The organism is Methylobacterium sp. EM32, assembly GCF_040593685.1.
GTDB lineage: Bacteria > Pseudomonadota > Alphaproteobacteria > Rhizobiales > Beijerinckiaceae > Methylobacterium.
The window spans coordinates 1-46569 of sequence record NZ_JBEXZS010000137.1; the positions used below are offsets into that span (position 1 = coordinate 1).

Below are 46569 nucleotides of genomic sequence, written 5' to 3' on the forward strand. Positions count from 1 at the left end.
CCTCCTACCCCGCCGACTTCCCCTCCCCGGCCCGCTCGGTCCGCACCCATTCCGTCTGCCGCCGCAGCGCGAAGCGGCGCAGGATCCCGGCCTTGCCGGCGACGAGGCGCGGCAGGGCCGCGAGATCCTGCCAGCGCAGGAGGCCGCCGCCCCAGCGCCGGGCCGCGAGGCCGAAGGCGAGAACGAGGCCGGCGAGGCTGGCGGCGGAGATCAGCAGGGGTCCCGCCCCGCCGCCGAGCGCCCACCAGGCGAGGCCGAGGCCGGCGAGCCCGGCCTGCGCGAGGGCGAGGGTCACCAGGGGCAGCACGCAGAGGTCGAGGGCCATCGCGGCGAGGCGGGCGTCGCCCCGGTGCAGGGCGGCGCGCAGGAGCGCGCCGGCATAGGGCAGGATCAGCGAGAGGTGGCCGTGCTCCCAGCGGGTCTGCTGCGCTCGTCGCGCCGCCGCGCCGGCGGGGAGCGCGCTCGTCACCTCGGCCTCCGGGCAGAAGCGGGGCGGATGGCCGGCGAGCGCGAGGTCGAGGCCGAGCTTCAGGTCCTCGGCGAGATGCCCGTTCGCCAGCCCGACCGTGCCCAGAAGCCGCGTCGGCACCGCGAAGCCGGTGCCGGAGATGCCGCAGGGCCAGCCGAGGCGGCTGCCCCCGAGGGGCCGGCCGATCTGCTTGACCACCGTCGCGACGGTGGCAAGCCGCAGGGCGGAGGAGGCCTGCGGCGGCGGCGCGAGGCGGTAGGCGGCCTGGACCGGCCCGTCGAGGGCGGCGCTCAGGCGCGCGATTCGGTCGAGGGCGTCGGGGGCGATGGCACAATCGGCGTCGACCACCACCAGGGTCTCGGGCAGGCCGGTGCGGGCGAGGTGGCGATAACCGAAATCGAGGGCGTAGCCCTTGCCGCGCCGCTCGGGATCGTGGCGCTCCACCACCTCGGCCCCCGTCTCCCGCGCGGCGGCGGCGGTGGCATCGAGGCAATTGTCGGCGACCACCAGCAGGCGGTCGCCGGGGGCGAGGCCGGGCCGCAGCGAGGCCACCGTGGCGGCGATCTGGCCCGCCTCGTCGTGGGCCGGGATCAGCACCGCCAGGGACGGCCGGCGTGGGGCCGGCGGCGGCGGGCGCAAGGCGGGCAGCGAGGCCACGACCTGCGCGGCGAGAACCAGGACCGGCACCGCGCCGGCGAGCGCCAGGGCGCAGAGGACGACATCGATGACAATCATGGGTCCAAAAATCCTCGCCCGGCCGCGCGGGCGCGCAGCCGGGACATGATGAGGTGAGGGTCAGTAGGCGGCCTGCGAGCGGAAGATCTCGCGCAGCGTCATCCCGAGGATGATCAGGTCGAGCAGCAGCGACCAATGCTCGATATAGGCGAGGTCGAGATCGACCCGGCGCTGCATCGCGGCGGCGTTCGGCGTCTCGCCGCGGCACCCGCGCACCTGGGCCCAGCCGGTGATGCCCGGGCGCACCGCGTGGCGCTCGGCGTAGCGGGCGACGGTGCCGGTGAACTGCGCGTCGTGCGCCACCGCGTGCGGCCGCGGCCCGACCAGGGACATCGAGCCGAGGAGCACGTTCACGAGCTGGGGCAGCTCGTCGAGGCTGGTGCGGCGCAGGACGCGGCCGACGCGGGTCACCCGCGGGTCGTCGCGCCGGGCCTGGCGGACCACGCTGCCATTCTCGCAGCAGGTCATGGTGCGGAACTTCCACACCTGGAACGCCTGGTTGCCAAGGCCGATGCGGCTCTGGCGAAACAGCACCGGTCCGCGCGAATCCCACTTGATCAGCAGCGCGATGACGAGGAGGAGCGGCAGCAGCAGGACCAGCCCGAGGGCGGCGCCCACCACGTCGAGGGCGCGCTTGGCGACCGGACCCATCCCGGGCCGGAAGGCCGGGCGGACCCGGGCGACGGCGGCCGCGCCGCCGGCCTCGACGGCGGGCGCCAAGGCCAGGGTTCCAGAGGCCAGGGCTCCGGAGGCCGAGACCTGAGGCGTCAAGGCTCCCGCCGCCAGAGCGCCCGGCGCCAGCAGCCCCGGAGCGAGCAGCAGCGCGAGGCCGCCGGCCGGCACCGCACCTCCGATCCCGCTCCTGGCAAGCCCCTTACTGCCAAGTTCATCACCACCGCCCACGCGGGATTGCGGTCGTGCTCCACGAGCCATGCGCCGTCTCCACCGTTAACGAGCGGTTAACGATAGGCAGAGGCACGACACTCAGGTCAATTTCACCACAATATCACGCGGATCTACGTTGCTTCATCTTCGATTACCTCGTTCGGGTGCCGGTCTCTCATCCGAAGAAACGAAGGTGAACAGGGGCTGGCGGGACAAGGCGCGGGGGGTGGTGCGGCCCCTACCGCTTATTGGGAGGCTGCGCCGTGCGGCCGGACGGCCGAGGCTTCCCGTCAGTCACGGGAACGAGCCCAGCGGCGCGGCGGCCGGGAGAGGGCTCGCGGGCAAACGACATCACCGGCAGCCGACACCACCGGCCGTCGACATCTCTGGCAGCCGACATCTTTGGGACGAGAAGGCCTGATCCGCATGCGAGCCGCACACCGTCTTCCCGCCTCCCTCCGGCGCGGGCTCCTCCTCGGCGCGCTATGCCTGCCGGCCGGGCTCGCGAGCGCGGCGAACGGGCCGCGTCCCGCCATCTCCGCCCCGCCGCCGGCGCCCGCGCCGGCCGCCGCGGCGAGCAATCCCGCCGGGAGCCTCGCGGGCTACGCCCTCGGGCCGCTCGACCGCATCCGGCTGCGGGTGTTCGAGTGGCGGGCGAGCCGCGACGAGATCTTCGCCTGGACGGCGCTGAACGACGAGTTCACCATCGGGGCCGACGGCACGCTGTCCCTGCCGATCATCGGCGACATCCCGGTGGCCGGCCTGCCGACCCGGGAGGTCGGGCGGCTGGTGGCGCGGCGCCTGCGCGACCGGATGGACCTGGCCGATCCGCCCGACACCGCGGTCGAGATCGCCGTCTACCGGCCGTTCTACATCAGCGGCGCCGTCGACAAGCCCGGGGAATACGCCTTCCGGCCGGGGCTCACGGTCGCGAAGGCGGTGGCGCTCGCCGGCGGACCGCCGCGGGTCACCGATGGCGGGCTCCTGCGCCTGGAGCGCGACGCGATCACCGCGCGGGGCGACCTCGCCGGCCTGCAGAAGGACCGCGACCAGCTCACCCTGCGGCTGGCCCGCTTCGCCGCCGAGCGCGACGACAAGCCGAGATTCGAGCCGCCGAAGGAGCTGGCCGGGCGCCCGGATCCCGGCCTGCTGGCGCTCATCGACCGCGAGACCTCGATCTTCGAGGCCCGCCGCAAGGCGCTGGCGACCCAGGTCGACGCCATCGAGGATCTCAAGCGCTTCCTGCGCCAGCAGATCGACGCGCTGAACGGCCAGCTCGCCACCATCGACACCCAGATCAAGCTGATCGCCACCGAGATCCGCAGCAACGAGCAGCTCGCCGAGCGCGGCCTCGCCACGCAGCAGCGCACCATCGCGTCCGGCCGCTCGATGGCGCAGATGGAGAGCGAGAAGCTGCGCACCACCACCGACCTCCTGCGCGCCCGCGAATCGATCTCGCGCGCCGACCTGTCGATCCTCGACCTGCGCAGCCGGCGCGCCACCGAGGTCACGGCGGAGATGCGCGACACCCAGCGCGCCCTCGAGCAGCTGAAGCCCCGGATGGAGGTGGCCGAGCGGCTGATCCTCGAGGCCGAGGTCTCCGCCCCGCGCTTCCTCTCCGACCGCGCCCAGGCCCGGCGGGCGAAGCCGACCTACCGCGTCAGCCGCCAGACCGGCACGAGCGCGCAGGAGATCGTGGCCGAGGACACCACGACGCTGATGCCGGGCGATTCCGTGAGCGTCGAGCTGCCCAACATCGACCTGCCGGCGGTGTCCTGGCCGGCGCCGCGGACGGGGGCGATGACGTCGTTGAACTAGCGGTTCATAGAAAGAAGCGTAACGAAGCTCTTCTCGCCGCGACGCTCTTCACGAAACTCAGCGTCATCCCGGGGCCGCGCAGCGGAGTCCGGGATCGAGAGCCGCAGGACGTTCAGGACAAGGCGGAGCGCGTACCGCCTGTTTTGGCACCACCTGCGTGTCTGGATCCCGGGCTCCGCTGCCGCGGCCCCGGGATGACCCTGTGGGGTGGGAGACGTTAATTCTTTTATACGAGGGGACGCCGATCGCATCACCCCTTGCGGCGCCACCACGCGACGACCCGCTCCCACTTCGCCTCCAGCCAGCGGGCCGACCGCTCCAGCCCCGGCTTCATGCCCGGCAGGTCCTCGCTGAGGAGGGCGAGGCCGAGCGGCAGCATCCACAGGCCGAAGACCGGCAGGACCGCCAGGAAGCCGCCGAGGATCAGCACCAGGGCGGCCGGGATGCGGACCCAGCGCCGGGACGGGGCGCGCAGCCAGGCGATCGCATCGCCGACCCGCTTCGGCAGGAGATCGAGCAGCCGGGCGATCCGGTCGTCCCAGGCCTGAGCCAGCGGCTTCGCGGGGCCCTGGTTCGGGGAGCCTGGCGGGTTCGGCATCGCCGTGGGGACGGTCGGGCGCGTGGTGGTGTTGTTCGGCGTCATGGCGAGACACAAAGCGGCAATGCGGCCGGACGGTTCCCACGCTCCCGCCCCTGCGAGGCCGCGCCGCATTGCCGAGCCCCCGGCCGCGACCTAACTCCGGACGTCATGGAGACAACCGGCGAAGCAGGGTGCGGCGCGACCCCGGCGGCGGGCACCTTGCAGGTCCGCGTCGTCCAGCGCATCTCCGAGATCGCCGCGGCGGACTGGGACCGCTGCGCTCTCTCGGCCGAATCGCTCGCGGGGGCGGCCGAGAGCCACAACCCCTTCGTCACCCACGCCTTCCTGTCCTCGCTCGAGGATTCGGGTTGCGTCGGCGGCCGCACCGGCTGGCTGCCCCTGCACGTCGCCGCCGAGCGCGACGGTCAGGTGGTCGGCTACGCCCCCTGCTACCTGAAATCCCACTCGCAGGGCGAGTACGTGTTCGATCACGGCTGGGCCGACGCGTTCGAGCGCGCCGGCGGCCGCTACTACCCGAAGCTCCAGGTCAGCGTGCCGTTCACGCCCGTCACCGGCCCGCGCTTCCTGGTCGCCCCGGGCGAGGATCCCCAGGAGGCCACCGCCGCCCTCGTCGCCGGCCTGCGGGCGCTCCGCCGGCAGGTCGAGGCCTCTTCGATCCACGCGACCTTCCTGCCCGAGGCCGAGGCCGAGCGGGCGGGCGAACTCGGCTTCCTGCGCCGGGTCGACCAGCAGTTCCACTGGGACAATGCCGGCTATGCCACCTTCGATGATTTCCTCGGGGCGCTCGCCTCGCGCAAGCGCAAGGCGATCAAGCGCGAGCGGCGCGACGCGCTATCGGCCGGGATCACGGTCGAGTGGGTCACCGGCTCCGACCTGACGGAGGCCCACTGGGACGCGTTCTACCGCTTCTACATGGATACCGGCTCGCGCAAATGGGGCCGGCCCTACCTCAACCGGCGCTTCTTCTCGCTCATCGGCGAGCGCATGCCCGAGCGCATCCTCCTGGTGATGGCCCGGCGCGAGGGCCAGTACGTCGCGGGCGCCATCAACCTGATCGGCGACCGCGCCCTCTACGGCCGCAACTGGGGCTGCATCGAGGACCATCCCTTCCTGCATTTCGAGGTCTGCTACTACCAGGCGATCGACTTCGCGATCGCTCGTGGGCTCGCCCGGGTCGAGGCCGGGGCGCAGGGCGAGCACAAGCTCGCCCGCGGCTACCGCCCGGTGATCACCCATTCCGTCCACGACATCGCCGATTCATCCTTGCGCGCCGCGATCGCCGATTATCTCGCCCGCGAGGCGCGCCACGTCGAGGCGGCGGCGGACGCCCTCGACGAGGCGACGCCGTTCCGCAAGGGCGAGGCCTCGCAGGGCGACGACTGACGGCGCCGTAGCGCGGCGATCGGGCAGCGGCTACGCTCCTTGCACGGGGCCCGGAAAGAGGCTCGAGCCGGATCGCCGCCTGAGCCTGCGGGGGCGCGGGACGCCGGGCATCCGCAGCCATGCATCCGCGCCTCTGGACTCGGGGTTGCAGGCGCCGGAGGATGCGCGCCGTCCGGCCCCGACCCCGGGCCGCAGTCCGGAGCGTTTTCGCCGCATGTCCCCGATCGACCGCATCTCCGCCGACCTCGAGGCGCTCACCGCCATCCGGCGCGACTTCCACGCCCATCCGGAGCTCGGCTTCGAGGAGGTGCGCACCTCCGGCATCGTGGCCGACAAGCTCGCCTCCTGGGGGATCGAGGTCCATCGCGAGATCGGCCGCACCGGCGTCGTCGGGGTGCTGAAGGGCCGCGGCACCAGCCCGCGGCGCATCGGCCTGCGCGCCGACATGGACGCCCTGCCGATCGAGGAGGCGACCAATCTCCCCTACCGCTCGACCGTGCCGGGCAAGATGCATGCCTGCGGCCATGACGGCCACACCACGATGCTGCTCGGCGCCGCCAAGTACCTCGCCGAGACCCGCGACTTCGACGGCACCGCGGTGTTCATCTTCCAGCCCGCGGAGGAAGGCTTGGGTGGCGCCCGCGCCATGCTGGCCGACGGGCTGTTCTCGCGCTTCCCCTGCGACGAGGTCTACGGCCTGCACAACAACCCGAGCGGACGGACCGGCGAGCTCTCGGTGCGGCCCGGCCCCGCCATGGCGGCGGCCGACTTCTTCGACATCCGCATCGTCGGGCGCGGCGCCCACGGAGCGCAGCCGAACCGTGGCATCGACCCGGTGGTGGTCCAGGCGGCTCTCGTCCAGGCGCTGCAGACCATCGTCAGCCGCAACGCCGACCCGCTGCAATCGGCAGTTCTGTCGATCACCCAGGTCCATGCCGGGGCGGCCTACAACGTGATCCCGGAGGAGGCCCACCTCGCCGGCACGGTCCGCACCTTCGACGACGACATCCGCGCCCTGATCGCCAAGCGCATGCGCGAGATCGCGGCCGGCGTGGCCGCGACCTTCGGCGCCGAGATCACGGTCGAGATCAACGACATCTTCTCGGTCCTGCGCAACAGCGAGGCCCAGACCCGCGCCGCCGCCGCGGTCGCCACCGAATTGTTCGGCGCCGCCAAGGTCGACACCGCGCCGGAGCCCAAGATGGGCAGCGAGGACTTCGCCGACATGCTGCACGCGGTGCCGGGCGCCTATGCCTGGCTCGGCGGCAAGGCCGGGGCGAACCTGCACAACGCCGCCTTCGACTTCGACGACGCGATCATCCCGCTCGGGGCGGCGTATTTCGCGCGGCTGGTCGAGACGCGCTCAGCCGCCGCCGCCGGCTGAGGCCGGTTCCGGGCGCACAGACGTTCGGATAAGGTCCTGGCGACGCCATTCTCCCTGCGTCACCCTGGGGTCCGCTGATGCGGCCCCGGGATGACCCGCGGGGTGGCAGCAACGGTGATCGAGCCGTGCAATCCCCGACAGGAAACCGTGCGATGACCGAGACCGCCTACGATTCCCAGAACATCTTCGGCAAGATCCTGCGGGGCGAGGTGCCCTGCCACAAAGTCTACGAGAACGAGCACGTCATCGCGTTCATGGACGTGATGCCCCAGGCCGACGGCCACACCCTGGTGGTGCCCAAGGTTCCGAGCCGCAACCTCCTCGACGCGGACCCGGCCACCCTCGGTCACCTCTACGCCGCGGTGCAGATCGTGGCGCGGGCCGCGAAGGCCGCTTTCGCGGCCGACGGCGTCGCGGTCTACCAGTACAACGAGGCGGCGGCCGGCCAGACGGTGTTCCACCTCCACGTCCATGTCCTGCCCCGGCACGAGGGCGTGGCGCCGCGCCGGCACGTCGATGGGATGGCGGATCCGGCTCTGCTGGCCCAGCATGCGGAGAAGATCCGGGCGGCGCTCAAGGGCTGATCCAGTCCTTCTAACAGAGGCGCAGGCTTTCTCCTCTCCCCGACAGATCCCGGGCCTGCCCGGGATCTGCAAACAAGAGCGAAGTCGGGCAGACCCGACTTCGTTGCGGGGAGAGGGCTGCGTCCCCGTTCAGGGGATGCAGCAAGCGGAGGCGCAAGCCGGAGCGAGGGTGAGGGGGAAGTGCCGGAAGAGCCTCAATCGGAGACACCCCCTCACCCTCGCCCTGCGGGCTCGCCACGCTCCCTGGACGGGAGCATGGCCCTCTCCCCGCCCGCGGGGAGAGGAGAAACCGCGTCTCTTCTCTCTCAGGGCCTCTTCTCGGTTTGAGACAACAAAAAAGAAAAGCCACCCTTTCGGGCGGCTCTCCGGAACTCTCGACCTCTGCGTCGCTCAGATCAGCGCGAGTAGAACTCGATGACCAGGTTCGGCTCCATCTGCACCGGGTACGGGACCTCGGACAGGGTCGGCACGCGGGTCATGCGCGCGGTCATCTTGCCGTGGTCGACCTCGATGTAGTCGGGCACGTCGCGCTCGGCGAGCTGGCTCGCCACGAGGACGATCTCGAGCTGCTTGGACGATTCCTTGATCTCGATCACGTCGTCCGGCTTGACGAGGTAGCTCGGGATGTTGACGCGCACGCCGTTCACCCGGATGTGGCCGTGGTTGACGAACTGGCGGGCGGCGAACGGGGTCGCCACGAACTTCGAGCGGTAGACCACCGCGTCGAGGCGGCGCTCGAGCAGGCCGACCAGGTTCTCGCCCGAGTCGCCGCGCAGGCGGATCGCCTCGGCGTAGTAGCGGCGGAACTGCTTCTCGGTGATGTTGCCGTAGTAGCCCTTGAGCTTCTGCTTGGCGCGCAGCTGCGTGCCGAAGTCGGACATCTTGCCCTTGCGGCGCTGGCCATGCTGGCCCGGGCCGTACTCGCGGCGGTTCACGGGGCTCTTCGGGCGGCCCCAGATGTTCTGGCCCATGCGGCGATCGAGCTTGTGCTTCGCCTGAACGCGTTTCGACATCGCGTGTCCTCTAGAACTTTTTCATCACGTATTGAGAGGAACGCGCCCTCCTCCCCCCGAATCCGGGGCGACAGAGCGGCCGTGACGAGCCGCTCGCGGGTGCGCAAAATGTTTCGGGGCCCCGAACCGGAGCCCCGCGAACCGGGCGCTCTTAGGCGACAAAGCGTCGGGGGTCAAGACTCAAGGGTTCGGCCGGAACCGGGCTTCGGCCTCGTTGTCCTGGCGGCCTAAGATGGAGACGTGGTCGCCCGGCACCTCGATGAAGTCGGCGCGCGCGGCGCGCGCCAGCCGGGCACCATACTTCGCCGGGATCACCGGATCGATCTCGCCGTGCACGATCAGGACCGGGACGTCGAGCGCGCCGACGATCCGGTCGGAATGCCAGGTATCGGAGAGGAGGCCCGCCGGCAGGAAGCGGAAATGGTGGCGCGCCATCGCGGTCATCGAGTCGAACGGCGCTTCGAGGTAGAGCCCCCGCAGGCCCGTCGCCCCGGCGCGGGCCGCCACCGCGACCGCCACCGCCGCGCCAAGGGAGTGGCCGTGCAGCAGCACCGGGGCGCCGGGCGCCCGACGCCGCGCTTCCGCCAGGGCCGCCAGCCCGTCGGCGATCAGCCCGGCCTCGCTCGGCCGCCCGGTCGAGCCCGGATAGCCGCGATAGGCCGGCGCCATCACGCCCCACCCGTGAGCCCGCCAGGGCCCGGCGGCGAAGCGCTCGGCGTGCCACTCGGGCAGCGAGGCGTTGCCGTGGAACGTCACCACCACTCCGGCGCCCTCGGCCGGCGGCAGCCAGAGCGCGCGCAGGCGCTCGCCGTCCGGCGTCGCCAGCACGACCGTCTCGACGCCCGGCAGCCGCGCGCCGGTCGCCGGGACCGGACCGCCCTGGCCCGGATAGAGCAGGCTGCGCTGGAACCACCAGAACGCGGCGATCACCGCGCCGTACAGGACAATGACCGCGACGAGCAGGCCGGCCGCGAGCAAAGCCAGCCGGGCGAGGCTCACTGGAGAACGAGCGGCATCGCCTCGCGCGCGACCTCGGCGATGCCGCGCTCGCCGAGCGCCGCGCACAGGGCGGGGGTCAGCCGGTCGCCGGAGGTGAAGGAGGCCAGGACCGGACCCGGGACGTCGTCGCCGAATCCCCGGGCGGGGCCGCCGATCAGCTGGGTCATGCGCCGGGCGATCGCCGGGGCCGGGTCGATCCAGGTCACCGGCCAGGGCGCGAGCGCCTGGTAGCGGGGAAGCAGCAGGGGATAGTGGGTGCAGGCGAGCACCACCACGTCGGTGCGCCCCGCCTCGCCCTCGACGAAGCACGGCCCGATCTCGGCCCAGAGGTCGGCGTCCGAGACCGGCAGGCCGGAGAGCGCCGCCTCGGTCAGCGCCGCGAGGCCAGTCGCCCCGACCAGGGTGACCCGGCAGCCCGCGGCGTAGGTGTCGATCAGCTCGCGGGTATAGTCGCGCCGCACGGTGCCGGGCGTGGCGAGCACGCTGACGAATCCTGAACGGGTCGCCGCGGCCGCCGGCTTGATCGGCGGCACGGTGCCGACGAACGGGATGTCGAAGCGCTGGCGCAGGGCCGGCAGCACCAGGGTCGAGGCGGTGTTGCAGGCCACTACCACGAGATCGGGGGCGTGGAGGGCGATCAGCCGCTCCATCACGGTGAGCACGCGGGCCACCAGCACGGGCTCGGCGAGGCCGCCATACGGGAAGGCGGCGTCGTCGGCGGCGTAGACCACCCGGGCGTCGGGCCGGGCGCGCCGCACCTCGGCGAGCACCGTGAGGCCGCCGAGGCCGGAATCGAACACGAGGACCACGGGGGCACGGGTGATCGGCGCCAGGGGCGCCGCGGCAGTGCCGGCCATCAGATCGAACCGCATGAGAGGCTTTGACCGAGAGGGATGAGAGATTGCCGGCGAGAGTCCGGCGGGCTCGTTAAGGCTTGGTCAAAGCGGCGGCAAAATGGCCCCGCTTCCCCCGCGACGCACCGTCCGAAGCGTCGCCGCACGGGACCCAAGCTGCGCGGTAACGCCGCGCCGGAGAAACGAGTTCCCCGGACCCGCGTTGAGCGTGGACAATCCGTCTACGCATAAGGGACGATCCGATGGCAGCGACCGCGACCGCGCAGGTCAGAGACACGCGCCCCGCGTTTCCCCCGCCCCCCGTCGGTGCCCGCCCGGTCGACCGGGCGGCCTGGATCGCGGCCTTCCGCCACGTCCGCGACGAGACCGAACGCCGCGCCGCCCCGCTCTCGCCGGAGGACCAGCAGATCCAGTCGATGCCGGATGCGAGCCCGACCAAGTGGCACCGCGCCCACACGACCTGGTTCTTCGAGCAGTTCCTGCTGACGGCGATGGTGCCGGGCTACACGGTCTTCGACGAGCGCTTCTTCTATCTGTTCAACTCCTACTACGTGCAGGCGGGTCCGCGCGCGCCGCGGATCAGCCGAGGCCTCGTGACCCGGCCGACCTGCGACGAGGTCGCGGCCTATCGCGCCCATGTCGATGCCGCCATCGCCGACCTGATCGGGAGCGCCCGCGAGGCGCAGCTGGCCGAGATCGTCGGCATCGTCGAGATCGGTCTGCACCACGAGCAGCAGCACCAGGAGCTGATGCTCACCGACATCCTGCACGCCTTCGCGCAGAACCCGCTCCTGCCGGCTTACGACGAAGGCTGGCGCTGGCCCGCCCTGTCGCAGCGTTCAGGGCAGGTTGCCCTCGATGGCGGCGTGACCCGGATGGGGCATACCGGCGACGGCTTCCACTTCGACAACGAGGAGCCGCGCCACGACGTGCTGCTGCGGCCGGTCACCCTGGAGCGCGCCCTCGTCACCAACGGCGAGTGGCTCGAATTCATGCAGGATGGCGGCTACGCCAAGCCGGAGCTGTGGCTCTCGGATGGGTTCGTGGCCGCGCAGAACGAGGGCTGGGAGGCGCCGGGCTACTGGCGGCAGGCCGACGGCGTGTGGTCGAGCATGACGCTCGCCGGGTTGAAGCCGGTCGATCCGGCCCTGCCGGTGACCCATGTCAGCTACTACGAGGCCGACGCCTTCGCCCGCTGGGCCGGGCGCGACCTGCCGACAGAGGCCGAGTGGGAGGCGGCGAGCGGCTCGCTCGACGCCGCCTTCGGCCATGTCTGGCAATGGACCCGTAGCGCCTATTCCGCCTATCCGGGCTACCGCCCGCTGCCCGGCGCGCTCGGCGAGTATAACGGCAAGTTCATGGTCAGCCAGTTCGTGCTGCGCGGCTCGTCCGTGGCGACGCCGCAGGGCCACAGCCGGCCGACCTACCGGAACTTCTTCTATCCCCACCAGCGCTGGCAGTTCACGGGCCTGCGTCTATCTCACTACGGCGCGTGAGGCGCGGCCGGACGTGCCTCGACACGGGCGCTCGTAAGGGCGCCCGCCCGACCTCGGAGTACCTGCTCGTGAACGCTCCCACTCCCCACCTCGCGCCCGCCGCTCCCCTCGCGAGCACCGATCGCGGCTTCCTGCAGGACGTGCTCGCGGGTCTCGGATCCCCGCGCAAGCACCTCTCCGCCAAGTACTTCTACGACCGGCGCGGCTCGGAGCTGTTCGAGGCGATCACCCGGCTGCCGGAATATTATCCCACCCGCACCGAGCTCGCGATCCTCGAGCAGTACGGTCCCGAGATCGGTGCCGGCCTGCCGCCGGGTGCGGCGCTCGTCGAGTTCGGCAGCGGCTCCACCGCCAAGGTGCGGCGCCTGCTGCCGCACCTCACCGACCTCGCGGCCTACGTACCCGTCGACGTCTCGGAGGAGTTTCTGCGCAGCGAGGCGGAGGAGCTCGGCCGCGACTTCCCGCGCCTGCGGGTCGAGCCGGTGGCGGCGGACTTCACCAAGCCCTTCCCCCTGCCCGACGATCTGAGGGACGCGCCGAAGGCCGGCTTCTTCCCGGGCTCGACGATCGGCAATTTCGAGCCCGCGATGGCCTCGGGCCTCCTCGGCAGCTTCGCCCGCACGCTCGGGCCCGGTGCCACGCTCATCGTCGGCATCGATCTCGTGAAGGACAAGGCGGTGCTCGACGCGGCCTACGACGATTCGGCCGGGGTAACGGCGGCGTTCAACCTCAACCTGCTCGCCCGGATCAACCGCGAGCTCAACGCCGATTTCGACCTCGACGCCTTCGCGCACCAGGCCTTCTTCGACGAGAATCTCGGGCGGATCGAGATGCATCTCGTCAGCCGGCGCAGCCAGCTCGTCACCGTGGCGGGCGTGCCGTTCCATTTCGGCTCCGGCGAGACGATCCACACCGAGAACAGCTACAAGTACACGGTGCCGGGCTTCCGGGCGCTCGCCCGCGGCGCCGGCTGGGAGCACGGACGCGCCTGGGTCGATCCGGACGGCCTGTTCTCGGTCCACGCGCTCACCGCCAGCACCATTCGCCGGCACTGAGCGGGCGATGGGCGACCGCGACCTCGGCCGTGCGCGGAATGCTGCGGTCGACGCCTTCCTGGAGACGGCGAGGCAGGTCGCCGTGCCGCAAGTCTCCCCAGGATCGGGCGGTGCGCCGCGGCTGATCTTCGCCCTCGACGCGACGATGAGCCGGCAGCCGACCTGGGACCTCGCCTGCGGGGTCCAGGCCGGGATGTTCGAGGCGACGGCCCAGCTCGGCGGCCTTTCGGTGCAGCTCGCCTACTTTCGCGGGTTCGACGAGTGCCGCGCCTCGCGCTTCGTCGCCGATGCCCGCGCGCTCACCGGCCTGATGCGGGGCGTGACCTGCCAGGGCGGCCGGACCCAGATCGGCCGGGTGCTGCGGCACGCCCGCAACGAGGCGTCGCGCGGGCCGGTCAAGGCCCTGGTGCTGGTCGGCGACGCGATCGAGGAGGACATCGACGACCTCTGCGGCGTCGCCGGCGAACTCGGCCTGCTCGGCCTGCCGGCCTTCTGCTTCCATGAAGGGCCCGACCCGGACGTCGCCGCGGGCTTCTCCGAGATCGGGCGGCTGAGCGGGGGCGTGGCGGCGCGCTTCGACCTCGCGGCGCCGGACGTTCTGGCCGCGCTCCTGCGCGCCGCGGCGCTCTACGCCACGCGGGGACTCGACGGATTGCGTCTCGCCGCGCATGAGGATGCGGCGGCGCGCCGGCTCCTCGCCGGCATGACCGGCGGGTAGACAGGGGTTCCCTGCGCGCATCTGAGGGTGGTGGAAGACGGATGATCGCCCTCGGCCTCGGTGTCCTGGTCCTCGTCGGCCTGTGGTGGCTCGGCCGCCATTACTCCACGGCGAACCCTTCGACGATCGCGCGGGTGATCCGCCAGGCCGGCGGCTGGCTGGCCCTGGCTGCGGCCGCCCTGCTGTTCCTGCGTGGGCGCTTCGACATGGCCGGAGCGCTCGGCCTCGGCGGCGCCTGGCTGCTCGGCTGGCGCCAGGGCGCTCCCCTGCCCTTCGGGCTCGGCAAGTATGGCCTCGGCAGATACGGCCTCGGCGGCGCCGCCCCGCGGCCGGACGCCGTCTCGCGGGTGCGCTCCGCCATGCTGGAGATGGAGCTCGACCACGCCTCCGGGGCGATGCGCGGCACGGTGCTCGCCGGGCCGCTCGCGGGCCAGGCCCTCGATGCCCTGGCCCCGCCCGTCCTCGCGTCGCTGCTCGCCGAGTGCCGCGCCGGCGATCCGGACGGCGCCCGCCTGCTAGAGGCTTATCTGGACCGCCGGTCTCCCGGATGGCGCGTAGACGCTGAGGCTGACCGCGACCCGCGGCCTGGCGGCGCGGCGCAGCCAGGGCCGATGACGGAGGAGGAGGCCTATCAGATCCTGGGGCTTCAGCGCGGGGCGCCCCTCGAGGAGGTGCGCCGGGCGCACCGGACCCTGATGAAGCGGCTGCACCCGGACCAGGGCGGGTCCGACTACCTGGCGGCCCGCGTGAACGCGGCCAAGGACTTTCTGCTCAACCGACATCGCTGAAACTCCACGCGCGTGTCGACGGAGCCGCGGCAGGGATGCGCCGCGGCGGGGGTGTGGTTCTGGCTTTTACGAATTTGGCGCGGGATCCCCTCTCCCGTGTGGGAGAGGGGGTAGGGGTGAGGGTGGAGACGGTGCCGGATGGAGCTGTGACCGTTCCGCTGCTCAGCTCGACGGTCGGAGCCTCAGCCTGAAGCCGAGCCACCCTCACCCCTGTCCCCTCTCCCACTCGGGAGAGGGGGACCCGCGCTCATATGTTTTGCGTGGAGCCTGGCCTCTCGCGGAATGAGAAGACCCTCAGCTCCGAGTCGCGAAGCAGGTGAAGCCGTTGCGCTTCAGCGCCCGGCAGGCATCCTGCGCGGCCTCGGCCTCGGAGAAGCCGGAGAAGCGGGCGCGGAACAGCGTGGTGCCGCCATGGGTCACCCGCTCGGTGAACGGGGCCGCCTTGCCGAGCGCCGAGCCGCTGCGCTGGCGCGCATCGGCCAGCATCGACTTCGCCTTGCCCTCGTCGTCCATGGCGCCGAGCTGGATCACCCAGGGCGTCACGCTGACGGGCTTCGCCGCCGGAGCCGCGGCCTCGCGCGGGGCCGGGGCCCGGGCCTCGCCGGGCTCGGAGGCCGGCAGGCGCGAAGCGTACTTGCCGTTCGCGGCCGGGAAGGCAGCCGTGGCGGCCGGCGCGTAGGCCTGGGCGCTCGCCGGCACGGCACCGGGGGCGCCGGCCCGCCACTTCGGCGCGGCCTGCGGCGTGGCGCCGCCGCGGGGCGCGATGTCGAGGGGCTGGCCGGTGGAGTTCGTCGTCTCGATCGCGTCGTCCTCGTCGGCGGAGGCCACGAGGGTGCGGGTCGCGACCGGACGCTCGGCGACCACGGCGGGGCGCGGCCGCTCGGCGACCTCGACCACCGGGGCGGCGGTGCGGGCGCCCGCATAGGCCACCGGCAGGTTGGCCTGGACGAGCTTGGCCATGATGTTGTCGCGGCTCGCCCCCGACTTGCCGCCGAGCACCACCGCCACGATGTGGCGGCCTTCGGTGCGGGCCGAGGTCATCAGGTTGAAGCCCGAATCGCGGGTATAGCCGGTCTTGATGCCGTCGACGCCCTCGATCCGCCCGAGCAGGTGGTTGTGGTTGCCGATCACCCGGCCCTTGAAGGCGAAGGAGCGGGTCTGGAAGTAGCGGTAGTATTTCGGGAACCGGTCCTGGATCGCACGCGCCAGGATCGTCAGGTCGCGGGCGGTGGTGATCTGGTCGGAATCGGGCAGGCCCGAGGCGTTGGCGTAGTGGGTGCGCGTCATGCCGAGCGAATGCGCCTTGCGGGTCATCATCTCGGCGAAGGCGGCCTCCGAGCCGGCGATGTTCTCGCCGATGGCGCAGGCGATGTCGTTGGCCGACTTCGTCACCAGCGCCTTGATCGCCTCCTCGACCGTCACGGTCGAGCCGGGGCGCACGCCGAGCTTGGAGGGCGGCATCCGGGCGGCATTGGCCGAGACCGTCAGCGGAGTGTCGAGGTCCATCTTGCCGCGCTCGAGCTGCTCGAACAGCAGGTAGAGCGTCATCACCTTGGTGATCGAGGCCGGATGGCGCAGGGCGTCCTCGTTGACCGCGTGCATCACGCGGCCGGTCTTGGCGTCCACCACCATCGCGGCATAGGGCGGATTGTACCCGCCCCCGCCGCCGTGATGGGCGCGCCGGCGCGCCTCGGCGGGCGAGGCGGTGAGGGCCGTCAGCACCGCCGCGGCGGCGAGCACGGCCGGCAACGCGGGTCCAGATTGGCCGTGAACGCAACGCATCACGCGACTACCCCGTTCAACTGAAGGGGCGCCCGCGACCTGGCGGCGCCCTCAAGACCGATGGCGCCTCCCCGGAAACGGCGTGGCGCAGCGGCATCACTGTCAATCAGGCTAGGCAGGCGCGGTTACGCCCCGGTTAACCGCCCGCAAATTCCGATGCTCGAATTTGCTCATTGTGCGTCGCACAAATCGCCCTTGACGAATTTTGTGCGCTGCACATATTGCAGGTCAGCGGGGCGCGACGCGCGGGCGCCCTGTCGATGCCCTGAACGCCGCGCGAGGAGGGGCGCCCCCTTAGGCGCCGCCACACCATGAACCAGCAGAACATCAACCAGCAGGCCGAGGCCGCCCAGAAGTTCGGCAAGGACGGTATGGACGCGATGCTGCGCAGCTTCGGCACCCTGTCGAAGGCGAGCCAGGCCATCGCCGTCGAGGCGACCGACTTCGCGAAGCAGTCGTTCGAGCACGGCACCGCCACCCTCGAGAAGCTCGCCGGCGTGCGCTCGCTCGACAAGGCGCTCGAGATCCAGACCGAGTACATGAAGACCTCGTACGAGCGTCTCGTGGCCCAGACCTCCAAGATGACCGAGCTCTACCAGAACCTCGCCAAGGAGATGGCGAAGCCGTTCGAGGGCTTCGTCGCCAAGGCCCAGGAGCAGGCGTTCAAGGCCCAGGACCGCGCCTTCTCCACCGCCAAGGACGGCCTGAAGAAGGTCGAGTCCGACGTGCAGCACGCCGCGTAAGCGATAGCGGGCGGCCCTCGGCGGGCCGCCCCTTCCCATCGAGACCGCGATCGCGACCGGCACGGGATCCCGTGCCGGTCGCGCGCGTTTTGGGGCTCCCGCGACGGGGCTGCACGACAAGAGCGCGCAGCCGACTGGCGAAGCGCGGACTCGGCCTATAGATTAGGCTCGGCACCGGCAGCCGACGTGATAGGCTGCCGTCCCGCACGACCACCCGAGCCCCCCGCCCGAGGGAGGCCGGTGCGGTTTTAGCGCGGTCGCCAGAGCGAGGTCGGTACGATTCAGATGGCTCAGGTCCCGAGGCAGGGAGAACCCTCCACCAGGCCGGTCGCGGCCAATCCCCGCGCTCCCGGGAACGGCAACGGCGACGGGCGATCGGGAACCGCCGTGATCACGCGGACGAAGCCGCGCACCAAGCGTCCCAACCTCTACCGCGTGCTACTTCTCAACGACGACTACACCCCGATGGAATTCGTCGTCCACGTGGTCGAGCGCTTCTTCAACAAGTCGCGCGAGGACGCGACCCGCATCATGCTGCACGTTCACCAGAACGGCGTCGGCGAGTGCGGCATATTCACCTACGAGGTTGCCGAGACCAAGGTGACGCAGGTCATGGACTTTGCGCGGAAACACCAACATCCTCTGCAATGCGTCATGGAAAAGAAATAGGCACCAGCTAAGAGGCCCGCTTTGCCCAGCTTCTCACGCAGCCTTGAACAAGCTCTCCACCGCGCCCTGGCGCTGGCCGGCGAGCGCCGGCACGAATACGCGACGCTCGAGCACCTCCTGCTGGCCCTGGTCGACGACCAGGACGCGGCTGCGGTCATGCGGGCCTGCAACGTCGACGTCGACCTGCTCAAGCGCAACCTCGTCGAGTACATCGACACCGAGCTCGCCAACCTGACCGGCGACGGGCGCCAGGACGCCAAGCCGACGGCCGGCTTCCAGCGCGTGATCCAGCGCGCGGTGATCCACGTGCAGTCCTCGGGGAGAGAGGAGGTCACCGGCGCCAACGTGCTGGTGGCGATCTTCGCCGAGCGCGAGAGCCACGCCGCCTACTTCCTGCAAGAGCAGGACATGACCCGCTACGACGCGGTCAACTACATCAGCCACGGCATCGCCAAGCGTCCCGGCCTGTCCGAGGGCAAGCCGGTGCGCGGCGCCGACGAGGACGGCCCGACGGAGCGCCCGAGCGGCCCCGAGGACGAGCGCGGCGGCCAGAAGAAGAAGGGCGACGCGCTCGACGCCTACTGTGTCAACCTCAACAAGAAGGCCCGCGAGGGCAAGATCGACCCGCTGATCGGCCGCGAGACCGAGGTCCAGCGCACGATCCAGGTGCTCTGCCGCCGGCAGAAGAACAACCCGCTGCTCGTCGGCGACCCCGGCGTCGGCAAGACTGCGATCGCCGAGGGGCTGGCGCGCAAGATCATCCAGCACGAGGTGCCGGAGGTTCTGGCCGACGCGACCGTGTTCTCCCTCGACATGGGCACGCTGCTCGCCGGCACCCGCTACCGGGGCGACTTCGAGGAGCGCCTCAAGCAGGTGATGAAGGAGATCGAGGCGCATCCCAACGCCATCATGTTCATCGACGAGATCCACACGGTGATCGGCGCCGGTGCGACCTCGGGCGGCGCGATGGATGCCTCGAACCTCCTCAAGCCTGCGCTCGCCTCCGGCTCGCTGCGCTGCATCGGCTCGACCACCTACAAGGAGTACCGCCAGTACTTCGAGAAGGACCGCGCCCTGGTGCGCCGCTTTCAGAAGATCGACGTCAACGAGCCGTCGATCCCGGACGCGATCGAGATCCTCAAGGGCCTGCGCCCGTCCTTCGAGGAGTTCCACAAGCTCAAGTACACGACCGAGGCCGTGAAGGCCGCGGTCGAGCTGTCGGCCCGCTACATCAACGACCGCAAGCTGCCGGACAAGGCGATCGACGTGATCGACGAGACCGGCGCCTCGCAGATGCTGGTGCCGGAGGGCCGCCGCAAGCGCACGATCGGCGTCAAGGAGATCGAGGCGACCATCGCCACGATGGCCCGGATCCCGCCGAAGACCGTCTCGAAGGACGATGCGGAGGTGCTCGCCCATCTCACCGACAACCTCAAGCGGGTGGTCTACGGCCAGGACGCTGCCATCGACGCGCTGACCGCCTCGATCAAGCTCGCCCGGGCGGGCCTGCGCGATCCCGACAAGCCGATCGGCGCCTACCTGTTCGCCGGCCCGACTGGCGTCGGCAAGACGGAGGCCGCCAAGCAGCTCGCGTCGAGCCTCGGCGTCGAGATGCTGCGCTTCGACATGTCGGAATACATGGAGCGGCACACCGTCTCGCGGCTGATCGGCGCTCCTCCGGGCTATGTCGGCTTCGACCAGGGCGGCCTCCTCACCGACGGCATCGACCAGCACCCGCATTGCGTGCTGCTGCTCGACGAGATCGAGAAGGCCCACCCGGACCTGTTCAACATCCTGTTGCAGGTGATGGACCACGGCAAGCTGACCGACCATAACGGCAAGCAGGTCGATTTTCGCAACGTCATCATCATCATGACGACGAATGCGGGCGCGGCCGACCTCGCCAAGGCGGCGTTCGGCTTCACGCAGAACAAGCGCACCGGCGACGATCAGGAGGCAATCAACCGCCTGTTCGCCCCGGAATTCCGCAACCGCCTCGACGCGACCGTGTCCTTCGGCCACCTGCCGAAGACCGTCGTGGCCAAGGTCGTCGACAAGTTCGTGCTCCAGCTCGAGGCGCAGCTCGCCGACCGCAACGTCACGATCGAGCTCTCCGACGAGGCGCGGGACTGGCTGGTCGAGAACGGCTACGACGAGGCCATGGGCGCCCGCCCGATGGCCCGCCTGATCCAGTCGACCATCAAGACCCCGCTCGCCGACGAGGTGCTGTTCGGCAAGCTCAAGGACGGCGGCGCCGTCCGGGTGATCGTCAAGCGGCCCGACGGCGAGAAGCCGAGCCTCGGCTTCGTCTTCCCGGCCGGTCCGGTGATGCCGCGGCCTGAGAAGGACGTGACGATCGCGGCCAAGAAGGCGGCTAAGAACGCCGCGAAGAAGCAAAAGCGCCCCCGCGCCGCCGCCCCGAAGAAGCCGAAGGACGGCGGATCGGGCGGCGGCGAGGGCGGGGTCCGCACGGTGCCGAAGGTGCCGCTGGTCCGGGCCTGATCCGGACGGGGCCGGGGGCGAGAGCCCTCGGCCGCGCCGATTGCGGGCTGCCCCCTCGATCCCGGACCCCCTCCCGTGTATGAGGTTCCGCGAGACGCGCACATCCCGGCGGGGCCTCCCCGCCGGGATGTGCATTTGAGGCCCCGGCCGCCCTCGCGGCGCCCCGGGGCCCCCGTGACGGATGCGCCAGGGCTCTAAGGCCCGGCTGCCCAGGAAGCGTGAGACGATCTCCATGAGCGGTGATCTGAACGAGGGCCCCCTCGCCCCGGCCGCGACGGTGACCCCCCCCTCCCCGAAGCTGACGGGGCGCGAGAAGCGGCGCCAGCGCCGCCGCCGCCGCAAGATCGGCGAGGAGATCCTGGGCTGGATCCTGGTGCCGCTGATCCTGTTCGCCTGCTACTGGTCGATTAATGCCGGCTTCGCCTTCTTCGGCACCACGCCGGGCGCGGTGTTCGACCAGCTGAAACAGGTGAAGACCCAGCTGGAGAAGCGGGAGACGCGCTAGGGCGCTCTCCGACGACGCGGATGCCGAATTGGCGTGAGCGGATCGATTTGAAATTCACTGCGTCATCCCGGGGCCACGCAGCGGAACCCGGGATCCATAAACGCTGAGCTTTCAAAAGAGTCGGAACACGCACCGCCTCATCCGGATCTGTCGGCGGTTACGGATCCCGGGTTCCGCTCCGCGGCCCCGGGATGACATGTGGGCTTCATCCGCCGTCGAGGCAGGCAAAACTCTTAAACCGCGAAGGTCTTTTGGTCGCCGCTCAGCCGAGCCCCGCCAGCACCGCCTCCCGCAAGCCCTGCGGCAGTGCCACCAGCTCGCCATGGATCGGCTCGCGCCGGTTGTAGACCGGAACGCGGCCGTCGAGACCGAGCACGGCGCCGCCCGCCTCGCGCAGGATCAGGTCGGCCCCGGCGAGGTCCCAGTCGCGGGCATCCGACGAGACCAGCCCGACATCGACCAGCCCTTCCGCCACTCGCACCAGCCGCAAGGCCAGGGACGGGATGCGGGGCAGGCGCACCAGGGCGCCCGGCGTGCCGGCAAGGCCGCTCCCGCGCTCAAGCCGGTCGGCCATGGGCTTCGGACCGGTGACCCGGGCGCCCGCCACAGCTGCCTGATCGGAGACCCGGATCGGCACCCCGTCCTTCGTCGCCCCCTCCCCCGCCACGGCCTCGTAGAGGGTCGCGGTGACCGGCGCGGCGACGTGGCCGAGCACCGGCTCGCCGCGGGCCAGCAGCGCCACGGCGATGGACCAGTCGGGATCGCCCGACAGGAAGGCGCGGGTGCCATCGATCGGATCGACGATCCAGACGAGGTCGTGGGCGAGGCGGATGGGATCGTCGCGGGTTTCCTCCGAGAGCCAGGCGGCGCCGGGGATCAGCTCGCTCAGGCGCACCTTCAGGAAGGCGTCCACCGTCACGTCGGCTTCCGTCACCGGAGAGCCGCCGGCCTTGCTCCAGACCCGGGCACTGGTGCGCTCGCCCTGCCGGAAATACGGCAGCGCCAGCAGGGCCGCCTCGCGGATGATAGCCCGGACCTGAGGCAGGAGGTCTTCGGGCAGGAGCGCGCGCACGTCGTCGGGGAGAGGCATGGTCGGCCGCCGAAGGTTCGAGGAGGAGCGCCCGGCGGACCCGCGGCGGGCACGGGGGAGCCGGAGCAAGATCGATTCCCAAGATCGGCTCCGTTGTAGGCGCCCCCAACCAGCGCCACAAGGACGCTGCGGCCGGCATGCGGCGGCACCGATGCCGCATTGTCTTAGCGAAGCGTTTCGCCCTGCTCGGAGGCCATGTACTGGCGGTGAATGATAAATGAATCGGATCGGGACAAGGATCCGTTGAGCATTCGGCGCATCTGCCTCGCCACAACCATCGCTTAACGCTGCCTTTTAAGGCGTTCTGAGCCGGGGGCGGTCCAAAGTCGTGACATCAGCGGACGACACGACAGAGGTCGCCGCCTCACGCGAACAGGGCGTCGAGCAGATCCATGGTCACCAGATTCCCCTCTTCGAACCGCCGGTCCTCGAACAGCATGGCCGCCCGCCGCGACGTCGGCCTCCCGGTCATCCACCGCGGCCCGGTTCAGGCCGAGCCGTCGGCGCTGCCGATCATCGGCCGCCTGCCCGGCGCCAGCGCCGCCGGCAGCCTCGCCCTCTGCCTCGACGGCGACGCCAGCGACGCCGCCGGGGAGGACCGCTTCGCCGTGACGCTGCTCGACCGCAGCGGCGATCCGGTGATGCGCCTCGGCATCTGGGGTGACGACGAGGTCGTGGCGGTGTGGCGCCGGCTCGGCGCCGAATCCGGCTTGCCCCTGGTGGTGATCCAGGAGGACGGCGCCGTCTCCCCGATGGGCGAGCAGATCGGCCGGGTGAAGCTCGGCGTGGTGCGCATCCGCCGCCGGCACGGCCTGCTGGCCCATCGCCGGCCGCGCTTCCTCACCCGCCGCAAGACCGGCCGCCTGCCGCTGCGCCCGCTGGTCTACCGCGACGAGGCGCTGATGACCGAGGGCGGCAGCGTCTGAAGCTCACATGAGCTCTTGCGCTCACATGAGCCCTTGCCAGAGCGCGTCGAGGGCGAGGCCGCAGAACAGGATCAGCCCCGCATCCCGGTTGCTGCGAAACAGCCGCAACGCCTCCGCGCCGTCGCGCGGATCGAGCCGCCCGACCTGCCAGGCGAGGTGGCCGGCGAACAGCGCGAGACCGGCGAGACCGATCGGCCCGGCCCCGGCCCCGGACAGGGCGAGGCCGATGAACAGGACGCAGGCCAGGAAGCAGCCCGCCACCGCGAGCCGCACCCGCGCGCCGAAGAAGCGTGCCGAGGACTTGATGCCGGCGATCTCGTCGTCCTCGATGTCCTGCACCGCATAGATCGTGTCGTAGCCGATCACCCACGCGATGGCGCCGGCGTAGAGCCAGTAGGCCGGGGCGTCGAGGCGGCCGAACAGGGCGACCCAGCCCATGAGCGCGCCCCACGCGAAGGCGAGGCCGAGCACCAGTTGCGGCACCGGCATCACCCGCTTCATGAACGGGTAGATCGCGACGGGCGCGAGCGAGGCGATGCCGACCAGGATCGCCGTCGCGTTGAATTGCAGCAGCACCCCGAGGCCGACGAGGGCCTGCGCGACCAGGAAGACCAGGGCGTGGCGCACGCGGATTCGCCCGGAGGGCAGCGGCCGCAGGCGGGTGCGCTCGACGCGGGCGTCGAGGTCGCGGTCGGCGATGTCGTTGTAGGTCGAGCCCGCCCCGCGCATCGCCACCGCCCCGACCAGGAACAGCGCGAGGTGCCACAGGCTCGGGCCCGGCTGCCCCGCCGCGACCGCGGCGAGCGCCGCCGACCACCAGCACGGCAGCAGCAGGAGCCACCAGCCGATCGGCCGTTCGATGCGCGCGAGGCGCAGGTAGGGGCGGACCGCCTCGGGGGCGTGCCGGTCGACCCAGTGCCCGGTGACCGCGTCGGCGACCGGACGATCGGGGGCAGAATTCATGCGCGGGCGTGAGACACCGGAACCGTCATCGGCGCGCGGCTCACAGCGCGCCCTGCGGCACCCGGAAGCTGCCGGTCAGGCCGGGCCCGCCGAGGAGGCCGCCGCCGCCCCCGCCCTGCTGCTGCTGCGCCGCCATGGCGCGGGCCTTCTTCTCCATCGCGGCCTGCTGCACCGCCGCCTGGCAGACCTTGGTGCGCAGGGACGAGACCCGGCCGTGATCGGCCTTGAAGCCCTCGACGAAGGAATCGGGGATCGAGCACCAATCCTTGTTGGCGGAGATCCACTTCAGGCCCTCGGTGCCGTTGGATTGCAGCTTGGTGAACAGGCTGCAGGCGGCCGCCGCGGTGATCTTCGCCTTCTTGCCCTGCGAGGCGGCGTTGACCTTGCCGACGATGTCCTTGCGCTCGGTCAGGGTCTTCTGGATTGCTGTGCAGTCGGCGCCCTGGGCCCGGGCGGCCCCGCCGAGGAGCGTCGCGCCGAGCAGGCTTCCGGCCAGCGCCGCCACGGTCACACGCATGCGAGTCATTTCCCAACCCCCCAAAGCTCCGGCCCCGAACTGTCTGGCCTCTCGCCGGTCCGGCCACATTCTCGGCGGCGCCCCCGGCATAGTGAAGAATCCCGTGCCGCTCCCGGCCTCGTAGCGCTTTCTGCACAGGAATGTGGCGCCATCGTGCGGGGTGCGAGCCTCGGCGGCGGATCGGGCCGCGGTCGCGAGGCCTTGTTGCGCAGTGGCCACAGGCCGGGCGATTGACATCCCGCCCCCATCTCGGCGAGCACGGCGGCCATGGCGGCCTACGATTTCAACGCTCCCCGGCTCTTCCTCGACATCCCGATGCATGAGGGCGCGCGGCACACCCTCGACCGGGCGCAGGCCAATTACCTGCTCTCGGTGCTGCGCCGCGACGCCGGCGAGCCAGTCCTGGTGTTCAACGGCCGCGACGGCGAGTGGCGGGCCGAGATCGCGCCCACCGGCCGCAAGGCGGCGGATCTGGTGCTGCGCGCGCAGACCCGGCCCCAGAACCCGGCGGGCGACCTGCACTACCTGTTCGCCCCGCTCAAGGCGGCGCGCCTCGACTACGTCGCCCAGAAGGCGGTGGAGATGGGTGCGAGCCTGATCCTCCCGGTAGTGACGCGGCGCACCCAAGGCGACCGGATCAAGCTCGACAAGCTGCGCGCCAACGCGATCGAGGCCGCCGAGCAATGCGGGATCCTGAACCTGCCGGAGATCCGCGACGCCGCACCGCTGGCCGAGGCGATCGCCGGGCTCGCGCCGGAGCGCCTGCTGGTGTTCTGCGACGAGGACGCGCCCGTCGCCGATCCGGTCGCGGCCTTGCGCCAGGCCGCGACACGGGCCGCGACACCGGGGGATCTGGGGAACGGCACGGTTCCGCTGGCCGTTGTGATCGGACCGGAGGGGGGGTTCACGCCGGAGGAGCGCACCCTGATCGGAGACCGTCCCAACACCGTCCGTCTCTCCCTCGGCCCGCGGATCTTGCGCGCCGACACCGCCGCCGTGGCGGTGCTCGCCCTGGTCCAGGCCGTGCTCGGCGACGGGCGGCGGAGCGCGTGACGACGGGGGCCTGATCCGCCCCGTGCCTGCGGCGCCGCCCGGTCGGGCTCGCGCCGCAATTCTGAGAGCTGATACCCGAGCCGCCCCGCGGCCGTCGGCCAAATCGTGGCCCGCGGTCGTCGGCGCGTCGCGGCCCGCTGTTGCCGGAGGTGTTGCGTATGCGAGCGGATTTCGACGTCTGCCTCGAGGAGGAGGTGTTCATCAACGATGCGGGGAAACGCGACGCCGCCCGGGCCCGCACCCGGGATTTCCTGGCCGCCTGCCGGGCCGGATACAAGCAGGTGCGCACCGAATTGATGGAGCCGCAGCTGGTCTGGTCGACCGAGCCGGTGAGCGACCTCGGCGCGGCGCGCCACGCCCTCGCCTCCTTGCGCAGCGGCCTCGGCTCGCTCGCCTCCGCCCGCGGCCTCGCCCTGATGGCGTCGGGCACCCACCCTCTCGCGCAGTGGAGCCGGGTGCGCCCGCGCGACCAGGCCGCCAAGGGCCGGGTTCTGCGCGACCTTCAGATGGTCGGCAGCCGCAACGTGGTCTGCGGGCTCAGCGTCGGGGTCGGCGTGCCTTCGGGCGTGTCGCGTGTCGACCTGATGAACCGGATGCAGCCCTATCTCGCCCTGCTGCTGGCGCTGTCGACCTCGTCGCCGTTCTGGCAGGCGCAGCGCACCGGGCTCCTCGGCTACCGCCTCGCCGCCGCGCGGGAACTGCCCCGCAGCGGCCTGCCGCCGCTCTTCCGCGACGAGGCGGATTACGCCCGCTACCTCGACACCGTGATGGGCGCCGGCGCCCTCGACGATCCGCGCCACGTCTGGTGGGTGATCTGCCCGTCCCCGACGGGGCCCGGCCTCGACCTGCGCATCGCCGACAGCTGCACCCGCCTCGACGACGCGCTGGCGATTGCGGCGCTCTACCGCTGCCTGGTGCGCCGCCTCGCCCGCGAGCCGGAGCGCCACCGCGACCTTACCGGCGCCTCGCAGGCGATCGCGGCGGAGAATTGCTGGCGGGCGCAGCGCTACGGCATCCACGGCAGCTTCGTCTGCGAGACGACGCGCACCGCGCGTCCGGTGGCGACGGTGCTCGCCGAGACCCTGGCGCTGGTCGCCGAGGATGCCCGGGCGCTGGCTTGCGAGGCCGAGCTCGACCTCGCCCGCTGGATCGTCGCCCGCGGCACCAGCGCCGACCGCCAGCTCGCCCTGTTCACCGAGGCGCAGGGGCGCGGTCTGCCGCCGAGGGAGGCGCTGGCCGAGGTGGTGGACTGGCTCACCGCCGAGACGGTGGGGGCGAACCCGACGCGGCATTGATATCCTGGTCGAGGCGACCGCCAGTCTTGAGATTCCCCGTGTCATTCCGGGGCCGCGTAGCGGAGCCCGGAATGACACGGAGAGTGGAGAGACCGTCGAGAAAGTCAGATTGGCTCCGAGTCAGTCGCAGGCCTCGTGGCAGACGGCCTCGATGTTGTAGCCGTCCGGGTCGATCACGAACGCCGCGTAGTAGTTCTCATGGTAGCGTGGGCGCAGGCCGGGACGGCCGTTATCCGCGCCGCCCGCCGCGAGTGCGGCGGCGAAGAAGGCGTCGACGGCCGCCCGCGACGATGCGCTGAAGGCGAAATGGATCTGTGGAGCGGGGGGAGCGCCGACGGCGATCCAGAAATCTCCGCCGGGATCGCGCGACCGTCCCTCGCCCGCGGCCACGCCGAACCCGACCGCGGCGGCCCCGTCCCGCGTCACGACGTAGCCCAAGGGCGCGAGCGCCGCGGCGTAGAAGCGCCGGCTCCGGTCGAGGTCGGACACGTCGATGGCGAGGTGATCCAGCACGCATCGTTCTCCCTCGGCGCGGAGGCGATGCCGCGTCGTTCACGCCCCGTCGGGCGGCGACAGCGGTACGCTGCGCCTCACCGCCCCACCGTACACTCGATCTGCCCGTGCGGCTCGTCGGTCGCGACGAACACCTGGTTCGGGTTGTCGAGGCCGAACGGGGTCAGGTTCGCCAAGAGGTAGTGCTTGTTCGGGCAGGCGAGCGTGATCGTGGCGATCTCCGGCACCGCCTCGAGCGCGGCCGTGCCCATGCGGTAGAGGCTGTCCTGCAGGCTGTGGCTGTAGCTGCCGGAAAACACCCGCAGCAGCGTGTCGAGGATGCGCGTATTGGCGGCCTCGTAATCGGTGGGCTCCGAGCCCCAGAGCCAGGACGCCTCCATGCTGGTGGCGGCGATCCGGTCGTGGGTCTCGGGGATCGTGGTGTAGGGATCCTTGACGTAGTTGGCCCAGCCCGATTCCGTGCTCTTCAGGAAGGTGAAGCCCGACAGGCCGGATTCCACCACCGCGCCCGTGCGGGACAGCTCCACCCGGGCGAAGGGCTGGCCGTTGCCGTCGAGGGTGAAGGTGTGGGGGTGCGCCGCGCCGTCGACGGAGAGCCGGTTCCACCGGGTCTCGTGGCCGGTGACGGCGGCCGTCTCCATCTGCGGGTAGCTGTCGAGCAGGCGTTGCGCCACCGCGCGGCAGAATGCCTCCGTCGGCAGATCCGGGCATTCGCGGGCGACGATATAGACCACATTCTTGATCGTGTCGGTCGAGACGGTGTCGCGGTTGTCGGCGTGGGTGAAGGTGCGGTCGAAGGCGCCGGTCAGCATCGCCTTGACGGTCAGCTCGCGCACGTCGTGCCGGTCGCCGGCGCGATAGACGCGCATCACCCGCACCCGTCCCTTGCCGTAGGTCTTGTGCAGCAGGGTCATCGCTACCTCGTGGATCAGACGTGTTCGGCGGCGGCCGCCGCGGCGGAAGCGTCCCGCCCCGCCTGCTCGGTGCTGCCCACGCCGTTGAAGAAGGCGTTGAGCACGACCGCGGCGATCGAGGCGAGCAGGATGCCCGATTCGAGCAGCGGGTGCAGCGCGTGCGGCAGGTTGCGGAAGAAGGTCGGCGCCACGAGCGGGATCATGCCGAAGCCGACCGCGATCGCCACCACGAACTGGTTCTTCGGCTGGCCCCGGAAATCGACGCCTGTGAGGATGCGCGCGCCGGTGGCCGCCACCATGCCGAACATCACGAGCCCGGCGCCGCCAAGCACCACCTGCGGCACCGCCTCGACCAGGGCCGCCATCTTCGGCAGCAGGCCGAGGGCCAGCATGATCACCCCGCCCGCCACCGTGACGTAGCGCGAGCGCACCCCCGTCACCCCGACGAGGCCGACATTCTGCGAGAACGAGGTGTAGGGGAAGGTGTTGAAGATGCCGCCCAGGAGCGTGCCGAGCCCGTCGGCCCGCAGGCCCCGCGCCAGGTCCTTCTGCGACACTGGCCGGCCGGTGATCTCGCCGAGCGCCAGGAACATCCCGGTCGACTCGATCATCACCACGATCATCACGACGCACATCGTGGCGATCGGCACCAGATGGAACTGGGGCCAGCCGAAATGGAACGGCAGGACGGGGGCGAACCAGGGTGCCGCCGCGACCTTGTCGAGATGCATGAGTCCCAGGAACGCCGCCAGCACCGAGCCGGCGACGATGCCGAGCAGCACCGCGACGTTGGCGAGGAACCCCCGGCCCCAGCGGATCAGGGCGAGGATCGTCAGGAGCACCAGGAAGGCGATGCCGAGGCCGCCTCCTTGCGCATAGTTCGGGTTCGGGACCGCGGCGGGCACGCCGTCGATCATCTTCGTCAGCGTCGGCTGGCCGCCGCCGGCCCAGTTGATGCCGACCCGCATCAGCGAGATGCCGATGACCAAGATGATGGTGCCGGTGACGACCGGCGGAAACAGCGGCAGCAGGCGGCTGACGAAGGGCGCGACCATGAGGCCGAAGATTCCGGCGGCGATCACCGAGCCGTAGATGCCGAGGAGCCCGATCCCGGGCGTGGCCGCCATCGACAGCATCGGCCCGACCGCCGCGAAGGTCACGCCCATCATCACCGGCAGGCGGATGCCCACACCCGGCAATCCTGCCGACTGGATCAGGGTCGCGAGGCCGCAGGCGAACAGGTCGGCGCTGATCAGGAAGGCGACCTCTTCGGGCGGCAGCCCGAGCGCCCGGCCGATGATCAGCGGCACCGCGACGGCGCCGGCATACATCACCAGCACGTGCTGCAGGGCCAGCGGCACGAGGCGGGCCGGCGGCAGCATCTCCTCGACGGCGTCGGCGGGATCGACTGGCATGAGGCGCGTCTCTTCTTGGCGGTCCGAGGGCGGCGCGGGCGGGCCGACTGGACGCTCCTTTGCGTCGCGCCGGCGCCTCATCATCCCCCATCCTGCGGCCGCCGCAAGCGCCGTGCCAGGGCCCGCCCGGGTTGCGCGGGCGCACACCTGGGTATTTGTTCACCATTCCGGGCCGACACTGCCCACGCGGCCGGCACCCCGATCCGGGGGACGGCCGCGTTCCGTTTGACGTTCAGGCAAAGGCAGCCATGCGAACCATCGTGTATGCCGACGGCGGCTGCGATCCCAATCCCGGCCCGGGCGGCTGGGGCGTGGTGATCGAGGCGCCGGAGGGCACCGTCGAGCTGTGCGGGGGCGATCCGCAGAGCACCAACAACCGCATGGAATTGACCGCGGCGATCCGGGCGCTGGAGCATTTTCCCGAGGGCGCGGCGATCGAGATGCGCTGCGACAGCCAGTACGTGATCAAGTCCGTCACCGAGTGGATCCGCGGCTGGAAGCTCAAGGGCTGGCGCACCACCACCGGCCCGGTGAAGAACGTCGAACTGATGCAGCGCCTCGACGAATTGGCGGCGCGGCGCGACGTGCGCTGGGTCTGGGTGAAGGGCCATGCGGGGCATGCCGGCAACGAGCGCGCCGACCGGCTGGCGGCGCAAGGGCGGCGCCAGGGCCTCGGCCTGCCGCCCCGGCCCGACATCGCGCCAGCCAAGTTGCCAGCCAACGCGCCGGCCGCCCCCGCGAGCGCCCCGACCGCGCCCCTGCCGGAGCCGGCGCCCCGCGGCACCTCGATCCCGGTGGACGGGGCGCTCGGCCTGCGCCTCTCGCGCGCCGCCAAGCAGGCCGGCACGACGCCGCAGGCTTATGCCGACGAGGTCCTGCGCCTCGCCCTCGATCTCGGGCCCGAGGGGCTGGCGCTGCTGCGCGACGCGAAGGCGCGGAAGATGCCGGCGGCGTGAGACGCAGCCCGTGACCGCCTTGGCGGCACAAACATCCTCGCTGGCCGCACCATTTCCACCGCACAGGGTCATCCCGGGGCCGCGCAGCGGAGCCCGGGATCCAGAACCGCAGGACATTCAGCAAAAGGGCGAGAGGCGTTCCGCTTCGCTCTGCACCACCAGAGGTTCTGGATTCCGGGCTCCGCTGCGCGGCCCCGGAATGACGCGGTAACCGCGAAATCCGTGAAGCGAGACCTTTTGACTCCTCACGCGCTCTTGGGGAACGGCACCACCGTATCGTCGGCCGCCCCCGCATTCCCCCGCACCACCGCCTCGATCATCCGCGCCAGCGTCGCCTGATCGTAGGGCTTGGCGAGCCGCGGCAGGCGGGCGGCCTCGTCGGGGCCCGCCTCGGCGGAGCCGGCGAAGTCGGCGTAGCCCGTGGCGAGGATCACCTTGAGGCCGGGCCGCTCGGCGGCGATGCGGGCGGCGAGCTGGAGGCCGGTCATCTCCGGCATGGCGTGGTCGGTGAGCACCAGGTCGAGGGTGCGGGCGCGGCGCATCAGCTCCAGCGCCTCCTGGCCGGAGCGGGCCTCGATCACCCGGTGGCCGAGATCCTCCAGCATCGCGGCGCTGTTCTCGAGCACCAGGGGATCGTCGTCGACGACGAGGACGACCTGCGGCGCCACGCTCCGGGGGAAGGCGCGGCGGGCGGGCGCCTCGTCCGGCACTGCGGCGATCCCCGGCGCCGCCACCGGCAGCCAGATCTCGGCGGTGGTCCCGGCGCCCGGCCGGCTGCGCAGCACCAGGCGGCCATGCGACTGCGCCGCGAGACCGTGCACCATCGAGAGGCCGAGGCCAGTGCCGCGGCCGACGCCCTTGGTGGTGAAGAACGGCTCCTGCGCCCGGGCGAGCGTCGCCTCGTCCATGCCGGTGCCGGTATCGGTGACCGCGAGGCTGAGCATCGAGTCACCCGCCCCGTCCCCCGGCTCCAGACGGGCCGCGACCGTGACGGTGCCGCCCTCCGGCATCGCGTCGCGGGCATTGACCACGAGGTTGAGGAGCGCGAGCTCGAGCTGGTGGGCGTCGACCAGGGCCGGCGGCAGGCCGACGGGAAACCGCGTCTCGATCCGGACGCCGGGGCCGATCGAGCGCTGCAGGAGGTCGGTCATGTCGCGCACCAGCCGCGCGAGGTCGACCGCCGCCGGCTTGAGGTCCTGGCGCCGGGCGAAAGCGAGCATCCGCTGGGTCAGGGCCGCGCCGCGCTCGGCGCCCTGGACCGCATTGTCGAGCAGGCGCAGCATGCGCGGATCGTCGGGCAGGCGCTTGCGGAGCAGCTCGAGGCTGCCCAGCACCGCCATCAGCAGGTTGTTGAAGTCGTGGGCGACGCCGCCGGTGAGCTGGCCCACCGCCTCCATCTTCTGCGCCTGGGCGAGCGCGCCTTGCGCCTGCTCCAGCGCCTCCTGGGCGCGCTTGCGCTCGGTGATGTCGCGGGTGACCTTGGCGAAGCCGACGAGCCGGCCGTCCTCGCCGATGATCGGGTCGATGACGACGCTGGCCCAGAACCGCGTGCCGTCCCGGCGCAGTCGCCAGCCCTCGGCCTCGAACTTGCCGCTCTCGGCGGCGGTGGCGAGCGCCCGGGCCGGCACGCCCGCCGCCCGGTCCTCCGCGGTGTAGAAGCACGAGAAGTGCCGGCCCACGATCTCGCCGGCTTCGTAGCCCTTGATCCGGCGGGCGCCGGAATTCCAGTTCGCCACCACGCCGTCGCGGTCGAGCATGAAGATCGCGTAGTCGGTCACGCTCTGGAGGAGCAGGCGGTAGCGCTCCTCGCTGGCGCGCAACGCCGCGGCCTCGCGGGCCGCGCGCTGCGAGACCCGGCGGTCGATCGCGGCGGCCAGCAGCGCGAGGGTGAAGACCAGGAAGGTCACCGCCGTGACGCCGACGGCGAGGCGGACCTGGTCGACCCCCGCCCCGGCATGGTCCACATCGGGGGCGTGCGAGACGTGCAGGCCCTGCATCGCGGCGTAGTGCATGCCCGCGATGGCGAGCCCCATCGCCCCGGAGGCCGCGACCCGCAAGAGGAGCCCGGTCTCGCCCAGCGCCAGCCGGATCGCCACCGTGGCGGCCCCGACGGCGATCAGCACCGAGGCGGCGGTCCAGGCCGGATCGTGGTGGAGGGCGGCCGGAACCCGCATCGCCGCCATGCCGGTATAGTGCATCGAGGCGATGCCGAGCCCGGTCACCAGCCCCGCCGCGACGATGCTGCGCGGTCCGGCGCCCGGCCTGCGGGCGACGGCAAGGCCGAAGGCCGTGACGATCACCGGGAGCGCGAGGGAGAGCAGCGTCAGGCCGAGATCGTAGGTGACCTCGAGGCCCGGCAGGCGGAAGGCCAGCATCGCCACGAAGTGCATCGACCAGACGCCGCCGCCGAGCACCAGGGCGGCGGTCATCAGCCAGGCCCACCGGGCCCAGCCGGACGCCGCCTTCATCCGGCCCGCCAGATCCAGCGCCACGAACGACGCCAGCATCGCGATCGCGACGGACAGGGCGACGAGGACGGGATCATGGACGCCGGCATGCGCCATTCGGGGACCTCGGGATACGCGTCGGACCGCTGCCGGACCGGGGCGGTCCAACCCCCGGCCGGGCCGGGGGATACGAACCGTCTCTCATACCGCAGCTTGCCCGCCCGCGCGATGCGCGAAACGGGCGGTGCACCGCCGGCTCCGGTTATCCGGCGGTGTGTGGCATCACCAGGCGGTCGGCTTCGGGTTGCGCTCGTCGAAGCCCTTCTGGTGCCAGTAGGGGTAGATCGGCGTCTCGTGGCTCGCGGCGTCGAGGCGGGCGAACTGGGCAGGGTCCAGGGTCCAGCCGACGGCGCCGAGATTCTGCTTCAGCTGCTCCTCGTTGCGGGCGCCGACCACGATGTTGGCGACGGTCGGGCGGCTGAGCAGCCAGTTGAGCGCCACTTGCGCCACGCTGCGCCCGGTCTCGGCGGCGAGTTCGTCGAGGACGTCGACCACCCGGAACAGGGCCTCGTCGGCGACCGGCGGCCCGCCCTCGGCGCCGCCCGACGCGATGCGCCCGCTGGTATTGGCGCCGCGGCGGATCTTGCCGGTGAGCCGGCCCCAGCCGAGCGGGCTCCACACCATCAGGGCGACGCCCTGGTCGAGGCCCAGCGGCATCAGCTCCCACTCGTAGTGGCGGCCGACCAGCGAGTAGTAGCCCTGATAGGCGACGTAGCGCGCCAGCCCGTAGCGCTCGGAGGTCGAGAGCGCCTTCATCAGCTGCCAGCCCGAGAAGTTCGAGGCGCCGATATAGCCGATCTTGCCCGCCCGGACGAGGTCGTCGAGGGCGCGCAGGGTCTCGTCGACGGGGGTGAGCGCGTCGAACCCGTGCATGAAATAGACGTCGATGTGATCGGTGCCGAGGCGCTTCAGGCTCGCCTCGCAGGCGCGCACGAGATGGTAGCGCGAAGACCCCTTGTCGTTCGGCCCCTCGCCCATCGGGAAGGTCGCCTTGGTGGAGATCAGCGCCCGGTCGCGCTTGCCCTTCAGCGCCTGGCCCAGGATCTCCTCGGAGGCGCCCTGCGAGTAGATGTCGGCGGTGTCGAAGAAGTTGACGCCGGCGTCGAGGCACAAATCGACCATCCGGCTCGCCTCGGCGACGTCGGTCCGGCCCCAGCGCTGGAAGAACTCGTTGCTGCCCCCGAAGGTGCCGGTGCCGAGGCTGAGGACCGGAACCTTGAGGCCGGAGCGGCCGAACTGCCGATAGTCCATGGGGCGAGCCCTCGTCTGGCGCCGGGCGCGGGCCCGGGCGGGGTGCGATGGGGATGTCTTAGGCGCCGATCAAGCGACGACAACCCGGATCGGCGCCGGGTGGGCCTGCGTCCGATGTCTGACGCTTCCCGCTTCCCCCGTCGAGGCGGGGCGGGCCGCCTCACGCCACCTGCCGCAGCTCCGGCGCCGCGAGCTCCACCCGGTCCCGCCCCTGCGCCTTGGCCTGGTACAGCGCCCGGTCGGCGAGGCCGAGCAGGGCTTCGAAGCCGCCCGCACCCGGATCGCCGGTGCTCCGGGCGACCCCGACGCTGACCGTGACCGCGAGGCCTGGTGCCGGATCGGGGCGCATCGCCGCCACGGCGAGGCGCACGGCCTCGGCGGCGGCCGCCGCCTCGGCGGTGCCCGCGCCGGGCAGCAGGCAGGCGAATTCCTCGCCGCCGAGGCGCCCGAACGCCGCCCCCGCGGGCAGGACCCGGCGGGCGGCGGCGCAGAAGCCGATCAGGACCGCGTCGCCCACCGCGTGGCCGAAGGTGTCGTTGACCCGCTTGAAATGGTCGAGGTCGAACAGCAGCAGGGCGCAGGGCCCGGCCGCGAGCGCGCGGCGGGCCTCTGCCGCCAGCGCCCGGCGGTTGGCGATGCCGGTGAGCGGGTCGGTCTCGGCGGCGCGGCGCTGCTCGGCCTCGAGGCGCTCCTTGGCCATCGCCATGAACAGCACCGAGATCGCCACCGTGTAGAGCAGCGCCACGAACGAAAGAACCGCCACCCAGAAGGTCTGGTCCGGGGTGCCGGACGGCGGTGCTGGCAGGACCAGGATGGCGGGAATCCGCACCCATAGCAGCAGCGCCTCGCTGGCGAGCAGGATCGCCGCCGGGGCCCGCGACGGCAGCTGCTCGCCGCGATGGTGCCAGAGGGTGCGGGCGGCGAGCGCGCAGGCGAGGCCGGCGATCGCCGAGGACAGGATCACCCGGGCGCCGAGGGAGGCGTAGAAGGCCGGCACCAGGCAGGCAGCGAGCCAGACGAGCGGGCCGGCGGCGATCCAGGGCAGCGGGACGCGCCACCCCTCGAACGAGCGGGCGCCGCCCCAGATCAGCCCGTAGGCCCCGAGCATCACCGCGTTGGCGAGGCCGACCGACAGCCAGTCCGGGATGATGCCGCGCAGACCGAACAGCGTGACCGCGACGGCGCCGACGAGCTGGGCCGCGCCGAGGAAGCCCAAAGCCCGGGTCTGCCGGGCCTGGCTCCAAGACAGCAGGTACAGCGCGCCCATCACGACCATCACGAAGACGGTCACGGTCACCAGGGTCGGCGCGTCCAGCTTCATCCCATGGGTCCCGCCTCGCCGACTCGGCACCGGGTTGTAACACGGCCAATGCCCGAAGAATGCTCAATCCGGGCCGCGAAACCCTCAAATGGGTGAGAGACGAGGAAAAATATCGGCCGCCGCGGTGGACTAAAGACTAACAGATGGGCCTGATCCGCCAAGCTCACGCCGTTTAGCCGTCGCCGAACTCAGTCCGACAGGCGGCGGAAGCGCCAGGCCACGCGGGCGCCGTCGGCGGCGGTGAAGTGGAGCACGATCTGCTCGGTGCGGCGGGCGCCGTTGAGGGCGGCGAAGAACACGCTCTCCTCGATCACCGGGTCGATCTCGTCGGCCTCGAACAACCAGGGCGCGCCGGCCCCGGCGAGCCGCACGCCGCGCCCGACCCGGCTCGCCCGCACGCTCGGGTGGAGATGGAAGCGGATCGCCGCCTCGGCAGGACCGCCCCGCCCGGTGGCGTCGCGCACGAAGCCGTCATGGCCCTCCAGCAGGGCGCCGTCGGGATGCAGGCGCCAGCGCCGCTCGTGGAGGAGGCCGAGCGTCGGGGCGTAGCCGTCGTGCCGGGCGGCGAGCACGGCGGCGCCGGCCGCGTCGGAGCCGCGCTCGACCGTGACCTCGGCGGGCCCGCGCACGACGATCGGCCCCATCCGGCGCTTCAGCCAGGCAGCGAGGGGATGAATCACGCTGGGCTGCGGCAGGGCGAGGAAGCGGCAGGACGAGGAATCGGCGAGGCAGGCGGTGGAGTGGGCGGCGGTGGTGCGGGCGAGCTCGCGCATCTCCTCGCCGGTCGCCGGCATGCCGCAATTCACCACCAGCCGCTGCGGCCCGCAGGACAGCTCGAAGGACAGGCAGCCGGCTCCCGCCGCGGCCGAGTAGGCCGGCGGCGGGACGGCGCCGATATCGGCCACCACCAGGGTGCCGCCCCCGCCCTCGAGGCGGGCATAGCCGGTATGGGGCGCGTGCATCAGGGGCTTCGCGAGCGCCCCGTCATAGATCAGCAGGGTGGCGAGCTGGTCGGCGGCGGTCGCTCCCATGCCGTTGTGGTGGCCGAGCGAGGCGTCGCCGTGGCGCAGGAGGCGCAGGAGCGGCAGCATCCGGTCGATGGCGTTGAGCAGCGCCTCCGGCGGGGCGATATCGCGGCTGAGAAAACTCTGGCGCAGGGGCAGGAGGTCGAGGAGCAGGTCCTTGGCGAAGCCCGGATCGCGGCTGCGATGGCCGCCATCGGGCAGGATCTGGCGCGTCAGCTCGCGGTGGAGGAGCCGCGTGCCCCGGCGCAGGACCGGCTCGAACCCCTCGCAGCACAGGCCCGCATAGGCGAGCGCCACCGCGGCGGCGAGCCGGTCGCGGGGCATGATCCCGCGGCGCAGGGCCCGGTCGAGGCTGCGGGTCGAGCGGCCGATCAGCTTCAGGAAAGCTTGGTAGAAGGCGTGGTCGGCCCCCTCCAGCACCAAGGGCGACTGGCACAGGAGCGAGATCAGCCGCCGTGCCACGACGGCCGGGCGCTGCGCCAGGTCCTGGTCGCCGCGGCCGGCCATGAAGTCCTGCACGAAGGCACGGGCATTGGAGCGCGACAGCGCGCTCTCGGCGGCGCGCAGGTGGCGCAGCCAGCCGAAGCCGTAGAGCTCCTCGCCCCATTGGGGCGAGGGCGGCGCGAAATCGAACGGCGAGCGCCCGCCGGTTGCGAGCGCCCGGCCGGCGAAGACGAACAGCCCGGCATAGATGTCGGCCGCGATGGTCGCGTCGCTGGTGCGCAGGTCCTGCGGCGCGATGACGAGTCCGGTCGGGCGCAGGCGGGCCAGCGCCGAGGGGCGCGAGGTCGCACGCACGCCGGCAGCCCGCAGGACGCGCCCCGCCTCGTGCCCGACGAGCCGGTAGAATCGCCAGCGGTCAGGCCCCCAACCCACGCCACCTCCTGCCCAAGTCTTTCTTGCCCAAGTATTTCTTGCCCAAGCATTGTCTGCCCAAGCATTTTCCGACGAAGCGGGGACCGGTTCGTCGCGGACATTGCGGTACACGAAAAGACCGAGGGCTCTGCCCGAGCGCAGCGCGATCGGGCCGTACCCTCGGAGGCCGGTGTCGGGCGGCCGCTCCCGTCAAGGAATGGTCAAGGATCATCGCGGGGTCAAACCGCCGGATCGCCCCGTGAACAGGTTCCTCACGCGGCCTTGCGCTCCAGCCGCACGGCGTAGAAGCCGTCGAGCCCGCCGCGGCCCTCGTCGGGCCAGTGCGACGGCAGGGTGCGCAGGTCGCCCGACGCGGTGACGAGGGCGGAATCGCCGACCTCCTCCGGCGCGATCGGGCGGCGGGCGAAGTCCGGATGGCGCCTGAGGAAGGCCTCGGCCTGCGCCTCGCCCTCCTCCGGCTCCAGCGAGCAGGTGCAGTAGACGAGGCGCCCGCCCGGGCGGGTGAGCCGCGCCGCCTTGTCGAGGAGCCGGGTCTGGAGCCCGGTGAGGCGCAGGAGGTCGCCCTCGCGCTTCGACCAGGCGACGTCCGGGTGGCGCCGCATCGTGCCGGTGGCGCTGCACGGCGCATCGAGCAGCACCGCGTCGAAGGGCTGGTCCTCCGGCAGCGTCAGCGCGTCGACGGCCCGCACCTCGGCCGAGAGCCCGAGCCGGGCGAGGTTCGCCTCGAGTCGGCGCAGGCGCGGGGCCGAGCGGTCGACCGCCACCACCTCGGCGCCGGCCGCGGCGAGCTGGGCGGTCTTGCCGCCCGGCGCGGCGCAGAGATCGGCGACCCGCTCGCCCGGCCGCACGCCGAGGAGATGGGCCGGCAGCGCCGCCGCGGCGTCCTGCACCCACCAGGCGCCGTCCTGGAAGCCCGGCAGCTCCGGCACCGGGGTGCGGGCATCGTCGAGGCGCAGGCTTAAAGACCCCGGCAGGCGCCGGCCCTCGAGGCCCTCCGGCATCGGGGCGCCGGGGCGCAGGGTCAGGTCCAGGCCCGCCCCGCGGGCATTGGCGGCGGCGATGGCCCGGGCGGTCTCCTCGCCATAGGCGGCGATCCAGCGCCGCGCGAGCCAGCCCGGCGTGTTGAGGTGCAGGGGGTCGGCGTCGCCCTCCTGGCGGATCGCGTCGCGCTCGCGGACGATCCGGCGCAGGACCGCGTTGGCGAGGCCGGCGAGGTGCTGCAGGCCGGGCTCGGCCTTGGCGAGGCGCACCGCCAGGTCGACGGCGGCGTGGTCCTGGACGTTGAGGTAGAGGATCTGCGCCGCGCCGGTGGCGAGCAGCGCGACGAGACCCGGCTGGTCCTCCGGCAGGCCCTTGGCCAGGCGCTGGTCGAGCGCGTGGAAGATCACCCCGAGATGCCGGAACGTCGCGGTGGCGATGGCGCGGGCGAGGCCCGCATCCTGGGGCGACAGGGCGGCGCGGTGGACGACCGGCTCCATCGCGTCCTCGAGCGCGGTGCCGCGGTTCTTGCCGAGCAGGTCGGCCACGATCCCCCAGGCGAGGCGCCGCGCCGGCAGGCCGGCGACCTCCGAGCCCGTGCCCCCCGAGCCTTGTCCCCTCGAGCCCTGGTCCCTGTTGTTCTGTCCGTCCATCCTCACTCCGCCGCGCCGCTCGCGCGGATCTTCAGGCCCGGGACCGGGCCCGACCTTGACGCTGCCGCCCGCGCCCTCCACCTCGGGGGAACCGGCGACCTTCGCTCCCGGGGTGGCATCCGGCCGCCCGAGATGCAAGCGCCGCAATTGTGATGCGATCGAGAGTCGACCGATGAGCGAGAGCGAGGCCCCCGCCCCCGAGACCAGGACCCTGTCGCCGGCCGCGCAGCGCGCCCTGGCCGAGGCCGAGGCCCGGCGGGCCGAGATCGATGCCCGGGCCGAGGAGATCCGGCGCGAGCGCGAGATCAACGGGCGCGGCGGGCTGGAGCCGGTGCGCTACGACGATTGGGAAGTGAAGGGTCTGGCGACCGACTTCTGAGCGGCGATCGTCACGGCAGGACCGACTTCGAGGGAGAACCGGATGGGATTGCTCGACGGCCTGCTCGGCCACGGCAGCGACGTGGCGCCGGAGGCGGTGGCCCAGGAACTCGACGGGATGCTGATCCCGGGCGAGACGGTGCAGGTGGCGTTCCGGGTGATCCGCGACCTGATGGTCTTCACCGATCGGCGGATGATCCTGGTCGACAAGCAGGGGCTGACCGGCCGCAAGGTCTCCTACCTCACGGTGCCCTACCGGGCGATCACCTCGTTCTCGATCGAGAATGCCGGCAGCTTCGATTTCGATTCGGAATTGACGATCTGGGTCTCGGGCCGGCCCGACCCGATCTCGCGCACGCTCAAGCGCGGGGCCGACATCCGCGGCATCCAGCGGGCGATCGCCGCGACGCTGCGGTAGCCCTTCGGGAACGCCCGCCACCCGCTCCCGTTGGGGTCGCGAGACGTCCCCGAGAGGAGCAGGATCATGGGCGATACGACGATCAAGAAGGTGTCCGGCAAGCAGTCGCCGCAGGGGCCGGACGGCCAGCGCTATCTCGCCTCGGGCAAGCACGTCGCGATGCGGCTGTGGGTCGACGAGCCGCCCACCGACGACAAGCCGAGCGCGGCCCGTGACTACGAGACCGTCGGCTACGTGATCTCCGGCCGGGCCGAATTGGTGGTCGAGGGCCAGGCCGTGCGGCTGGAGCCGGGCGATTCCTGGCTGGTGCCCGCGGGTGCGACGCACACCTACCGCATCCTCGAGACCTTCACGGCGGTCGAGGCCACCTCGCCGCCCGCGCAGGTGCACGGGCGGGACGGCTGACCCGTCAGCGCGTCACCACCACGGTAGCGCCGACCTGGACGCGGCCGTAGAGATCGGCCACGTCCTGGTTGTACATGCGGATGCAGCCATAGGACGCGAAGGTGCCGATCGAGCCCGGCCGGTTGGTGCCGTGGATCGCGTACTCGCCCCGATCGAGGGTGAGGGCCGCGGCGCCCATCGGGTTGCTCGGCGAGCCGCCGGCGATCACCTCCGGCAGGCGGGGATTGTCCCGCTTCACCTCGTCGGGCGGCGACCAGGCCGGCCGGAGGTATTTTCCGTCGATGCGGGCGTAGCCGGTCCATTGCTTGCCGGCCTTGCCGACCGCGACCGGATAGCGGATCGCCGTCCCGTCGCCGTTGATGAAGTACAGCCGCCGCTCGGCGGTCCGCACCACCACCGTGCCGGCCTCCGCCGTCGCGTCGAAGGCGACCAGTTCTCGCGACGCGGCCGGTCCGGCCGCCATCGTCGCCGCGACGACCATCGCCGCAGCCCATCCACTCTGCTTGTGCATCCCTGCGGTCCTCGAGCGTGACCTTATCAGCCCCGTGATAATCCGCCGGGAAACCTGTCGTTCCGGTTGGCAAAGATGCTTGCCGGGGGGTGAAGAGCGGGGTGGCGAGCGAGAGAGTTAAGGGACGGTATGCACCGCAACCTCAACCCTCCCCCTCTGCGGGGGAGGGTGGCGAACGGAGTGAGCGCAGCGGGACGAAGTCCCGCCGAGAGGGGACGCCGCGTCCGGAAAAGACTGAACCGTTCTGCGAGGTGCCTCCTGGATCCCCGTCGCGCTGCCCCTCTCGGCGGGACTGCGTCCCGCGGCCCCGGCTCCGCCGGGCACCCTTCCCCCGCAGAGGGGGAGGATCGGCGAGCGGCGCAGGCGCACCCTCTCGATCGTCACACCACCCGGAGCGGCTTCTCCAGCACCCGCAGCACCTGCGCCAGGTCGTGGCCGCGCTTCAGGATGCGCCCGGTCTCGGCGATCACCGCGTAGGCGCCCTGGCGCCGGGCGAGGCGGGGGTCCTTCTCGATGCGGTAGAGCGGCCGCTCGGAGGTGCGGCGGTGGATGGCGAACACCGCCTTCTCGCGGGTGAAATCGATCGTGTAGTCCCGCCACTCGCCCTCGGCGACCATCCGGCCGTAGAGGTTCAGGATGATGCGCAGCTCGTCGCGATGGAATGACACCTGCGGGACGGTGCGCGGGAACGGCACCACGTGCGCGCCGGTACTCCGGCTCTCGGCCGTCTCTCCTTCGCTCATCGTGTCTCCTGCCTGTCGGGGTGATTCGCGCCCGAGGGGCGCAGCTGTCCGGGGCCGGCGGTGAGGAGCCGGCGAACGACCCGGTCCCGACCATGATGTGATGGCGTCAACGGCCCCGCAAGGGTTGCGCCGGAGCGACACTGTGCCGGCAACTCACCGACGCGAAGCGGAAATACACGGGAAACGGCGCAATCGCCCACAAACCGCCACAATCGCGCCGCGCGCCGGCCTTGATGCGCGCGTAGAAATAGGTCGACCTCATGGCCCGGCCCGCCGGCCGCTCCGGTACCCAGCCCCCCAGCCCCCGCGATGCCGGCGGGCCGGGCCTCCTCCGAGGTTTCGAGACCCAAATGACTTCAGGGCCGCCTCCTCGGAGCGCGGTCCTTTTTTGAGGCCCGGCCTCACGGCTGCATCCACATTTGCGCGGCCAGCGCCTTGGCGCGGGTGACCCGGATGTGGTCGAGCGTCCAGAACCCGATCGTCAGGGCCCCGGCGAGCAGTGCGACGGGCAGGGCAAGCGCCAGGAACGGGTTCTGTCGCGGCGGCGTGGTCATGCATCCTCCTCTTTCGTTCGGTCCCGGGGCGTGGGCCCCGGTGAGATCCCCTGACCTTCGGGAACGCGTCCGAGGCGCGAGAGGTGCCAGCGGACCGTCCATCCGCCAAGGGGTTTGTCACCCGGCGAGCGGCGCGAAGAAGCAGAACACGTAAGCGCCGCGGTGGCACCAGTGGTACCGCCCGTCCTGGCTCGGCCGCACTTTCGCCATCGGCACGAAGATTCCGTGCGTCTGGTAGCCGCCCGGCACCTCGACGGCGTCGGAGACCGGCTCGCAATCCTGGTCGGAGCAGCATTCGTAGGGGTACCAGGAATGCGCCGGCTGGACGAGGGAGAGCGCGGCGACGGCGAGGGCGACCTTCATGGGCAGCGTACCTCCAGCGGCTGAATCCGGACCGAGCGGGGCCGGACACCGGGAGCCGCATGCCGCGTGCCAGACGCCGCGAACCCGGCACCAGCGCGTCATCGACGCGCAGGGTGCTGGGGCCTCCTCCCCGGTCCGGCGCCTCGGTGCGCCTTCATGGCGGTGATCATCGCGCCGCGCCGCCCGAAAGGGAACGTCACCGGTTGCAGGCGCAGGGATTTCGAAACCGGAACGCGTGCACATCTGCGCGATGCGCCCCTTCGATGCCCGAGACGCCGCCCGCTATCCCGTCCTCATCGGCTGTGACGAGGTCGGCCGCGGCGCGCTCTGCGGCCCGGTGATCGTGGCGGCGGTGCATTTCGATCCGGCCGCCCTGCCCGCCGCCCTGCTGGAGGCGCTCGACGACAGCAAGCGCCTCGACGCCGCCACCCGCGAACGGCTGGCGCCGCAGATCGAGGCCGCCGGGCGCGTGGCGCTCGCCGGCGCCTCCCGCGATCTGATCGACCGGATCAACGTGCGCGCCGCCACCCTCGACGCCATGCGCCGCGCCGTCTCCCGCCTCGGCATCACGGCGGAGGTGGCGGTGGACGGGCGCGACGTGCCCCCCGGCCTCCCCTTGCCCTGCCGGGCCTTCATCGGCGGCGACCGGCTGGTGCCGCAGATCGCCGCCGCCTCGATCGTCGCCAAGGTGGTGCGCGACCGGCTGATGCGAGTGTTGGCGCTCCGCCACCCGGCTTACGCCTGGGAGCGCAATGTCGGCTACGGCACCGCCGTCCACCGGGCGGCCATGCTGCGCCTCGGCATCACGCGGCATCACCGGCTCAGCTTCAAGTCGAAGGTGTGAGGGGTCGTATGTCTCCCCGGCGCTTCCGCTTCCCGCACGGAGCGTCGTAAGGTCCCCCCGACGCGCAACGAGCCGAACGGCCGGCGCCGCCAGGGAGGAGACCGACGTGACCACGACGACCCCGAGGGCCGCCCGATGATGACCCCGATGTCGCGCCGGGTGATGAACCTCGCCCATGCCCTCACCCAAGCCGCCGCACGGCACCCGGACCGCCCGGCCATCGTCTGGGGCGAGCGGAGCTGGAGCTGGGCCGAGTTCGACGCCCGGGTCTCGGCGCTGGCCAGCGCGCTCAGGCAGCGCGGGATCGCGAAGGGAGACCGGCTGCTGGTCCATGCCCGCAACGGCAACGCCATCCTGGAGATCATGTACGCGGCGTTCCGGCTCGGCGCGGTGTTCGTGCCGACGAACTTCCGGCTGATGCCCGGCGACGTCGCCTACCTCGCGCAGCAATCGGGCGCGACCGCCTTCCTGTGCCACGCCGACTATCCCGACCACGTCGCCGCCGTGCGGGAGGCCTGCCCGTCGCTGAGCCGCGTCGTCGTGATCGGCGAGGGTCCGGCCACGGGCGAGGCCTACGAGGACGTGGTGGCGGAGGGTGCGGGGCAGGCCTTCGCGAATGCCGGCGTCGAGCACGACGACCCGTGCTGGTTCTTCTACACCTCCGGCACCACCGGCAAGCCGAAGGCCGCGGTGCTGACCCACGGCCAGATGGCCTTCGTCATCACCAACCACCTCTGCGACCTGATGCCGGGCACGGCGCCCGAGACCGACGCCTCCCTGGTGGTGGCGCCGCTCTCGCACGGGGCCGGGGTGCACGCGGTGGCGCAGGTCGCCCGCGCCGTCACCTCCGTGCTGCCGGCCTCAGAGCGCTTCGACGCGGCGGAAGTCTGGGGCTTGGTCGCGCACCACCGCATCACCAACATGTTCACCGTGCCGACCATCCTGAAGATGATGGTCGAGCATCCGGCGGTCGACGCCAACGACCATTCGTCCCTGCGCACCATCATCTACGCCGGCGCGCCGATGTACCGCGAGGACCAGAAGCGGGCGCTGCGCACCCTCGGCAAGGTCATCGTGCAGTATTTCGGCCTCGGCGAGGTCACCGGCAACATCACGGTGCTTCCCCCTGCCCTGCACGAGGCCGAGGACGGACCGGGGGTGAAGATCGGCACCTGCGGATTCGAGCGCACCGGCATGCAGGTGCAGATCCAGGACAATGAGGGCCGCGAGGTCGGCGCGAACGAGACCGGCGAGATCTGCGTCTGCGGTCCGGCGGTCTTCGCCGGCTACTGGGAGAATCCGAAGGCCAATGCCGAGGCCTTTCGCGACGGCTGGTTCCGCACCGGCGACCTCGGCTATCTCGACCCGGAGCGGTTCCTGTACATCACCGGCCGCGCCTCCGACATGTACATCTCGGGCGGCTCGAACATCTATCCGCGCGAGATCGAGGAGAAGATCCTGGCCCATCCGGCGGTGGCCGAGACGGCGGTGCTCGGCGTGCCCGACCCGACCTGGGGTGAGATCGGCATCGCGGTCTGCGTGCCCCGCGAGGGCATGGCTTTGTCCGAGGACGACGTGATGGCGTTCCTGTTCGAGAAGGTCGCCCGCTACAAGCTGCCGCGCCGGGTCATCCTGCGCGAGTCGCTGCCGAAATCCGGCTACGGCAAGATCACCAAGAAGATGGTGCGAGAAGAGCTGGAGGCGGCGGGCCTGCTGGCTGAGAAGGCGCAGGGATGAGCTCGCCCCTCACGTCATCCTTCGCCACCCTCGCCCAGCCCGGGCCCGTGCGGCCCGAGCGCTGGCTCGCCGCCGCAGGCAGCCCGATCCACCGCGCCTTCGACCTGGCGCCGGGGCGCACGCTCCTCGACGCCGTCGCCGGGCCGCTGGCGGAAGCCGGGATGCGGGGCGGCGTGGTGCATCTCACGGGTGGGAGTTTCTCACCCTTCTCCTACGTGATGCCGGCCCTGTCGTCGGACCCGCGCTTCGCGGCCTATTACAGCGAGACCTTCCGGCCCGAGGGCGAGACCCGGCTGGAGCGGGCGAGCGCGACCTTCGGCGAGCGCGACGGCGCAGGCTTCCTGCACGTCCACGGCACCTGGATCGAACCCGACGGGCGCCGCCGCGCCGGACACCTGCTGCCGGCGGAGGTGGTGATCGCCGACCCTGTCCGGGCCGAGGCCTGGGGTACGGCGGAGGCGGCCTGGCGTGTCATCCCGGATGCCGAGACCAATTTCTCGCTCTTCACCCCGGTCCCGCTGTCGCAGGCGCAAGCCGGCTGCCTCCTCCTGAAGATCCAGCCGAACGAGGAGATCCACGCGGTGGTCGAGGCGGCGGCCCGGACCCACGGTCTGTCCGTGGCGCGGGTGCGCGGCATCGGCAGCATCGTGCGCCCGGCCTTCGCCGACGGGCGGGTGATCCCCACCGATGCCAGCGAGGTGCTGCTTCGCGACGGGACCGTGCGGCCGGGGCCGGACGGCCTCCCGGTCGCACATCTCGACATCGCGGTAGTGGATGTCGCGGGCGGCATCCATGAGGGCGTCCTGCGCCGCGGCGCCAACGCCGCCTGCATCACCTTCGAGCTGTGCCTGACGGCGGAGTGAGGGCGTCGCGCGCGACGGCGTAGACGTGCACGTGTTCGTCGCGGCTGCGGGCCGGGGCGTGGATCACCGCCTCGCGCTGGAAGGTCATGCCGCAGGCCCGCATCACCGCGAAGGAGCCGGTATTCTCCGGCTGCGCGCTGGCCTCGATCCGGTCGACGTCGAGCCACGCGGCGGCGACCGGGAGCAGGGCCGCGATCGCCTCGCGCAGGATGCCGCGGCGGTGATGCGCCTCGCCGAGCCAATAGCCCAGCGTGGCGGTCCGCGGATCGTCGCGGGTCCGGTGCAGCATGATCCAGCCGAGGAGTTCGCCGCTCTCGCGGGCGGTCACCGCGAGCGAGAGCGCCTGCCCGGCTTCTGCCTGGGCGTGCGCCGTGGCGATCCGCTCCCGCGCCATCGCGACGGTGTAGGGTAGCGGCCAGGAGGCGAGCCACCGGCTCACCGCCGGGGTCATCATGGCGCTGGTCGCCTCGGCATCCTCGGGTGCGACGGGGCGGAGGTGGAGGCGGGGGGTGTCGAG

Annotated in this window: 44 protein-coding genes and 1 pseudogene; 22 read left to right on the forward strand and 23 right to left on the reverse strand. The window is 71.8% G+C overall.

Going from position 1 to position 46569, the window contains the following annotated elements; translation table 11 throughout:
- Positions 1-4: 4 nt before the first annotated feature.
- Positions 5-1204 carry a glycosyltransferase family 2 protein gene (locus ABZT49_RS17815; RefSeq protein WP_355287632.1) on the reverse strand — a complete coding sequence of 400 codons (1200 nt, stop codon included), beginning with the start codon at positions 1202-1204 and terminating at the stop codon, positions 5-7.
- A gap of 60 nt (positions 1205-1264) precedes the next feature.
- On the reverse strand, positions 1265-2047 hold the full coding sequence (locus ABZT49_RS17820; protein ID WP_355287633.1) for an exopolysaccharide biosynthesis polyprenyl glycosylphosphotransferase: 783 nt from the start codon (positions 2045-2047) through the stop codon (positions 1265-1267).
- Between the two features lie 468 nt (positions 2048-2515).
- On the opposite strand from ABZT49_RS17820, the gene ABZT49_RS17825 reads away from it, so the two are divergent.
- Positions 2516-3907 carry a polysaccharide biosynthesis/export family protein gene (locus ABZT49_RS17825; RefSeq protein ID WP_355287635.1) on the forward strand — a complete coding sequence of 464 codons (1392 nt, stop codon included), beginning with the start codon at positions 2516-2518 and terminating at the stop codon, positions 3905-3907.
- A 250-nt stretch (positions 3908-4157) separates the two neighbouring features.
- On the opposite strand, the gene ABZT49_RS17830 is transcribed toward ABZT49_RS17825, so the two are convergent.
- Positions 4158-4550, reverse strand: a complete 393-nt coding sequence (locus tag ABZT49_RS17830; protein WP_355287637.1) for a hypothetical protein — start codon at positions 4548-4550, stop codon at positions 4158-4160.
- 105 nt (positions 4551-4655) lie between these two features.
- On the opposite strand from ABZT49_RS17830, the gene ABZT49_RS17835 reads away from it, so the two are divergent.
- The 3 genes from ABZT49_RS17835 (at position 4656) to ABZT49_RS17845 (ending at position 7859) form a co-directional block, all read left to right on the forward strand.
- Positions 4656-5891, forward strand: coding sequence for a GNAT family N-acetyltransferase (locus ABZT49_RS17835; RefSeq protein WP_355287639.1), 1236 nt, complete (start codon positions 4656-4658; stop codon positions 5889-5891).
- A gap of 214 nt (positions 5892-6105) precedes the next feature.
- A complete protein-coding gene (locus ABZT49_RS17840) occupies positions 6106-7275 on the forward strand; it encodes a M20 aminoacylase family protein (RefSeq protein WP_355287641.1) in 1170 nt (389 codons plus the stop codon).
- A 152-nt stretch (positions 7276-7427) separates the two neighbouring features.
- Positions 7428-7859 (forward strand): HIT family protein, encoded by a 432-nt coding sequence (locus tag ABZT49_RS17845; RefSeq protein ID WP_355287643.1) that lies wholly within the window; start codon positions 7428-7430, stop codon positions 7857-7859.
- A 395-nt stretch (positions 7860-8254) separates the two neighbouring features.
- On the opposite strand, the gene rpsD is transcribed toward ABZT49_RS17845, so the two are convergent.
- From rpsD to murI, 3 genes are all read right to left on the reverse strand, one after another.
- Positions 8255-8872 (reverse strand): 30S ribosomal protein S4, encoded by a 618-nt coding sequence (gene rpsD / locus ABZT49_RS17850; protein ID WP_048430210.1) that lies wholly within the window; start codon positions 8870-8872, stop codon positions 8255-8257.
- A 180-nt stretch (positions 8873-9052) separates the two neighbouring features.
- Complete coding sequence (locus tag ABZT49_RS17855; protein ID WP_355287645.1) at positions 9053-9871, reverse strand: alpha/beta hydrolase; 819 nt, start codon at positions 9869-9871, stop codon at positions 9053-9055.
- Positions 9868-10743: a glutamate racemase gene (murI, locus tag ABZT49_RS17860; RefSeq protein ID WP_355287647.1), complete on the reverse strand. Its 876-nt coding sequence runs from the start codon at positions 10741-10743 to the stop codon at positions 9868-9870. The genes ABZT49_RS17855 and murI overlap by 4 nt, the downstream gene beginning before the upstream one ends.
- A gap of 224 nt (positions 10744-10967) precedes the next feature.
- On the opposite strand from murI, the gene egtB reads away from it, so the two are divergent.
- From egtB to ABZT49_RS17880, 4 genes are all read left to right on the forward strand, one after another.
- On the forward strand, positions 10968-12221 hold the full coding sequence (gene egtB / locus ABZT49_RS17865; RefSeq protein ID WP_355287649.1) for an ergothioneine biosynthesis protein EgtB: 1254 nt from the start codon (positions 10968-10970) through the stop codon (positions 12219-12221).
- 68 nt (positions 12222-12289) lie between these two features.
- Positions 12290-13276: an L-histidine N(alpha)-methyltransferase gene (egtD, locus tag ABZT49_RS17870; RefSeq protein WP_355287651.1), complete on the forward strand. Its 987-nt coding sequence runs from the start codon at positions 12290-12292 to the stop codon at positions 13274-13276.
- A gap of 7 nt (positions 13277-13283) precedes the next feature.
- Positions 13284-13994 (forward strand): VWA domain-containing protein, encoded by a 711-nt coding sequence (locus ABZT49_RS17875; protein ID WP_355287652.1) that lies wholly within the window; start codon positions 13284-13286, stop codon positions 13992-13994.
- Positions 13995-14035: 41 nt separating this feature from the next.
- Positions 14036-14782, forward strand: a complete 747-nt coding sequence (locus tag ABZT49_RS17880) for a DnaJ domain-containing protein (RefSeq protein WP_355287654.1) — start codon at positions 14036-14038, stop codon at positions 14780-14782.
- A gap of 294 nt (positions 14783-15076) precedes the next feature.
- Here ABZT49_RS17880 and ABZT49_RS17885 read toward each other — a convergent pair whose 3' ends face one another.
- Complete coding sequence (locus tag ABZT49_RS17885; protein WP_355287656.1) at positions 15077-16564, reverse strand: D-alanyl-D-alanine carboxypeptidase; 1488 nt, start codon at positions 16562-16564, stop codon at positions 15077-15079.
- A 326-nt stretch (positions 16565-16890) separates the two neighbouring features.
- Here ABZT49_RS17885 and ABZT49_RS17890 point away from each other — a divergent pair.
- The 4 genes and pseudogenes from ABZT49_RS17890 to ABZT49_RS17905 form a co-directional block, all read left to right on the forward strand.
- A pseudogene (locus ABZT49_RS17890) lies at positions 16891-17217 on the forward strand (phasin family protein); the annotation flags it as partial.
- A 375-nt stretch (positions 17218-17592) separates the two neighbouring features.
- Positions 17593-17976 (forward strand): ATP-dependent Clp protease adapter ClpS, encoded by a 384-nt coding sequence (gene clpS, locus ABZT49_RS17895; protein WP_048443496.1) that lies wholly within the window; start codon positions 17593-17595, stop codon positions 17974-17976.
- 21 nt (positions 17977-17997) lie between these two features.
- Positions 17998-20478, forward strand: a complete 2481-nt coding sequence (gene clpA / locus ABZT49_RS17900; protein WP_355287658.1) for an ATP-dependent Clp protease ATP-binding subunit ClpA — start codon at positions 17998-18000, stop codon at positions 20476-20478.
- 232 nt (positions 20479-20710) lie between these two features.
- A complete protein-coding gene (locus ABZT49_RS17905) occupies positions 20711-20983 on the forward strand; it encodes a hypothetical protein (RefSeq protein ID WP_355287660.1) in 273 nt (90 codons plus the stop codon).
- A 262-nt stretch (positions 20984-21245) separates the two neighbouring features.
- On the opposite strand, the gene ABZT49_RS17910 is transcribed toward ABZT49_RS17905, so the two are convergent.
- The gene (locus tag ABZT49_RS17910; protein WP_355287662.1) at positions 21246-22073 is read right to left on the reverse strand and encodes a 3'(2'),5'-bisphosphate nucleotidase CysQ; all 828 of its coding nucleotides are present in this window, start codon (positions 22071-22073) and stop codon (positions 21246-21248) included.
- A gap of 392 nt (positions 22074-22465) precedes the next feature.
- On the opposite strand from ABZT49_RS17910, the gene ABZT49_RS17915 reads away from it, so the two are divergent.
- Positions 22466-22999, forward strand: a complete 534-nt coding sequence (locus tag ABZT49_RS17915; RefSeq protein ID WP_355287664.1) for a DUF6101 family protein — start codon at positions 22466-22468, stop codon at positions 22997-22999.
- Between the two features lie 21 nt (positions 23000-23020).
- Here ABZT49_RS17915 and ubiA read toward each other — a convergent pair whose 3' ends face one another.
- Together ubiA and ABZT49_RS17925 are read right to left on the reverse strand one after the other, a co-directional pair.
- Positions 23021-23962 carry a 4-hydroxybenzoate octaprenyltransferase gene (gene ubiA / locus ABZT49_RS17920; RefSeq protein WP_355287666.1) on the reverse strand — a complete coding sequence of 314 codons (942 nt, stop codon included), beginning with the start codon at positions 23960-23962 and terminating at the stop codon, positions 23021-23023.
- 40 nt (positions 23963-24002) lie between these two features.
- Positions 24003-24488 carry a hypothetical protein gene (locus tag ABZT49_RS17925; protein WP_355287667.1) on the reverse strand — a complete coding sequence of 162 codons (486 nt, stop codon included), beginning with the start codon at positions 24486-24488 and terminating at the stop codon, positions 24003-24005.
- Between the two features lie 258 nt (positions 24489-24746).
- On the opposite strand from ABZT49_RS17925, the gene ABZT49_RS17930 reads away from it, so the two are divergent.
- Both ABZT49_RS17930 and ABZT49_RS17935 read left to right on the forward strand, forming a co-directional pair.
- Positions 24747-25532 (forward strand): 16S rRNA (uracil(1498)-N(3))-methyltransferase, encoded by a 786-nt coding sequence (locus ABZT49_RS17930; protein WP_355287669.1) that lies wholly within the window; start codon positions 24747-24749, stop codon positions 25530-25532.
- A gap of 158 nt (positions 25533-25690) precedes the next feature.
- Positions 25691-26827: a YbdK family carboxylate-amine ligase gene (locus tag ABZT49_RS17935; protein ID WP_355287671.1), complete on the forward strand. Its 1137-nt coding sequence runs from the start codon at positions 25691-25693 to the stop codon at positions 26825-26827.
- A gap of 120 nt (positions 26828-26947) precedes the next feature.
- Here the strand turns inward: ABZT49_RS17935 and ABZT49_RS17940 are convergent, their stop codons facing one another.
- The 3 genes from ABZT49_RS17940 to ABZT49_RS17950 all read right to left on the reverse strand — a co-directional run bounded on the left by ABZT49_RS17940 (position 26948) and on the right by ABZT49_RS17950 (position 29669).
- The gene (locus ABZT49_RS17940; RefSeq protein ID WP_355287673.1) at positions 26948-27340 is read right to left on the reverse strand and encodes a VOC family protein; all 393 of its coding nucleotides are present in this window, start codon (positions 27338-27340) and stop codon (positions 26948-26950) included.
- A 77-nt stretch (positions 27341-27417) separates the two neighbouring features.
- The gene (gene pucL, locus ABZT49_RS17945; protein ID WP_355287675.1) at positions 27418-28254 is read right to left on the reverse strand and encodes a factor-independent urate hydroxylase; all 837 of its coding nucleotides are present in this window, start codon (positions 28252-28254) and stop codon (positions 27418-27420) included.
- 14 nt (positions 28255-28268) lie between these two features.
- On the reverse strand, positions 28269-29669 hold the full coding sequence (locus tag ABZT49_RS17950) for a nucleobase:cation symporter-2 family protein (RefSeq protein WP_355287677.1): 1401 nt from the start codon (positions 29667-29669) through the stop codon (positions 28269-28271).
- 248 nt (positions 29670-29917) lie between these two features.
- On the opposite strand from ABZT49_RS17950, the gene rnhA reads away from it, so the two are divergent.
- A complete protein-coding gene (rnhA, locus tag ABZT49_RS17955; protein ID WP_355287679.1) occupies positions 29918-30625 on the forward strand; it encodes a ribonuclease HI in 708 nt (235 codons plus the stop codon).
- A 245-nt stretch (positions 30626-30870) separates the two neighbouring features.
- Here rnhA and ABZT49_RS17960 read toward each other — a convergent pair whose 3' ends face one another.
- The 5 genes from ABZT49_RS17960 to ABZT49_RS17980 all read right to left on the reverse strand — a co-directional run bounded on the left by ABZT49_RS17960 (position 30871) and on the right by ABZT49_RS17980 (position 39236).
- Positions 30871-33189, reverse strand: a complete 2319-nt coding sequence (locus ABZT49_RS17960; RefSeq protein ID WP_355287680.1) for an MHYT domain-containing protein — start codon at positions 33187-33189, stop codon at positions 30871-30873.
- A gap of 165 nt (positions 33190-33354) precedes the next feature.
- On the reverse strand, positions 33355-34383 hold the full coding sequence (locus tag ABZT49_RS17965; protein ID WP_355287682.1) for an aldo/keto reductase: 1029 nt from the start codon (positions 34381-34383) through the stop codon (positions 33355-33357).
- Positions 34384-34543: 160 nt separating this feature from the next.
- Positions 34544-35704, reverse strand: coding sequence for a GGDEF domain-containing protein (locus ABZT49_RS17970; RefSeq protein ID WP_355287684.1), 1161 nt, complete (start codon positions 35702-35704; stop codon positions 34544-34546).
- 188 nt (positions 35705-35892) lie between these two features.
- Positions 35893-37605 carry a heparinase II/III family protein gene (locus ABZT49_RS17975; RefSeq protein ID WP_355287686.1) on the reverse strand — a complete coding sequence of 571 codons (1713 nt, stop codon included), beginning with the start codon at positions 37603-37605 and terminating at the stop codon, positions 35893-35895.
- Positions 37606-37856: 251 nt separating this feature from the next.
- Complete coding sequence (locus tag ABZT49_RS17980) at positions 37857-39236, reverse strand: transcription antitermination factor NusB (RefSeq protein ID WP_355287687.1); 1380 nt, start codon at positions 39234-39236, stop codon at positions 37857-37859.
- Positions 39237-39408: 172 nt separating this feature from the next.
- Between ABZT49_RS17980 and ABZT49_RS17985 the strand changes: the two genes are divergently transcribed.
- The 3 genes from ABZT49_RS17985 to ABZT49_RS17995 all read left to right on the forward strand — a co-directional run bounded on the left by ABZT49_RS17985 (position 39409) and on the right by ABZT49_RS17995 (position 40437).
- Entirely contained in the window at positions 39409-39615 is a 207-nt protein-coding gene (locus ABZT49_RS17985; protein ID WP_355287689.1) for a DUF1674 domain-containing protein, read from the forward strand.
- A gap of 42 nt (positions 39616-39657) precedes the next feature.
- Positions 39658-40032: a PH domain-containing protein gene (locus tag ABZT49_RS17990; protein ID WP_355287691.1), complete on the forward strand. Its 375-nt coding sequence runs from the start codon at positions 39658-39660 to the stop codon at positions 40030-40032.
- Between the two features lie 66 nt (positions 40033-40098).
- Positions 40099-40437, forward strand: a complete 339-nt coding sequence (locus ABZT49_RS17995) for a cupin domain-containing protein (RefSeq protein WP_355287693.1) — start codon at positions 40099-40101, stop codon at positions 40435-40437.
- A 4-nt stretch (positions 40438-40441) separates the two neighbouring features.
- On the opposite strand, the gene ABZT49_RS18000 is transcribed toward ABZT49_RS17995, so the two are convergent.
- The 4 genes from ABZT49_RS18000 to ABZT49_RS18015 form a co-directional block, all read right to left on the reverse strand.
- Complete coding sequence (locus ABZT49_RS18000) at positions 40442-40948, reverse strand: L,D-transpeptidase (RefSeq protein ID WP_109974603.1); 507 nt, start codon at positions 40946-40948, stop codon at positions 40442-40444.
- Between the two features lie 380 nt (positions 40949-41328).
- Positions 41329-41691: a DUF2794 domain-containing protein gene (locus ABZT49_RS18005; RefSeq protein WP_355287695.1), complete on the reverse strand. Its 363-nt coding sequence runs from the start codon at positions 41689-41691 to the stop codon at positions 41329-41331.
- Between the two features lie 401 nt (positions 41692-42092).
- Complete coding sequence (locus ABZT49_RS18010; protein ID WP_355287697.1) at positions 42093-42245, reverse strand: hypothetical protein; 153 nt, start codon at positions 42243-42245, stop codon at positions 42093-42095.
- Positions 42246-42362: 117 nt separating this feature from the next.
- Positions 42363-42608: a hypothetical protein gene (locus ABZT49_RS18015; RefSeq protein WP_093566695.1), complete on the reverse strand. Its 246-nt coding sequence runs from the start codon at positions 42606-42608 to the stop codon at positions 42363-42365.
- 250 nt (positions 42609-42858) lie between these two features.
- Here ABZT49_RS18015 and ABZT49_RS18020 point away from each other — a divergent pair, with 250 nt between their 5' ends.
- The 3 genes from ABZT49_RS18020 to ABZT49_RS18030 all read left to right on the forward strand — a co-directional run bounded on the left by ABZT49_RS18020 (position 42859) and on the right by ABZT49_RS18030 (position 46052).
- Positions 42859-43452: a ribonuclease HII gene (locus ABZT49_RS18020; RefSeq protein WP_355287699.1), complete on the forward strand. Its 594-nt coding sequence runs from the start codon at positions 42859-42861 to the stop codon at positions 43450-43452.
- 138 nt (positions 43453-43590) lie between these two features.
- Positions 43591-45189: an acyl-CoA synthetase gene (locus ABZT49_RS18025; RefSeq protein WP_355287705.1), complete on the forward strand. Its 1599-nt coding sequence runs from the start codon at positions 43591-43593 to the stop codon at positions 45187-45189.
- Entirely contained in the window at positions 45186-46052 is an 867-nt protein-coding gene (locus ABZT49_RS18030; RefSeq protein WP_355287701.1) for a PCC domain-containing protein, read from the forward strand. Before ABZT49_RS18025 ends, ABZT49_RS18030 begins: the two co-directional genes overlap by 4 nt.
- Here the strand turns inward: ABZT49_RS18030 and ABZT49_RS18035 are convergent.
- A partial coding sequence (locus tag ABZT49_RS18035; protein WP_355287703.1) for a GNAT family N-acetyltransferase occupies positions 46021-46569 on the reverse strand: 549 nt, incomplete at its 5' end. The two genes, ABZT49_RS18030 and ABZT49_RS18035, sit on opposite strands and share 32 nt — an antisense overlap.

Coding starts and splice junctions, on each gene's coding strand:
- ABZT49_RS17815 (WP_355287632.1), bottom strand. CDS start 1,204: ATGATTGTCATCGATGTCGTCCTCTGCGCCCTGGCGCTCGCCGGCGCG.
- ABZT49_RS17825 (WP_355287635.1), top strand. CDS start 2,516: ATGCGAGCCGCACACCGTCTTCCCGCCTCCCTCCGGCGCGGGCTCCTC.
- ABZT49_RS17830 (WP_355287637.1), bottom strand. CDS start 4,550: ATGACGCCGAACAACACCACCACGCGCCCGACCGTCCCCACGGCGATG.
- ABZT49_RS17835 (WP_355287639.1), top strand. CDS start 4,656: ATGGAGACAACCGGCGAAGCAGGGTGCGGCGCGACCCCGGCGGCGGGC.
- ABZT49_RS17840 (WP_355287641.1), top strand. CDS start 6,106: ATGTCCCCGATCGACCGCATCTCCGCCGACCTCGAGGCGCTCACCGCC.
- ABZT49_RS17845 (WP_355287643.1), top strand. CDS start 7,428: ATGACCGAGACCGCCTACGATTCCCAGAACATCTTCGGCAAGATCCTG.
- rpsD (WP_048430210.1), bottom strand. CDS start 8,872: ATGTCGAAACGCGTTCAGGCGAAGCACAAGCTCGATCGCCGCATGGGC.
- murI (WP_355287647.1), bottom strand. CDS start 10,743: ATGCGGTTCGATCTGATGGCCGGCACTGCCGCGGCGCCCCTGGCGCCG.
- egtB (WP_355287649.1), top strand. CDS start 10,968: ATGGCAGCGACCGCGACCGCGCAGGTCAGAGACACGCGCCCCGCGTTT.
- ABZT49_RS17875 (WP_355287652.1), top strand. CDS start 13,284: ATGGGCGACCGCGACCTCGGCCGTGCGCGGAATGCTGCGGTCGACGCC.
- ABZT49_RS17880 (WP_355287654.1), top strand. CDS start 14,036: ATGATCGCCCTCGGCCTCGGTGTCCTGGTCCTCGTCGGCCTGTGGTGG.
- ABZT49_RS17885 (WP_355287656.1), bottom strand. CDS start 16,564: ATGCGTTGCGTTCACGGCCAATCTGGACCCGCGTTGCCGGCCGTGCTC.
- clpS (WP_048443496.1), top strand. CDS start 17,593: ATGGCTCAGGTCCCGAGGCAGGGAGAACCCTCCACCAGGCCGGTCGCG.
- ABZT49_RS17905 (WP_355287660.1), top strand. CDS start 20,711: ATGAGCGGTGATCTGAACGAGGGCCCCCTCGCCCCGGCCGCGACGGTG.
- ABZT49_RS17910 (WP_355287662.1), bottom strand. CDS start 22,073: ATGCCTCTCCCCGACGACGTGCGCGCGCTCCTGCCCGAAGACCTCCTG.
- ABZT49_RS17915 (WP_355287664.1), top strand. CDS start 22,466: ATGGTCACCAGATTCCCCTCTTCGAACCGCCGGTCCTCGAACAGCATG.
- ubiA (WP_355287666.1), bottom strand. CDS start 23,962: ATGAATTCTGCCCCCGATCGTCCGGTCGCCGACGCGGTCACCGGGCAC.
- ABZT49_RS17925 (WP_355287667.1), bottom strand. CDS start 24,488: ATGACTCGCATGCGTGTGACCGTGGCGGCGCTGGCCGGAAGCCTGCTC.
- ABZT49_RS17930 (WP_355287669.1), top strand. CDS start 24,747: ATGGCGGCCTACGATTTCAACGCTCCCCGGCTCTTCCTCGACATCCCG.
- ABZT49_RS17935 (WP_355287671.1), top strand. CDS start 25,691: ATGCGAGCGGATTTCGACGTCTGCCTCGAGGAGGAGGTGTTCATCAAC.
- pucL (WP_355287675.1), bottom strand. CDS start 28,254: ATGACCCTGCTGCACAAGACCTACGGCAAGGGACGGGTGCGGGTGATG.
- ABZT49_RS17950 (WP_355287677.1), bottom strand. CDS start 29,669: ATGCCAGTCGATCCCGCCGACGCCGTCGAGGAGATGCTGCCGCCGGCC.
- rnhA (WP_355287679.1), top strand. CDS start 29,918: ATGCGAACCATCGTGTATGCCGACGGCGGCTGCGATCCCAATCCCGGC.
- ABZT49_RS17960 (WP_355287680.1), bottom strand. CDS start 33,189: ATGGCGCATGCCGGCGTCCATGATCCCGTCCTCGTCGCCCTGTCCGTC.
- ABZT49_RS17965 (WP_355287682.1), bottom strand. CDS start 34,383: ATGGACTATCGGCAGTTCGGCCGCTCCGGCCTCAAGGTTCCGGTCCTC.
- ABZT49_RS17970 (WP_355287684.1), bottom strand. CDS start 35,704: ATGAAGCTGGACGCGCCGACCCTGGTGACCGTGACCGTCTTCGTGATG.
- ABZT49_RS17980 (WP_355287687.1), bottom strand. CDS start 39,236: ATGGACGGACAGAACAACAGGGACCAGGGCTCGAGGGGACAAGGCTCG.
- ABZT49_RS17985 (WP_355287689.1), top strand. CDS start 39,409: ATGAGCGAGAGCGAGGCCCCCGCCCCCGAGACCAGGACCCTGTCGCCG.
- ABZT49_RS17990 (WP_355287691.1), top strand. CDS start 39,658: ATGGGATTGCTCGACGGCCTGCTCGGCCACGGCAGCGACGTGGCGCCG.
- ABZT49_RS17995 (WP_355287693.1), top strand. CDS start 40,099: ATGGGCGATACGACGATCAAGAAGGTGTCCGGCAAGCAGTCGCCGCAG.
- ABZT49_RS18000 (WP_109974603.1), bottom strand. CDS start 40,948: ATGCACAAGCAGAGTGGATGGGCTGCGGCGATGGTCGTCGCGGCGACG.
- ABZT49_RS18005 (WP_355287695.1), bottom strand. CDS start 41,691: ATGAGCGAAGGAGAGACGGCCGAGAGCCGGAGTACCGGCGCGCACGTG.
- ABZT49_RS18010 (WP_355287697.1), bottom strand. CDS start 42,245: ATGACCACGCCGCCGCGACAGAACCCGTTCCTGGCGCTTGCCCTGCCC.
- ABZT49_RS18015 (WP_093566695.1), bottom strand. CDS start 42,608: ATGAAGGTCGCCCTCGCCGTCGCCGCGCTCTCCCTCGTCCAGCCGGCG.
- ABZT49_RS18020 (WP_355287699.1), top strand. CDS start 42,859: ATGCGCCCCTTCGATGCCCGAGACGCCGCCCGCTATCCCGTCCTCATC.
- ABZT49_RS18025 (WP_355287705.1), top strand. CDS start 43,591: ATGACCCCGATGTCGCGCCGGGTGATGAACCTCGCCCATGCCCTCACC.
- ABZT49_RS18030 (WP_355287701.1), top strand. CDS start 45,186: ATGAGCTCGCCCCTCACGTCATCCTTCGCCACCCTCGCCCAGCCCGGG.